This window comes from Phenylobacterium sp. (assembly GCF_036495085.1).
Taxonomy (GTDB): Bacteria; Pseudomonadota; Alphaproteobacteria; order Caulobacterales; family Caulobacteraceae; genus Phenylobacterium.
Genome location: NZ_DASXNL010000008.1, coordinates 54,441 through 98,393 on the forward strand (window position 1 = coordinate 54,441; position 43,953 = coordinate 98,393).

Genomic DNA, 43,953 nt, shown 5'->3' on the forward strand with positions numbered 1-43,953 from the left:
CCTTCGGCTGGTGCGCGACAACATGCCCATCTTCCCGCTGACCTGGACAATGATGCACGTCATCGACGAAACCAGCCCGCTCCGCGGGCTCGGCCCCGATGAGCTCCGCGCGAAGGATGTGCGTCTATTCCTTACGGTGGAAGCCCGCGACGCCGCCCTCGGTCAAGTCGTGCAGGACCTCGCCGCCTTCCGGCCACACCAGATCGCGTTTGACCGTCGGTACGCGGACGCCGTTACCGTCGATGAACAGGGGCGCACCGCAGCCGATATTTCGCTACTGAGCGAGTTGGTCGAACTATAGGCGGACGCCCCCCACGCCGTGAATGTCCGGATGTTGGAGGAGCTGCAAGGTCCGAAACTGGCGCTGAGCTGCCGTCCGGCCCTCAATAATCAGCGCCACCGGGGCAGGTTTAGTCTCGCGTCGCTAGGTTCTTTCCGGTGGGGTGTAAGGCCAGAAACGCCTTGAGGATCTGGTTGAAGAAACCCGGAGGCACGAAGCCATAGTCATAGCGATCCTTGCGGGCGACTTTCCTGAGATCGTACCCAGGCCACAAAAACTCGTTGCCCTCCGTAACGACCACCCAAGAGCGCTGATCGTCCAGCCCCAAGTGACGCTTGACCGGTGCAGGGATCTCGACCGCTCCGCCTGGGATGGTCGGGGCGCTGTGCGTGATCGGGAGCACGGTGACGACCGTCGCGCCGTCCGCTTCACGATCTACCGCCAAGACGATCACGCTCGGGCGATCTTTGAGCCCCTCGTCTTGTCCGGCTTGGTGCTCGCGGCGCCAAAGATAGGCGTAGGCGATGACGAGGCCCGTCTCCGGGGTAGGGATCGTCGCCATGCGGCGGGACTATTTCGGGTCGAGTAGGGCGTCGAGATGCGCGTGGCGGGGGTCCATACGCGATCCAGCAATCGCTCTTACCTTTTCGTCCGATAGCTCAGCGGTCGCGAAGCTTTGGCGCTGCTCTCTGAAGCGCCTAAATTCCTCGTAGTCATCCGGTCCAATAAAGTAGCCCGTGACCTGGCCATGGCTCGACACGGCTACGACCTCTCGCTGAGCCTGCATCCGATAGCGACCAAAATTTCGGGTGAACTCTGAGGCGGGTACTACTGTTGCTGCCATCGGGACACTTTCCTCTCGCGCCTCTTAATATGCGTCAATTACGCGATTTACGCAAGTTACGCGGGTATGCGTTGATGGAAGAACTATACCGGTCGTCAGCACAAATTGGCTTCTCGCCGGGAACTTGCCATCGACGGCGCGAGCCGCCCGGCAGCTGAATGTCTTGAATTCGGCGGCATCCCAATGGCCGCTCATGGCGGATTGTGTTGAAAAACTCCATTTTTGGCGACCGCCCCCGAAATTCCGGGCCTCTGGCGGGACGTTTGAAATCGGACGCGGGGGACACCGTGCGAAATGACGCTGAACCCCTCAGTGCTCATCCCAGTTCGAGCACGGCGGCATCAATTGCTGATTTGGCGTCGCAAGCTCATTCAGGCCAATTTTTGAAGCCCCCGATTTCGGGGTTTATCAGCACAATCGGCGCAGAGCGCTCATTGCGCGGTTGGCAACCATGACAGGATCGACCGCGCTTGACCGTTACTGCCAGTCCAACAAGCGCCGGCGCCTGTCGGCCTTCAAAGTGGCCAAGGCCTTGTCGTAGGCGTTGAGTTTCGCAGAATTGGCCTCCTGGCGGGCAAACACCTTGTCGCCAAACTCCATCACCTGGCGGGCCTTCGGGTCATAGGTTGGCCACGTCGCAAGCCCCGGCCCGTTAGGGTCACCGGTCTTGACGAACCGCACCCAGGCCCCGCTCATCGCGGCCCCGAGGGCTTGGTCCGTGGCGTCTAACCCACTGATTTTCATGGATGGGTGTGCGAAGTTGTCGAGCGCGTAGACCATCTCGCTGGAATGGAAGCTACCGGCGATGGGGGGCAACCCGAAGACCTTCCAGGTGGCCCGGGTGAATTCATAGCGCCAGACCGGCTGGTGGTGGACAGACATCGCGCGGGCGGCCGATCGCGCGCTGGCGACGAGGAGCCAATCGGTCACATACCGGATCGCGGCTGGCTGCACCTCGGCGTCCTTGGTCGCCGGATATAGCGACAGCAGAGTGTCGGAAACGGCGGGATAGCGGCGCTGTGCGAAAACGCGCCAGTCCTCGACCGTCTTGATCGGCATGCCAAATGAGAAGACCGAGCCATCGTCGGCGGTCGTGCCGACGAGCAGCGGAACCCGCGCCACCTTCCCCGCGTCGAACAGCGTCATCGGCTCGTCGGGCAGAACGTGACCATCGACGATCGGCCAGAATTCGATGCCCCGGTCAGAGAACTGCAGATCGGTCCGGACCTGAGCCTTCGCCAGCAATTCAGCCGCCGACAAGTGGCGCAGGGCCTCGATATCGGCGCCCACCGAAAGTCCTTCAGCCTCGGCCGACCGTAGACCATAGGCCGGCTCGCGCAGGTGCTGCTGCGGATACCAGACATAGCCAGGGCTTTCGCTGATCCCAGACCGGAACAGCCCTTTCGCCAGCGGCGAGGCCATCAGGTAGAGCACGGACACTCCGCCGGCGGAACAGCCCATGATCGTCACCTTCTTCGGATCGCCGCCGAAGGACGCGATATTCGCCTGAACCCATTTCAGGGCGGCGATCTGGTCGAGCAGACCGTAGGCGCCCGACGTGCCGGAAGGATCCTCCTTCGACAGCGCCGGATGCGCCATGAAGCCAAACACTCCGAGTCTGTAGTTGAAGCTCACGACGACGACGCCGCGTCTGGCCATCGCCGCCCCGTCTTCGGCGGGGAATGCGCTGCTGCCGCCGAAGAAACCGCCCCCGGGGATGTCCACCATGACGGGAAGCCTCTCGCCCGCCCTGTGTGGCGGCGACCAGACATTCACCGTCAGGCAGTCCTCGCTGACGTGGGTGAGGTCGGTTGGCGGCCCCGGCGCGGGGCCCTGCATGCAGGGCGAGCCGAACGCCTCGGCCTTCAGGACGCCCTTCCAGCCGGCCGCCGGCTGCGGCGGGCGCCAGCGCAGCCGTCCGACCGGCGGCGCGGCGAACGGGATGCCCTTGAAGGTCGCGACCCCGTCGACGTCCAGCCCCGAGACCTCGCCTGAGCGGGTCACGACGATCGGCGACCGGGCCTCGGCCGGCAGCGCGGCCGCCACGGACGCCAGAACGAAACCGCAGATGCTGGCGACGGCGCCCAGTCGCCCGAGCGGCGACCGGGTCACGGCCCTGTGATATGACTCGGACGAACCGCGGGGCGAGGGGTTTGGGGCTAGTGCTTGCGAAGATATCGGCATGGGTTGGCTCCGCCTTGAGGGTGGAAGGACTCGCCGGCCACAAAAGCCCGGCCGCGCCGCACCGTCGCGGACGGCGCGATGACCGATCGCCGACCTATTGCCGATGAGCGCCGACCTTTTCGTGCGCGGCGTCGAGTTGGCCGGTGAGCCCGACTTCCATCTCGGCGCGCTCTTCGTGCGGCCGTCGCGGCGCGAGATCGAGGTTGGCGGGCAGGCCGAGAAGCTTGAGCCGCGCGTCATGCAGGCCCTGGTGGTGCTGGCGGCCAACCGCGACCGGGTGGTCTCCCGTGACCAGCTGATCGAGTCCTGCTGGGATCGTCGTATCGTCGGCGACGACGCCATCAATCGGTGCATGGCCAAGGTGCGGCGGGTCGCTCGGGCCCATGGCGGCTTCACCCTGGAAACCGTGCCGCGGGTCGGGTATCGGCTGAGGCTCGCGGCGCCGGGGGCGACGGCGGCCAAGAGCCGTCGGCTGCGCTGGGTGTGGCCCGCCTCCGTGGTCGGCGCAGCCCTTGTGCTCGCTGCCCTGGGTTGGTTCATGTGGCGTGGTGGCGCCACCCCGCTGACGGCGGATAGCCCAGTCGCGATCCGGTCGTTCCAGTCCGTCACGACAGACGCCGCCGCCCGCGTTTTTGCGGTCGGCGTGGCCGACGACACCGCGGGCCTGTTGACCGAAAACGGCATCGAGATCGTGGCCGTCGACAGCCGTCGGCCACACCTTGAGATCGAGGGAACTGTCAGCGCTGACGCCGGCCGGCTGCGCACCAGGGTTCGCTTGCGCGATCCTCGGGCGGACGCGATTTTGTGGTCGGAGGAATTCACCGCTCCGACGTCCGAGGCGGCGCGCCTCCGCTTCGAAACCTCCTGGCGCCTGGTCGCCGCCGCGCAGACGGCCCGCGAGCTTCTTCGTGACCGCAGCCGCGACCTGGATTCCGTGGCTCTGGGGCTGGCGTTACAGACGCTGGACTCCGCCCAGCAGTCGAGTTGGAAGCCGCTCAGCACGGCCGACGCGCTGGTGCGCCGCGCGCCGCTTTATGCGCCGGGTTGGGCCCTTCACGGCATGGTCCGGTTGGTCGAGTCCTCCTACGCGTCCGAGCCAGAGGCTGAGGCGTTGCGCCGGCAGGGGGTGGCCGACGCCCAGCACGCGCTCTCGCTGCGGCGCGACTTCGGTCCCGCCTACGGTTTGCTCGCCCTGGCCACACCGGTTCGGGACTGGACGGAACGCGCGCGCTTGCTGGAAAAAGGCCTGGCCCTCGCCCCAGGCCGCCTCAGCTCTACCATGGCCGACTTCCTGTCGAATAGCGGTCGCGTCGAAGACGCTCGGATGCTGAGCGAGCAGATCCTCGAGCGTGGACCCTCCCAGCCCGCCAACGCCGGCCAGGCTGTCGAAATTCGGTATCTCCGCGGAAGGACTCACGATGCGCAGGCCGGTGTCGACCGCTACTTGCCCATGCGCCCAGCCGACGCCAGCCTCCGGACGGCGGGGCTCGCTGTGGCCGTCCTGGCCGGAGATCCAGACCAGGCCCTGGCCATCTTGGGCGACCCGGCGCGCCGGCCGATCGACTTCACGGCGGAGACCCTACGCGCGACGACCGGCTTCGTGAATTGGCGGAAGTCCCAGACCGCGTCCGATCGCGAAGCGGCCCGCGCGGCGATCATGGCCGCCACCGGCGCGCGCGGGCTGCAGCCCGGCCTGGCCGTGCAGATGCTGAGCGCTCTGCGCGAGATCGACAACGCGTTCGAGGTCGCGGATCGCTACGCTCAAGATAGGCGGTTCCAGCGCCTCTATGGCCTGTCTCGGATCGGATTCCTATTCGGGCCGGCGACCGCGCCCCTCCGCGAGGATCGGCGGTTCGTCGACTTGGCGCGAACGCTGGGACTGCTGGACTACTGGCGGTCCAGCGCCCGCTGGCCCGACTTCTGCGAAAGCGAGCCGCGCTCGGTCTGCGCGGCTATGCGGGCCGGTCCTTCTGCTGGCCGCGCACCAGCGTCTTCCGTAAGCCGGCGCCCGCCGCAGCTGGAAATTCACCGCCGCCCGCGAACCGCGACCGCTCCCAGGTGAAGCCATGGGTCGAGGCTCGGTCGCCGAAGTCCGGAAGCCGAAAGCCGCACTCTCCCAAGTTCCGTCATAGGGTCGAAAGCCGCCATCCGCTGACCCCAGCGAGTGTCCGCTTCCTGGAGGTGAAGAATGGTCCGGAGGTGGCGCGGTGCAGCCATATCGACGGGCGTTCGCCAGGGCGAGGTAGATAGCTGACGGAGAACGTCGCTCGCTAAGCGCGGCGTGGATGCTAGGATCGGAAGGGGTGTGCGCAGGGGGCAACTTGTATTCGGTCCATCTCGATCAGGCCTGTTTCCCAGCTCAGGCCGACGACGCCGTTCTCGAAACCACCGTCGGCGGGGTCCTGCGTGCGCGCGCCGAGGCTTCGCCGAGCGCCGAGGCGCTGGTCGAAGCCGATATCGCTGGCGTGCTCAGGCGGCGCTGGACCTATGCCCAATTGCTGGCTGACGCCGAACGGTTGGCCCAGGCGCTGTTGTCGCGCTACCGCCCCGGCGAGCGGATCGCCGTCTGGGCTCCAAACATCCCAGAATGGGTGATCCTGGAGTATGCCGCCGGCATGGCCGGCCTGGTGCTGGTGACCGCCAATCCGGCCTATCGCCCCCGCGAACTGCAATTCGTGTTGGAGCAGTCCCGCGCGGCCGGCCTGTTCATGGTCGGTGAGTACCGCGGCAATCCGATGTCGGCGATCGCTGCTGAGGTCGCAGCCCAGGTCCCGGCGCTGCGTGAGGTCATCGACCTGGAGGACGCAGCCGCCCTCTACGCCGGCCATGATCCCTCCATCGAGCTGCCTCAGGTGAAGCCGACCGACGCGGTGCAGATCCAGTACACTTCCGGCACAACCGGCTTTCCGAAGGGCGCGGTGCTGCACCACCGCGGCATCACCAACAACGCCCGCTTCGGCCATCGCCGCTACGGCGCACGCGAGGGCGAGACCTCACTCAACTTCATGCCGATGTTCCACACCGCCGGCTGCGGGATGGCGACGCTGGGCGCCTGCCAGGCGGGCCTGCGGATGATTCTCGCCAAGCTGTTCGATCCGCCGCGGATGCTGGACATCATCGCGGCGGAGCGGGTGGACATCAGCCTCGGCGTGCCGACCATGCTGGCGGGCCTGTTGGAGGCCCAGGCCATCCAGCCCCGGCATCTCAGCTCGCTGCGGCTGATGGGATCGGGTGGGTCGATGGTGCCACCGGAGCTGATCCGCCGCGTGCGGGCCGAATTCAACTGCGAATTCCAGACGGTCTATGGTCAGACTGAGAGTTCGCCGCTTCTCACTCAGACCCAGAGCGATGACGCTCTGGAAGACGTCTACACCACCGTCGGACAGCCTCTCCCGCAGACCGAAATCTCTATCCGCGATCCCGGGACCAACGCCGTCATGCCCGTGGGCGCAGTCGGCGAGATCTGCGCCCGGGCCTACGCCGTGATGCTGGAATACAACGACGATCCCGAGGCCACCGCCAAGGCCGTGGACGCCGACGGCTGGCTGCACACCGGCGACCTCGGGACGCTCGACGCCCGGGGCTATCTGAAGGTCACGGGGCGGGTGAAGGAGATGATCATCCGGGGCGGCGAGAACTTGTTCCCCGCCGAGATCGAGAGCGTTCTCCTTGAGCATCCGGACGTAGCCGAGGCGGCCGTGGTCGGAGCACCTGACGAGCGCTGGGGCGAGATAGTCCTGGGCTTCGTGCGGCTGACGACGGGCGCCGAGCTGGACCGGGCGGCGCTGATCGCCCATTGCCGCGAGCGCATCTCGCCGCAGAAGACCCCGGCCCGCTGGATCGTGGTCACCGATTGGCCGCTGACCGGCTCCGGCAAGATCCAGAAGTTCGTTCTGCGCGACCGCTTCGTAGCCGGCGAGTTCGAGGTGGTTTAGGTCGTCTGCGGCGCATTTCCGTCCGCTTGGGTCGCTAGCGGACGCAGAGGAGAGGCGGCATAGAGTCTGCGCCTGGCGGCCTGGGGCCTTGGCCTTCGTCGGGACGAGGGGACCTAAACCGAACAGGCCGCGACGATCTCGGCGCGGAGTTCAGGGATACCCAGGCCCTTCTCGGCGGAAGTGGCCACCACGCGGGGGAAGGCGGCGGGCCGTTTGGCGATGGCGGCGAGCGTCTTGGCGGTGACCGCCTCGACCTCCGAGGCCTTCAGCTTGTCGGCCTTGGTCAACACGATCTGGTAAGAGACCGCAGCGACGTCGAAGGCGTCGAGGGCCTCCTTGTCCACGTCCTTAAGTCCGTGGCGGCTGTCGATCAGCAGAAAGGCGCGCTTAAGGTTCGGCCGGCCTCGCAGATAGTCGCGACCGAGGTTCTGGAACTTCTTCACCTCGCCCCGTGAGGCCCGCGCGAAACCGTAGCCCGGCAGGTCGACCAGCCTGAGCCTGCCGTCGGCGACGAAGAAATTCACCTCTCGCGTGCGGCCCGGCGAATTCGAGGCCCGCGCCAGGTGCAGGCGCCCGGCCACCGCATTGATCAAGGTGCTCTTGCCCACGTTGGAGCGGCCGGCGAAAGCCACTTCCGGCAGATCGGCGGGGGGGAGGCCGGCGATGTTCACCGCCCCCATCATGAAGCTGACCTCGCGAGCGAAGAGGACGCGGGCCGCCTCCAGGGCGTCGGCGTCGAAGACCTCTGTCACCCCGCAGCCTTGCCCGTGACGCGCGCGAAGAACTTGTCGATGGGGTTTTCCACCTTGAAGCGGCGCATCATCACGTACTGCTGGACGGTGGTGAGCACGTTCGACCAGGTCCAGTAGATCAACAGGCCCACGGCGAAGGGGGCCATGATGAACATGAACACCCACGGCATCAGCTGGAAGATCTTCTGCTGAGCTGGATCGACACCGGTCTGCGGGGTCATGGACGTGGTCAGCCACATGGTGATCCCGTAGGCGAGCGGCAGGATGCCAAGATGCAGCGTCGTGTCGAGGATGCCGCCAACCAGCGGCAAGTGGGCCGGGTTCCAGGGGATCAGGCCGAACAGGTTCCAGATGGTCGTCGGATCACGCGCCGAGAGGTCGTTGATCCAGCCCATGAAGGGGGCGTGGCGCATCTCGATGGTGACCGACAGCACCTTGTAGAGCGAGAAGAACACCGGGATCTGCAGCAGGATCGGCAGGCAGCCGGCCAGCGGATTGACCTTCTCCCGCTGGTAGAGGGCCATGATCTCCTGCTGCTGCTTGGCCGGGTCGTCCTTATAGCGCTTGCGAAGGTCCTCCATCAGGGGCTGCACCTTCTTCATCTTGGTCATCGACTCGTACTGCTTGTTGGCGATCGGGAAGAAGGCCACGCGCACGCAGACGGTGAGCAGCAGGATGGCGATGCCGAAGCTGCCCACATGGGCGAAGATGTATTCAAGGAAGGCGAAGATCGGCCGGGTGAAGAACCAGAACATGCCCCAGTCGACGGCTTCGTCGAAGTGGGGGATGGCGAGATTGGTCTGATAGGCCTTGAGCAGGGGTACGACCTTGGCGCCTGCGAAGAGATGCTGCGCGACGCTCACCTGCTGCCCGGGCGCGATCGTCCGCGCCCCGCCGGTGTAGTTGGCCTCAAAGACGTTGAGGTCGCCGTCCTGGGCGTCGCGGAAGACGGCGTGGATCTGCTCGGATGCGTTCGGGATCAGCGAGGCCAGCCAATACTTGTCCGTGATCCCGGTCCAGCCTCCAACGGAGTTGAATTCCTGGGCGGCGGCGCCCTTCTTCGAGAGGTCCTTGTACTTGAACGACCGGACGCGGCCATCGAGGTAGCCGATCGTGCCTTCGTGGACGATGCCGGACTTGCCCACCTCAGGCGGCACGCCCTGGCGCTGCACAGAGCCGTACGGAGCCAGCGTCACCGGCCCGGCGCCGGTGTTGGTCACTGTGTCGGTGAACTTGAACATGTAGTTCTCGTCCACGTCGACCCGCCGCGCGAACGTGAGACCCTGGCCGTTGGAATAGGTCATCACCACCGGGTGGCCGGGGCTTAGCGTCGTGCCTTGCGTCAAGGTCCAGACCGTGGTCGCGCTCGGCAGGCCAGGCACGTTCTGGCCGACCCAGCCGAAATCCACGAACCAGGGGAAGGCCGCGCCTTCGGGGCGCAGCATCTCGACCGGCGGCGAGTCCTTGGCGGTGGTCTGGCGGTAGCGCGTGAGGAAGAGGTCGTCGAGCCGGGCGCCGCGCAGGGAGATGGAGCCCTTCAACGCCGGGGTCTCGATCGGGACGCGTGGGCTGGTCGCGAGCGCTGCGGCGCGGGTGACCGCCGGCGGAGCGGCCATCGCAGGCGCACCGGGCATGACGGCGGCGGCGGCGGGTGGATGCGCCTTCAGCTCGGCCTGCCGGCGCTTGGCCTGCGGGTCGATCACGTACACCTGATAGATGACGAACAGGATCGCGGCGCACACGCCGAAGATGAGCAGGTTGCGGTTGTCTTCGGTCATCGAGGGGAGGCTGCTCAATCTTGCGGGGGTGGGGCGCGTGCAGGGTCGCGCGCGCGGCCATCGCCATCGGCGGCGAGCCTTATCAGCGCGCTTTTCACATCGTCAAGCAAACGCGACCAAGGGCGGGTGGTCACACCGCCGCGGGCCACGAAAACATAGTCGAAACCTGGGGACGCCAGCGCGGGAAGCAAGAGGCGGGCGGCCTCACGCAGGCGCCGCTTTGCCCGGTTGCGCTCCACGGCGCCGCCGATACGCTTGGTGGCGGTGAAGCCAGCGCGAACCAGAGGCCTATCGTCACGGGGGCGGGCCTGGACGAGCACGGCGCCGCGCGCGCAGTGAGCTGCTTGCGCGCAGGCCAGGAAGTCCGGGCGCTTCTTCAGGCGTTCGATTTTGAAGAGGGCGTCGGTCACGCCGACACCATAGCTTAAGCCGGGCTTAGGCGCTCAGGCGCTTGCGGCCCTTGGCGCGGCGGCGCGCCAGCACCTTCTGCCCATTCTTGGTGGACATGCGCAGGCGAAAGCCGTGGCGACGGGCGCGGACGAGACGGGAAGGCTGGAAAGTCCGCTTCACGGAAGGCTCCGGGGTCGAAAATCGAGCGGCGGTGGATAGTGGATCGGGCCGGCGGTGTCAACCTTGCGGCGCGCTACGCCCTCATAGGCGCGCCACCGTGGCCCCAACGGCAGCGGCGCTGCGGCCGGCTACAGATCCGGCCGGACGATCGTTTTGCCGACCACCTTGCGCTCAGCAAGGGAGTCATAGGCGGCGCGCCATTCGCTGAGGGGGTATTCCTTGTCGACACGGGGACGGACCTTGCCCTCCTCGGCGAGCTTCCAGATCGCCTCGTGGTTTTCGCGGCCGCGTTCGGGGTACTGGCGCCCGTATTCACCGGCGCGGACGCCCATCACCGAGAAGCCCTTGATGAGTGCGATATTGACCGGCAGCACCGGCAAGCGGCCCGACGTGAAGCCGATGGACAGGATGCGGCCGCCGAAGGCGATGCAACGCAGGCTCTCGTCAAAGACGTCGCCGCCGACCGGATCGTAGATCACATCAGCGCCCCTGCCGCCGGTGAGCTCCTTCACGCGTTCGCGGAAGCCGCTCGTCACGTTGACTGTGGCGTCGGGGGCGTATTCGGCGGCGATGGCGGCGAGCTTGGCGTCGGAGGCGGAAGCGGCGATGACGCGCGCGCCCATGACCTGGGCGAGGTCGACGGCGGCCAGGCCGACGCCGCCTGCTGCGCCGTGCACCAGAACCCACTCCGCGGGCTGGAGGCGGGCGCAGCGCTCGAAGGCGACGTAGGCCGTGAGATAGGCCACCGCGTAGCCGGCCGCCTGGCTGAAGCTGAGAGTGTCGGGCTTACGGCGCAGCCCCGCAGCCGGGAGGACGGCGAATTCGGCCATGCCGCCGCGGCCGCCGCCCGCGACCGCCTCGCCCGGCGCGAAGGCCGTGACGCCGGGGCCGAGCACGTCGACCTCGCCGGCCAGCTCCATGCCGGGGACGAAGGGGACCGGAGGCTTGTGCTGGTGCTCGCCTCGGGTCTGCATGAGGTCGGGGAAGTTGACCGCCGCCGCACGCACCCGGATCCGCACCTCGCCGGGGCCCGGCTCCGGCGTCGGGATCTCCTTGACGATGCAGCCGGCATAGTCGGGCGCCAACCGCTCCACGACGAGGGCGCGCATCAGGCGATGCGGCCTTGGAAGCCTTCGCGCACCAGGCCGGCCACCTCGCGGCAGGCGGTGTCGGCGGCGGGCACCGCGCCGGTGAAGGCCGTGAAGGCGTGCGCAAGGCTGTCGTAGCAGCGGTAGACAGTCGGCACGTGAGCCTCTCTCAGCCGCCGGGCATAGGCCTCACCCTGGTCAAGCAACGGGTCGAAGCCGGCGGTGACCACAACGGCCGGGGCCAGGCCCGCAAAGTTCTCTGCGCGGAGCGGCGACAGGCGCGGGTCGGCCGGATTGTCGCCCGGACCCATGTAATGCCCGGCGAACCAGTCCAGGGTCGCGCGGTCGAGCGGGAAAGCCTCGCCGTAGGTGGTCATCGACGCGCTTTCGCAGGCGATATCCACCCAAGGATAGATCAGAAGCTGCAAAACCGGCTGCGGTTCGCCTGTGCGCCTCAGTTCCTGGCAGACAGCGGCGGCGAAGGCGCCGCCCATGGAATCCCCCCCGATCGCCGCGCGGCCCGGCGGCGCGCCGAAGCGCTCGGCGTTGTCGCGGCCGTAGCGGTAGGCGGCCAGGACGTCTTCGAGGCCGGCGGGGAAACGATGTTCCGGCGCCAGGCGATAGTCGACGGAGAGCACCGGTCCTCGGGTGTCCTTCGCCAGAATGCCGCAGAAGGCATGGCAGGTCTGCAGGTCCCCGATAACCCCGCCACCCATGTGAGCGAAGATCATCAGCGGCGTTTCCGGCTCCTGGTTGTCCGGTCGATAGAGCCTCGCCGGAATCGCGGCCGCCGGCCCAGGGATCGTGACGGGTTCAACGCGGACGCCGGGTTCCGGGTCTCCGCTCATGCTGGCCAGAGCATCGGCGCTGGCGCGTCGAGCGTCCTCGGGTGACAGCGTTGTCATCGAGGGCGAGCTACGGGCCTGGGACGCCAGGTACTGCAGCCGGGGTTCGAGGGTCCTGCCCCCCTGATAGACAACTCCGGCGCCCGACATCAGTCGCAGCACCGCAACGGGCAGGCTCAGCACGGTGCGGACAAGCAGGCGTTGGCTGGCGGCGCTTGGCATGGTCAGGCGGGCCCCTTGGGCAGGCCTTTCAGGCCGTTGAGGATCATTCTCACCGCGAATTCGGCGGCGCCCGTCGTATCGACGGGCCGGCGTTCCAGCATCTTGTCGCCCACATCCCTGGCGATGGCGATGCAGGCGGCGGCCATGTAATCCGGGTCGGCCAGCGGGCCCTTGCGCTCGGCGATGGCCTCGGCCAGCGCGCCGCGTACGTCGGCGAAGACGGCCGCCATCTCGGGAGTCTCGCCCTGGACGTGGAGGTGCGGCTCACCGGCTGGACGGCGCGCGGCCCAATTCCTGTGTTCGTCCGCAATGAAGTCGAAGTAGGCGCCGATGGCCCGCTCGACAAAGGTCTCGAAGCTGTAGCCCTGGCCGCGCAGGCCTTTCAGAATTGGCCCGAACCGCCGCGCCCCGTCGTCGGCGAGGGCGGCGAACACCTCCTCCTTGGAGCGGTAGTAGTTGTAGAACGTACCTGCCGCGAGGCCCGTGCGGCGGATGATGTCGCGGACCGTGGCGGTCTCATAGCCCAACTCGCCGAATACCTCCCGCGCAGCGTCGAGAATGGCCTGGCGATTGGCCACCTTGGTCTGCTCACGTTTGCCGACGGTCAGGGAAGCGGGGAGATAAGCGACCTGGGTCATGGGTCCTTTCGGAGACTCAAAAGTGACACGCGTCATCCTAAGGGGTCTCGCCCCGAAAAGCCAAGGCTAGACGGTCCGTTGGGCGCGATCCTTTTCGTTCGCCGAGCGGATGGAGTCGCGGGCGGCCTCCCACTCGGCGTCACCCCATTCGGACAGGCGATTGAAGCCGCCGCCGCTGCGCAGGTGCGATCCGCCGTCGATGGCGATCGTCTGACCGTTCACGTAGGCCGAGCCCGGGTCGAGCAGGTAGACGGCCAGGTTGGCGAGTTCGCGCATCTCGCCGTTGCGATCGAGCGGGATCGTGGGATCCTTTTTTTCTGAAGCCGTGCCGGCGCCCGGGTTCAGCCGCGCCCAGGCGCCTTCGGTTGGGAAGGGGCCAGGGGCGATGGCGTTGAAGCGGATGCCTCGGTTGCCCCACTCCACGGCCAGCGATTGAGTCATGACGTTGAGGCCTGCCTTCGACATGGCCGAGGGCACGGTGAAGGGGCCGCCGTTCCACACCCAGGTCGTCAGGATCGAAACCACGGAGGCGTGCTTGCCTTCCTTGAGCCAGCGCTTGCCGCACTCCAGCGTCACGAAGAAGGAGCCGCGGAAGACGATGTTCGAGATAGCGTCGAAGCCGCGGGCGGAAAGGTCCTCGGTGCGGCTGATGAAATTGCCGGCGGCGTTGTTGACGAGGCCCGTCAGCGCCCCGCCGTCGGCCCAGACGGCGTCGATCATCTCGGCGATCGCCTCGGGCACGCGGATGTCGCAGGCCAGGCCCACACACTTTCCGCCGTGGGCGTCGGTGAGTTCCTTGGCGGCGGCCTCGACCACGCCGCCGCGCCGCCCGCAGATATAGACCTCGGCGCCCAGGAGCAGGCAGGCCTCGGCCATCACCTTGCCAAGGCCGGTGCCCCCGCCGGTGATCAGGATCCGCTGGCCCTTCATCAGGCCAGGGCGGAACATCAGCTGGTCCTGGGTGAGCTCGGCCATCGGGATTCCTTCCTCTTGAGATTTTCCCGATCGGACGCCTCTGACCCTAGGGAGGTCAACGGGCGAGTTTGCGATCTCCGCACTTAGGCGACTTCCACCCGCTCGATGAGGGCCATGGCGGCCGCCGGCGCTCGCACCTTCCCCTCGTGGATGACGAAGGCGTAGACCTCGCGCGGCGTCTTCGGGGCCGGGTTCGCCGCGTCGACCGCCGGCAGATCGTCGGGCCGGCCGCCTTCGGCGTAGGCCTTGAGCCGCTGGGCCCAGAGGTCGAGCTTGTCGGCCGGATAGGCCGTCTCGATATCGTCTGAGCCTGTCTGTAGGCGGGCGTAGACCACCTCGCCGGTCACGTCGGGGATCAGCGGATACTGGGCGTGGTCGGCCAGGCACGCCGTCACACCGTACTTGCGGGCGAGCGCGATGAATTCCGGCGTCATGAAGCTGGCATGCCGCGGTTCGATGACGTGGACCAGTGGCAGGCCGTCCTGGGATTTCGGCAGCAGCCTGAGGAAGGCCTCGAAGTCGTCTGGCTCGAACTTCTTGGTTCCCATGAATTGCCACAGGATCGGGCCCAGCCGGTCTCCGAGCTCGGTCAGGCCCTGGGAAAGGAAGCGGTGCAGGCTCTCGCCCATCTCACCCAGCACCTTGCGGTTGGTGCAGAAGCGTGAGGCCTTGACCGAGAACTTGAAGCCGTCCGGGGTCGCGGCCCGCCATTTGGCCCAGCTGTCAGGCTTGAAGCTGGAATAGTAGGTGCCGTTGATCTCGATGGCGGTGAGGTGCGAGGCGGCGTAGGCGAGCTCGTCGGCCTGCTTGAGGCCCGCAGGGTAGAACACCCCACGCCACGGCTCGAAGGTCCAGCCCCCGATGCCCGCCCGGATGCGTCCCGCCGTCACCATCGCACCTACCCCATCTGCTATTTCCGTTCAGCCGCAGTCTTGTCTCGCGCGGCCTTGAACTCAGAACCCGCCTTCCACTCCGGCCACTCGCGCGAATTGGCGAGCTGCATGCCGAGGTCGTAGCCGATCGTCAGGTCCTGGGCCATGCCGGAGAGGTCCCAGTTGGGATCGAACTCATCGGCCGGCTGGTGGTAGCGGTCGCGTACGTACGCCTCCTGGGCAGCCTTTCCGGCCTCGACGCCGCCCTTCACCAAGTCGCGGCCGGAGCCGAACGAGAGCGCGGGCAATCCCTGCTTGGCGAAGGAGAAGTGGTCGGAACGGAAGAAGCTGCCCGCCTCCGGCCGGCTGTCCTTCGTGAAGTAACGGCCGTGCGCCTTGGCGACGGCGATCAGGTCGTCCTGCAAGGTCAGGCCGGCGTCGCCGGAGGTGGAGATGTCTTTGGCGGGGCCGTTCACAGCCGCACCGTCCATGTTGATGTTCGCAACGGTTGTCGCCAGCGGATAGAGCGGGTTGGTGGCGTAGTACTCCGAGCCGAGCAGCCCTTTTTCCTCGGCGGTCACCGCCATGAACATGGTGGTGCGCTCCGTACGCGGGCTGTGCGCAAAAGCCCGGCCCAGTTCGATCAGGCCGGAGACGCCCGAGGCGTTGTCCACTGCGCCGTTGTAGATCCGGTCACCCCTGGCGTCCGGGAGGCCCACGCCAAGGTGGTCCCAATGGGCGGTGTAGATGATGCGTTCGCCAGGGTGCTTGGTCCCCGGCAGCACGCCCACGACGTTATGCGAGACGACCTTCCTGGCGTCGACGGCGAAGTCTGTGGAGAAGGTCACGCCGGACAGGGTGACCGGCTTGAACTCGCGCGTCTGGGCCTGCTTCTTCAGGGCCTCGAAATCGAGCCCGGCCCGCCTGAAGAGGTCGATCGTCGTGTCGCGCTGAATCCACGCCTCGATCGGGGCGTGCGCTTCGGACGGGTTCTTGCGGATGATGTCGAAGACTGCGTTGGTGTTCGAATTCCTGACCGTATTCCAGCCATAGGACGCAGGCGCCGTCTCGTGGATCACGATGAAGCCGATCGCGCCCTGGCGCGCGGCCTCCTCGTATTTGTAGGTCCAGCGGCCATAGTAGGTCATCGCCTTGCCGCCGAAGTCACCCTGGCCGGTCTCGAAGTCGGGGTCATTGACCAGGACGAGCGCGATCTTGCCGTGCAGGTCGACGCCCTTGAAGTCGTCCCAGTTCCGCTCGGGCGCCTTGACGCCATAGCCCACGAAGACGACCGGCGCGTCCTTGACGGAGACGTGGTCGACACCGGTCTCGGCGGCGCGGATCGCCACTTCGTGGCCCTGCGTCCAGGTCAGGGTCTCGCCGCCCGCCTTCACGCTGACGGCCACCGGGCCCTTGATGTCGAATTGGGCGAGCGGCACGTCCTGGGTCCAGGCGCGGCCGGTCTTGGTCTTGTCGCCGCCGGGCTGCAGGCCCGCGGCCTTGAACTGCTCGGAGATGTAAGCGACGGACTTCACCTCGCCCGCTGTCGCCGGCCCGCGGCCTTCGAAAGCGTCAGAGGCCAGGACCTTGACGTGCTCCGAGAGCTTGGCCGGATCGATGTGCGGATCTGCCGCAAGGGCGGAGGTCACGAAAGTGGAGGCCGCAAAGACGCAGGCTGCGGTGCCCAGCAGAATCTTTTTCATCAATCTCTCAGAGGGGGAGGGAAAACTGCCGCGAACCTAGTGGCCCCAGCGCCCTGCGCCTAGGCCGCGTTGGCGCGACGTTGATCGATGAACACCGCGATGCCGTCTAGCACCCGCTGCAGTCCAAACTCAAAACTGCGGATATGGTCGGGGCCGGTCTCCTTGGCCGCCTTGTAGGCTTCCCCGACCCGCAAGGTGGTGGGGTAGCGGGTGGGCTCGACCAGGCCTTTCAGCAGCTGTTCGTTAAGCGCCCACCATTGCTCGTCGGTCAGTCCGCTGTGAAGCTCGACCTCCCGGGCCTCAAGCGCGGCGCGGACTGAGCCGCGCACGTAGTCGCCGACGAGCGAGGTCAGGAGATCCATCTCAAGCTCGCTGAGGCCCAGGCCGTCGACCGCCTGCAATGTCGCCTCCACCCGCGCCAGGATGTTTGGGCCGAGCGGCGGACGGTGGACACCGACCTGAGTGATCCAGGGGTGGCGCTGGGCGCGCGCCCAGCCCTGCCGGGCAAGATGTTCAAGCTTGGGACGCCAGCCTGCCGAGGGCGGAAGGTCCGCCTTTTCGTCTTCGGCGGCCACGCGATCCAGCATCAGGTCGACAAGCTCGGCTTTCGACGGCACATAGGTGTAGAGCGACATCGTCGAGAGCCCCAGCGTCTCGGCCACCCGGCGCATGGAAAGCGCAGCCAACCCGTCTGCGTCGGCGAGCCCGATGGCGGCCTGCACGACCTCCTCGACCGAATGTCGGGGCTTGGGCCCGCGCCGGCCGGCGCCCGTCACGCCCCACAGAAGCGCGATGCTGCGTCCCGGATCGCCGCCGCCAGTGAATTCCGTCGCCATCAACCCAAGTTACACGGCGAATAATACTTTACAACATACGGAGTTTGGCTAAGAGGAGGCGCTCGCGTTAGGGGTTCGGGAGAGGCGCCGGCAGCAAATGCCGCCGTCACTAGGCTTGTGTGTTCATGTCGCTAGACGTCGGGTTCCGGCCCCTGCATCCATTGTGGCCGTGGGCGGTGACTAGGAACGCGTCGCCAAGTCACCCTGCGGCTCTGTCACGAAAATCCGGCATGCGTTCCTTCATCTCCGCAGCACCTGTCTGCCTTGCACTTGGAGCATGCCTCGTTCTCGGCGCCTGCGCCCATGTGCGCGCGCCTGACGTGCGCCTGCCCGAAGGCTATGAAGCTCCCAGGGGAACCGCTCCAATTGGCGCCGTCGAGCTGGACCGCTGGTGGTTGGCGTTTCACGACGACCAGCTCACGGCCCTGATCGAACAGACGCTGGTCGCCAACCCCGACGCGCGCAGCGCCGCAGCCCGCCTGGCGGAGGCCCGCGCCGTCCGCACGGAAGCGCTGGTGCAGTTCCTGCCGCAGGGCGACATCCACGGCTCGACGAGCCGCACCGACACCCACCAGTTGGCCGGCACGGTCATCGATATCCCGGGCTTCACGACGAGCGGCATTTCCAACGCTTCGGCGGCCAATTTCAATGTCTCCTGGGAAGTGGACATCTTCGGGCGCTTCTTCGCGGCGCGCAGGGCGGTCGACGCCGATCTCGCCGCCGCCCGGTTTGATTATGAAGCCACCCGCGCCAGCCTCGCAGCCGACGTCGCAGACGCCTACTTCCTGGCGCGCGGCCTGGCGATCCAACTGGACGACGCCCGCGAAACGGCGCGGATCCAGGGCGAGCTCTACGACACGGCGACCAGGCGGGCGCAGGTGGGGATCGGGGCGCGCGCCGATGCAGACCGCGTGGCTGGCGATCTCGCGCAGGCCAAATCGCAGGCCGCGGGGCTGGAGGCCGAGCTGCAGGTCCAGCGCCGCACCCTGCTGGTGCTGGCCGGCCGTACCATCGAGCCCACCGAAAACGTCGCGATCGACGCCAGCGTGGGCGTGCTGCCGCCGATCCCGGACTCTCTCCCAAGCCAGATCCTGCAACGCCGGCCCGATGTGCGTGAGGCCGAGGCGCGGGTCGCCGGCCAGGCCGGGCGCTCCGACGCAGATGTCCTGGCCTTCCTGCCGGTGCTGAACTTCACGCCCGGGATCGGCTGGCAGAAGCAGTCGCAGCCGGGGTTCTCGGTTACCGCCCAGTCCCTGGTTCTCGGGGGCAACATCGCCCAACCCTTGCTGTCGATCCCTCGGCTGTTGGCCGAACTGAAGGCCCAGAATGCGCGCACGGAGCAAGCCGTGATCGCCTATGAAAAGGCCGTGCAGACCGCATTCTCCGAATCCGAAGCCGCGCTGGTTCGGCTCGACTCGGACCGTGCCCGGGTGACCGTGCTTACCGACGGTGAAGCCCGCTCCGCCAGGGGCTACCAGGCCGCGAAGCTCGGATACGACCGTGGCCTGACGGATCTGCAGACAACCCTGAGCACGGAGGAGTCGTGGCGGAACACCCGGTCGCAGCTCACCGCCGCCCAGGTGCAGGCGCTTAGGCGCACGGTGCAGGTCTACAAGGCGATCGGCGGCGGCTGGCCGGCGGACCATTTTCCCTCTGATAAGCAGGCCCGCTGAAACGTGACCCGCATGAAAAAATCCACGGCCTCTCTGGTCCTCGTCCTTGTGCCGCTGATGGCGGCCCTCACGCTGGGCGGGTGCGGCAAGCCGAAGCCCAAGGTGACTGAGGCCCAGCTCGCCCGCACCGTGCGTGTCGTCCGCCTGGGGGCGCAGTCGATCACCGGGGCCCTGGCGGCGTCCGGCGACCTGACGCCGCGCGAAGAAGCCGCGGTGCTGCCCGAGGTCTCGGGCTTCCGCGTTTCCCGCGTCCTGGTCGATGTCGGCGACACGGTGAAGAAGGGGCAGACCCTCGTGACGCTGGACCCGGCGTTGCTCCAGGGCCAACTTGCCCAGCAGGAGGCGCTGGCCGCCCAAGCCGAAGTCAACGCCAAACAGGCTGAGGATCAGGCCAACCGCGTGAAGGACCTCGACGACGCCGGCGTACTCTCGCAGGAGGCGATCGACCAGCGCCGCTTCCAGGCGCGCGCCGCGCAGGCGACCGCCAACGCCCAGGCCGCAGCGTTGCGCGACGTTCGCACCCGCAACGCCAAGCTGTCGGTGACGGCGCCGGTGAGCGGCCTGATCCTGGAGCGGACGGTGCGACCTGGCGACATGTCGGTCGCCGGAAACGGCACGCCCTGGTTCCGAATCGCCCGTGACAGCGAGATCGAGTTGGCCGCCCAGCTATCCGAGGACGACCTCGCCAAGATCCGACCCGGCCAGCATGCCGAGGTGACCCTGCCCAGCGGCGTGATTGTCCAGGGCGTCGTGCGCCTGGTGAGTCCTCAGATCGATCCGCAAACCAAGCTGGGCGTGGTCCGGGTCCACCTGCCTGTCGACCGCAACGTCCGCGCCGGGGGCTTTGGGCGTGCGGTGTTCACCGATGTCAGTGGAACGGTGCTGGCGGCGCCGGAGACCGCCATCCGCTATGACGCCGACGGCGCAAGCGTGATGGTCGTGGGTCCCGACAACCGCGTCAGGCGTGCGCCGATCCAGGCCGGCCGCCGCGGCGGAGGCCTGGTCCAACTGATCAAGGGGCCGCCTGCCGGCTCCCGGATCGTGCAAAACGCCGCGGCCTTCCTGCTGGACGGTGACCTGATCAAGCCCTCCGAAGGTGCTGAACCCACCCAGGCCGTTACGAATCCGCCCACGTCCTCGAAGGTGGCCACGCGATGAGCGAGCGCCGCTTCGCCATATCATCATGGGCCATCCGCAATCCGGTTCCGGTGGCGGTATTGTTCATTGGCCTCGTTCTGGCGGGCGTGATCGCCTACCTCGGCCTGCCGGTAAAGCAGTACCCAAATATCCAGTTTCCGGTCGTAGCGGTCACGATCACCCAGAACGGCGCTGCGCCCGGAGGCATGGAGACCCAGGTCACGCGACCGGTCGAGGATGCGTTGGCCGGCGTCACTGGCGTCAAGAACGTCCAGTCGACCGTGACACAGGGCGTCTCCACGACCTCGATGGAGTTCGAGATCGGGCAAGACCTCCAAAAGAAGACCGAAGAAGTCCGCGCCAAGATCAGCCAGGCCCGCGCGATCCTGCCGCGCGACATCGACGAGCCCATCGTCTCCCAGATCGAGATCGACTCGGCGGCGCCGATTCTCACCTATGCCGTCTACGCGCCGAGCATGTCCGACGATGAGCTCTCCTGGTTCATCGACGACACCGTCTCGCGTGAACTGCAGGCGGCCAAGGGCGTGTCGCAGGTCAACCGCGTGGGCGGTGTCTCGCGCGAAATAAACGTGGTCATCAACCCCGACCGCCTGGCCGCGCGCGGCTTGACCGCGACCCAGGTCAACACCGCTCTGCGCGGCGTCCAGGTCGATGCGCCTGGGGGACGTGCGCAGGTCGGCGGCCGCGAGCAGACGCTCAGGGTCTATTCCAACGTCGCCTCGGTCGAGCAACTGCGGAACCTGAATATCCCGACCGGCGTCGGGCGCTTCGTGAAACTCTCAGACGTGGCCGATATCGGGGACGGGACCTCGGAGGTGCGCGGGTTCGCGCGGCTCAACGGGCGGCCGGTGGTTGGCTTCCAGGTCGCCAAGACCAAGGAAGCCAGCGACGTCGTTACCGAAGATGCGGTCGTCGCCAAGATCGCTCAGCTCGAGAAGACGCACCCGGGCGTCAAGTTCACCAAGATCTTCTCCTCGGTCGACGAGACCCGCGCCAGCTTCCATGCCACCCAGCACGTGCTCGGCGAAGGCATGCTGCTGGCCGCGGTCGTGGTGTTCTTCTTCCTACGCGACTGGCGCGCCACGATGATCACCGCGGTCGCAATGCCGATCTCGCTGATCCCCACCTTCTTCGTGATGAAGCTGCTCGGCTTCTCGCTGAACGTGGTGACGCTCCTGGCCCTGACGCTGGTCGTGGGCATCCTGGTCGACGACGCCATCGTCGAGATCGAGAATATCGAAAAGCGCGTGGCTCGGGGTTTGCGCCCCTATCAGGCGGCGCTCGAAGGCGCCGATGCGATCGGCCTGGCGGTGGTGGCCACGACCATGGCGATCGTCGTGGTGTTCACGCCGGTCAGCTTCATGCCGGGCATCCCAGGTCAGTTCTTCAGGGAGTTCGGCCTCACGGTCTCGGTCGCCGTGCTGTTCTCGCTGTTAGTTGCGCGCCTGGTGACGCCGCTCATGGCCGCCTACCTCATGAAGCCCTCCGCCCGGCCGCACGAGCGCAAGCCCTTCAAGGGGTTCTACCGCAACGCCCTGGAGTGGGCGCTCGCCCACCGTATCGTCGCGGCGATCGTGGGCCTCGTGATGTTCATCTGTTCCGTGGCGCTCTTCCCGCTGCTGCCGCAGGGATTCCAGCCGGCCGGCGATCCGGACTTCATGTATGTGGATATCCAGGGGCCTCCGGGCGCCTCGGCCGCCGACATGGAAGACACAGCGGGGCGGATCAACGCCCTCTTCGTCAAGCAGCCCGAGGTCAGCGGCGTCTTCATCCAGATCGGCTCGACGGTCTCCACGTTTGGACCTGGGACCGTGGGCGGCGGCGCTAGCGATCTTCGCAGCGGCACCGCGACGATCCTGCTCAAGACCCACCGCAGGGCGAACGGCGACCAGATTCGCAACCGCCTGCGCGACCAGCTCCGCGCGATACCGGATGCGCGCCTGAACTTCCTCGATTTCCAGGGAGCGGCCGGATATCAGCAGATCCTCACCGGCGACAATCCGGAGAACCTTCAGCGCGCCGCGCTCGAGCTGGAGCGCGAGATGCGCCACCTGCCGGAGCTGGCCGATCCGCACCCTTCCAAGCCGCCGGAAGCGCCTGAGATCGTCATCCGCCCGCGACCTGATGAAGCCGCCAGGCTTGGCGTCTCAGCCGACAACCTCGCCACCATCGTTCGTGTCGCCACGGTCGGGGACATCGACGCAAACGTCGCCAAGTTCAACGAGGGCGAACGGCGCATTCCGATCCGCGTCCGGCTGCCGCAGACCGCCCGCGCCGACATCCAACGGATCGGCGCCCTGCGCGTCCCGACCGCATCGGGAGGCTCGACGACGCTGGACAGCATCGCCGACGTCACCTTCCAGGCTGGCCCCGCGCGCATCGATCGGCTGAATCGCGAACGCCAACTGACGGTTCGCGCCGAGCTGAACGGCGTTGAGATGGGTCAGGCGCAAAAGGCGGTGAACAATCTGCCGATCATGAAGCACCTGCCGCCGGGCGTACGGCCCGCCGCGATCGGCAACCAGCAGGCCATGGCCGAACTGTTCGGCGGCTTCCTGCTGGCGATCTTCGCCGGTGTGGCGATGATCTTCGGCGTGCTGGTGCTGCTGTTCCGTAGCTTCTTCAAGCCGACCGTGATCCTCTCGGCCCTGCCGCTGGCGGTGGGCGGCGCCTTCCTGGGCCTGCTGATTTTCCACCTGTCGTTGTCGATTCCCTCGTTGATCGGCTTCCTGATGCTGCTCGGCCTGGCCGCCAAGAACTCGATCCTGCTCGTGGAGTACGCCATCGAGCGCGAGCGGGACGGCATGAGCCAGCATGACGCGATCATTGAAGCGTGCCGCGAACGCGCGCGGCCGATCATCATGACCACCATGGCGATGGCCGCCGGCATGCTGCCAACGGCGCTTGCCCTCGAGAAGGGCGCAGAGTTCCGCCAGCCGATGGCCGTGGCAGTGATTGGTGGCTTGATAACCTCGACCGCCCTTTCACTGGTTCTGGTCCCAGTGGTCTATGAATTCATTGATGATTTCGAGCAGTGGCTGCGGCCTAAGCTGGCCCGGTTGGTGACGCCGAGGCTGGCGACGCACGAGCCCGCGCCGGTGGATCGGCTTTAGGCGAACACTGGCCAAGGTTCGCCAAGGGCGCCTACTCTCGCAGGCAGGCGGCGGGAGGGCGCGATGGGAACTGTCTCGGCGGGGCGGGCGATCGCGGCGGGGTTCAGGCTGGTGGGCCGCGAGCCGCTGAGCTTCCTGGTCTGGATGGCCGCCTATCTGCTGGTCGGAGTACTTCCGCAGATAGGCGCCTTTGCGCTGGTCGCGCCGGCGTGGTCACGGATGATGCGGGAGCTCACCGCAACCGCCGACGCCGGTGGGGCGATGCCCTCCGCCGAAATGATGCGAATGCAGCTGCAGATGATGCAGGCGCAGCCGATTGCTTGGCTCGCCGGTGTCGTCAGCCACACGCTCGTGCTGAGCGCGATCTACCGCGCCGTACTGTTCCCGGAAGAGCGGAGGTTCTTCTACCTGCGGCTCGGCAAGCGGGAGCTTTGGCTTGGGCTCGTCATGCTGGTCTTGGCGGTGATGCTGTTCCTGGCGTTTCTGGCGCTCATGCTGCCCCTTGCCGTGATCGGCGGAATTGTCGCGGCGGTTTCGCCTGACAGTCGGATGGTCGGCGCTGTGATCGCGCTCATGGTGCTTATGGGTCTAGGAGTCGGGTTGTGGGCGGCGCTCAGGCTCTCGATGGCGACGCCCATGAGCTTCGCCGAGAACGGCTTCAGGCTCTATGAATCCTGGGGCGTCACCCGGGGACACGCGGGGAAGATGTTTCTGGTGGGCCTGGCGTTGGCGGTCATCATCTGGATCGCCGAACTTGTCGTCGCCGGCGGTGCGATCGGGGCGGTCGGGACCGCGGGCTTCGAGCACTTGGGCGACTGGTTCCGACACCCCCACTTCGACCTGGCGAGCGCCACGCCCTGGATCGTCGCCGGGTGCGTTGCGGCCGCCTTCCTGTCGACCGCTTTCTTCACACTTTTCGGAGCGGCCTGGGCGGAGATCTATCGCGAGCTCTCAGGCAAGACGCAGCCCGCCGTCTGACTAGAGCTCGCCGCGCAAGACCTGGGCGAAAAGCTCCGGGTCGACGTTGCCGCCGGAGAGCACCACTCCCACTGTCTTGCCCTGGGCGGAGAGCTTGCCGGCGAGCAGCGCGGCCAACCCGACGATTCCGCCAGGCTCGACGACCAGCTTAAGCGTCGAGAAGGCGTAGCGCATGGCCTCGGTGACCTCGGTGTTGGTGACGTCGAGCGCGCCGGTGACATTCTTCTTCAGCATTGGGAAGTTGATCACGCCGGGCGCAGGGCTTTCCAGGGCGTCGCAGAGAGAGCGGCCGGTGGGATGGATGGTCACCCGCTCGCCGGCCTTCAGCGAGAGCGCCAGGTCGTCGAAGCCGGTGGGTTCTACAGCCCAGAGCTCTGTCGCCGGCGACAGAGCCTTCACGGCTTCCGAGACGCCGGCCATCAAGCCGCCGCCGCTGGCGGGCGTCAGGACGAGAGCGAAGCTGGCGCCCAGCGTCTCGGCCTGGCGGACCATCTCGAGGCCGGCGGTGCCCTGACCCGCGATGATGTGCGGGTCGTCAAAGGCCGGTACGACGACAGCGCCGCGGCTCGCGGCGATCTCCGCGGCGATCGCCTCGCGGCTCTCTTTCAGTCGGTCGTAGAGCCTGATATCGGCGCCGTAGCTGCGGGTGTTGGCGACTTTCATCGCCGGCGCGTCGGACGGCATGACGATCAGGGCGGGCATGCCGAGCAGCCTGGCGGCCAGCGCCACGCCCTGAGCGTGATTGCCGGAGGAGAAGGCCACGACACCGCGCTTGCGCTCTTCGGGGGTCAGTTGGACCAGCCGATTGTAGGCGCCGCGGAACTTGAAAGCCCCGACCCGCTGCAGGGTTTCGAGCTTCATGAGCACCCGGCCGCCCACGCGCTCGTTCAGCGCCGGACTCTCCACGAGCGGCGTCTCGACCGCATGTCCCCGGATCCGGGCGGCGGCCGCCTCGATGTCGGCGAAGGTGACAGTCGCAGCGGCGCTCACTTTGCGAACACCATCGCGTCGTCGGCGAAGGCCTTGAACTCCAACGCATTGCCGGAGGGGTCGAGGAAGAACATCGTGGACTGCTCGCCGGGCTCCCCCTTGAAGCGCGTATGAGGCTCGATGATGAACCTGGTCCCCGCGGCCTGGAGGCGCTCGGCCAGCGCGTCCCAGTCGGCGGGGTTCAGGATGGCCCCGAAATGGCGCACCGGCACGGCATGGCCATCGACGCTGTTGGTCGACATGTGGCCGACCTCTTCCGGCGCGAGGTGGGCAACGATCTGGTGACCGTGGAAATCGAAGTCGATCCACGCGTCGCTCGAGCGGCCCTCAGGGCAGCCCAGCAGCTGACCGTAGAACGCGCGAGCCTCGGCCAGGTCGCGAACCGGGAACGCCAAGTGAAAGCGGGGAATGTCCATCGGCGCCTGATAAGCGAAGAATGCCGGGCGGTCCACGAGCCACACATGCCGTCCGCTTTCGACCCCCTGGCTTCCACGCCAGCCGTGGCCGAAAGATGGAATCACCGAAACTCTGCTGACCTGATGCCTCCTGTTGTTCGTCTCCTTGGCGTCGTTCGTGGACAATCGGATGCAGGTCGTCTAAACCCCGCGCCGGCCCGGTTCGCCGGCGCCTCAGTTTGATCCAAGCCAGTCGCCGAGCACCTGTCGAAGGGCGGCTGGTGTCTCCCGGCAGGTGGAGGGATCGTACCCATGGCCAATGTCACCGTGATCGGCGCCCAGTGGGGCGACGAGGGTAAGGGCAAACTCGTCGACTGGCTGTCGAACCGCGCCGACGTAGTGGTGCGCTTCCAGGGCGGGCACAACGCCGGCCACACGCTGGTGGTCGGCAACCAGGTCTACAAGCTGTCGCTGCTGCCGTCGGGCGTCGTGCAGGGAAAGCTCTCGGTGATCGGAAATGGGGTGGTCGTCGATCCCTGGCACCTGCTGGAAGAGATCGCCAAGCTCGGCGGCCAAGGGGTGGCGATCACACCGGACCTGCTGGTGCTGGCCGACAACGCCTGCCTGATCCTGCCGCTGCACCGCGACCTTGATCAGGCCCGAGAGGCGGCGGCGATCAAAAAGATCGGCACCACGGGCCGCGGCATCGGCCCAGCCTACGAAGATAAGGTCGGTCGCCGCGCGATCCGCGTGGCCGACCTGGCCGACCGCGAGGCCCTGGAAGCCAAGATCGACCGCCTGCTCGCCCATCATGCTCCCCTGCGGCAGGGGCTCGGGCTGCCAAAGGCCGACGGCGCTGCGTTGCTGGCCGAACTCGAGAAGCTCGCACCGAAGATCTTGCCCTTCGCCAAGCCGGCCTGGCTGCTGCTTGGCGAGCTGGTGAAGTCGGGCAAACGGGTGCTGTTCGAGGGCGCACAAGGGGCGCTCCTGGACGTCGACCACGGGACCTATCCTTATGTGACTTCTTCCAACACCGTCGCCGGCCAGGCCGCCGCGGGCTCCGGGCTCGGGCCCAAGGGGCCGGGCTATGTGCTGGGGATCGTCAAGGCCTACACCACCCGCGTCGGGGAGGGGCCTTTCCCCACCGAGCTCACGGACGAGGTCGGCCAGCACCTGGGCACGGTGGGCAAGGAAGTCGGCACGGTGACCGGCCGTAGCCGCCGCTGTGGCTGGTTTGACGCCGCGCTGGTCCGCCAGTCCGTGGCGCTGAACGGCATAAGCGGCATCGCGCTCACCAAGCTCGACGTGCTCGACGGGCTGGCGACGCTGAAGATCTGCGTCGGCTATCGGCTCGGTGACCAGACCCTGGGCTACCTGCCCGCCGGCCTGAAGGCGCAAGGGGAGCTCACGCCGATCTACGAGGAGATGGAGGGCTGGAGCGAGACCACCCAGGGGGCGCGGTCCTGGCGCGACCTGCCGGCGAACGCCGTCAAGTACGTCCGCCGGATCGAGGAATTGATCGCCGCGCCGGTTGCGTTGCTCTCAACCAGTCCCCAGCGCGACGACACCATTCTGATGCGAGATCCGTTCCAGGATTAGATCGTTGGATGAACAGGGTTATCGTCAAGGCGTTCTTTACCAGCGGCGGTTAGTTAAGAGGAGCCAGCAGGAGCCCGCCGCCCTTGTTCAACACCGACGCCAAGATCATCCAGCGCATGGCGCCGTTGCTGCAGCGGGTGATGATCGTGGATCCACAGCCGGCCGGCGCGCGGCTGATCAGCGAACTGATGCGCGACATCGCCCGCTCTCAGATCTGTGTGGCGGAGACGGAGGCGAAGGCCCTGCGCTTGACCGCCAGCTTCGAGCCGCAGGTCATCTTCGCCGAGCACGGTTCGACGCCGGTGGACGGCGTGGCCTTCACCCGCAACCTGCGCCGCAGCCACCTGCCGTGCCGTTACGCGCCGGTGATCATTGTGACCGGTCAGGCCACCGCGGCCGGCATCCTGGAGGCCCGCGACGCCGGCGTTCACGAGTTCCTTCGCAAGCCATTCACGCTCAAGGACCTCCTGCGGCGGCTGGAGGCGGTGACGCTTCGTCCGCGCGATTGGGTCGAGGCGGTCTGCTACGTCGGCCCCGACCGGCGGCGGTTCAATTCGGGCGACTATACCGGCGCCCTGAAGCGCCGCTCCGATGCGCGCGCGACGCCTGATTCAGAGCGCCTCGCCCAGGCCCTGAAGATCCTGCGCTCGGCGATCGTCGCGGTCGGCAGCGATCCCGTTCAGGCCATGCGCTCCATGCAGGCCCAGGTCACCGACCTGCGCAAATGCGGCATGAGCGTCGCCGACCTGAAGCTGACCACCTCGGCCATCGACTTCGGCCGTCATCTCGACCAGATCGAGCGCAAGGGCGCACCCTACGATGGCGAGGAACTGGCCGCGAAAGCCGCCCCTCTGCTGGCCTACATGCCACAGGAAGAAGCCGTCGCGGCGTGAGGCCAGCGTGGCCGTCGCCGCGGCGTGACGCGGACGCCCGAGCGGGCGCGCTACTCGACTTCCCAATCGAACTCGCCGCGCACGTCGAAAGGCGCTTCGCAGAGGCATGTGTTCAGGCCTTCACGGGTGCCTTTGCGCGGCAGGCGGAAGACGAACTCGATGCGGTCCTTCGCGAAGGATTTGTGTTCGCCGACGATCTTGCAGCCCTGGCCCTCCAGCACCTGGCGATAGACCTGGGCGCATTCTCCGACGCGTCCCGGCGGGAGCTGGCTGATCCTGACGCGGCAGATGGGCCGCGAATCGAACAGGTAGATCAGGACGAAGGCGAAGAGCGTGGTGATCGCCGCAAAATGCGGCAGGCCGAGGCCGCAGCTCAGCCCCACCAGGGTGACGATGATAAGCCGGCCGGTATTCCGCGCCGAGGCCGTATCGGTGCGGAACCTCATTAGCCCGCCGAGGCCGAAGACCACTACGCCGACGACCATGCCGAACTCGCGCACAGTCACCCCGATCACCGCGCCGATGAAGGCGTAGAGAATATAGACCCTGGGCATGTCGGCTTCGCTGAGGGTATCCACCGTACGCGGAGTAGTCGGGTGGTAGGCGATCAGCACGCTTAGCCCTGTCGCCATGAGCAGGGCGCCGATCGACTCGGCCATGAAGCGCGTGTCGAGGAAGCCGGCCCAGCCGGCGGCGGAAAGCTGGCCCTGCGGCGCCTCGAACAGCCCGTGGGTCTGAGCCCAGGCGACACTCGGCGCCAACAGCAACAGAAGAAAGATCGTCAGCGATCGCATTTGATATCCGCCCACGCCCAATTGGGCAGGTTGGGCGCGGCCCGCGGCTTTGGCAAGCGGGGCCACCTGGAGATACCGAAGGCGGTGCGCCCGCGCCGTCGAGGCGATATGATCGGCCCATGACCAGGGTGTTCGCCGGCTTACTCGCCGTGCTCGCGGTGAGCTTAGCGGCTCCCGCGCAAGCGCAATCCGCATGGGACCATGTCGCCCGCGTAGTGGTGATCGGTGACCTGCACGGCGATTATGGAAAGTTTCACGACCAGCTCATCCAGGCCGGCCTGATCAACGGGCGGGACGCCTGGAGCGGGGGCGCGACCCACCTTGTGCAGCTCGGCGATGTTCCTGATCGCGCTCCCGACACCCGCAAGATCCTCGATCTGCTGATTAAGCTCGAGCCGCAGGCGCGCCGCGCAGGCGGCTACGTGCACGCACTGATTGGCAACCACGAAGCCATGAACATGGAGGGCGACCTGCGCTATACGACGCCGGCGGAATTTGCGGCGTTCGTGGATCGCGATTCCGCGGCGCGACGCGACGCCTACTATGCCCGCGTCGTCGACGCGCTGAAGGCGAACCCGCCGGCCGCAGGAGTGCCGACCTTCGACGAGGCGTTTCGCGCGAAGTTCGACGCCGAGCACCCGCTGGGCTGGGTGGAGCATCGGGCCGCCTGGTCGCCGAACGGTGTCTACGGACGGTGGGTGCTGACGCACAACGCGGTCATACGCATTGATGACGCCCTCTACCTGCACGGCGGGATCGGCCCGGAGTTCGCGAGCTTTGACATCGATGTCCTGAACAAGGCTGTGATCTCCGCCCTGCGCCACGATCCGCAGGACGCCGCCGGCCCCCAGGACATCCTGTGGAACGAGCAGGGCCCGCTCTGGTATCGCGGCATGGCGATGAACGACGAGGCTACGGAAGCCGCGCACGTCGCCGCGGTCCTGACGCGCTATAAGGTGCGCCGCATCGTGCTCGGCCACACCAAGCGCTACTCTATGGTGAACGCCCGTTTCGACGGCGGGGTGATCCTGACCGACATCGCCGTCCCAGGTGGTTGCCTCGACCCTCATGGGTTCCTGATCAAGGAAGGCGACACCCTCACCGCCGTGCACCGCGGCCACCGCCTGACGCTGGGCCTGTCCGGCGCAGCGCATGACGCTTACCTCGCCGAGATCGCGGCCCTGGACCGTGCGGTCGCGCTTGGGGCGGGGCTCGCCCCGACATGCACGGTGAAATAACGCCTAGCGACAGTGCCCGACTAAACTTTTCTGGACGCGCTGCGGATCATCAAGAACCGCATAGAAGCCGTCGATGAAACGCGCCGTCTTGTTGCGGAAGCCGTCGTTCAGGCGCGGCTCGCCGTTGATCAGCGCCATCACCTGCGCGCGGTGGTCTCGGTATTCCTCGACGACGGCGGGAATATCGCCGCTGCTCACGCAATAGCCACGGTAGAGGCGCTCCGTCAGTTTGGTCACCGGAAGACTGGGTGGCGGTCCCGCGTACGGCGAATCCACAAAGCCTGAGTAGTCGAAGTCATAGGGCACCGGCGCCACGCCGCTCGCTGTGGCCGGCGTCGCCTTCCGCGCGGCGACAAGAAGGGCGTTGTGGCAGCAGTCGGCGCCCGGCGGTGCTGCGAGAAAATCCCAGTCGAGGTTGCCGATCATGAACTCGAACAACGCCGCTCGCGCCGAAGCCCGCGCGTCCAGCTGCGCTGCCGAGATCTCGTGCGACTTGGCCGCGAGGTGGTCGCGCTGGTTGCGGTCGGCGACATCGTCGATGTTCTCGACCAGGAAGCCGAACCGCTTCACCGGCTCGCCACCGCCGGCGCTGTTCTGATACGTGACGTCCGCCGCGCGCACCCGGAAGCTCATCGGCGTCATCAGATTGTAGAGCCGATAGGCGAGGTACTCGAGCACGATGCGTTGCTCATAGTCCGACACCGGCCGGCAGTAGGTCACCAGCTTGAGCTTGTGCTGACCCTGGAAGACGGTTCCGTGCGCCGCGGCCTTGTCGAACTTCAGGTAGAGCGGCGGAAAGCTGCAATAGCCGGCGGTGCGCCGGGTGTGGCCGCGCGGTCTCAACTCGACGGGCAGGGTCTTGGGAGCGCCCGCGCCGTCGACGACCGACAGGCTGGCTGGGTAAGGCTTAGTGCTCGTCTTGGCGCTGCTGACCAGGGCCGGAAAAGGGGCGCTGATGACGATTTGGAGAGGTGCGTCACTGGAAAACAGCCGCGATTGCGCCGCTGCAGGTAGTGCGACAGCCCACGTAAGCGCCATGAGCCCGCACCAAAGCGCCCTGTCCATACCGGTTCCCCCTCGGCTTCAAGGCTGATCTTGGCATGGCCAGCGAAAGCCTTGAAGGGGCCGGTGAGCGCCGATTACCGATCAGGTCGCTACGTCGTCCGCGAGCCGCCGGCCCCCGCGCCAGGCATTTATCGACGCCGGCGTCTCGTCGCGGACAAAAAAAGGGCGTCCACTTGGTCGGTGGACGCCCTTCGATGGTTCCTTGAACCGCGCTTAAGCCTACGCGTCGACGAGGTTCCGCTCCTCGGCGGCGGCTTTCATCGACTTCTGCAACTTCTCGAAGGCGCGTACTTCGATCTGGCGCACGCGCTCGCGGCTGACACCGTACTGAGAGGCGAGCTCTTCCAGGGTTGTGGGCTCGTCCTTCAACCGGCGCTCGGTCAGAATGTGCCGCTCGCGGTCCGTGAGCTCGGTCATGGCCTCCTCAAGGAGGCCCATCCGGAGCGACTTTTCCTGACTGTCGGCGACAACGCTTTCCTGGCTGGGTGTCTTGTCGTCCACCAGCCAGTCCTGCCATTCGCTCTCGCTGTCGGCCCGCATGGGCGAGTTCAGTGAGGCGTCACCGCCGGAGAGGCGGCGGTTCATCGATACGACTTCCTCGTCCAGCACCCCCAGCTTGGTGGCGATCACGCTCACCTGGTCGGGGTGGAGGTCGCCCTCCTGAAGGGCGGAAATCTCGCTCTTCGCCTTGCGCAGGTTGAAGAACAGCTTCTTCTGCGCAGCGGTGGTGCCCATCTTCACCAGACTCCAGGAGCGCAGGATGTACTCCTGGATGGACGCGCGAATCCACCACATGGCGTAGGTCGCCAGGCGGAAGCCCTTGTCCGGGTCGAACTTCTTGACCGCCTGCATCAGACCGACGTTGCCTTCGGAAATCACCTCACCGATCGGCAGGCCGTAGCCGCGATAGCCCATGGCGATCTTGGCCACGAGGCGCAGGTGGCTGGTCACCAGTCGATGGGCGGCGTCGGGATCCTCATGCTCCTGCCAGCGCTTGGCCAGCATGAACTCCTCGTCTTTCGCCAGCATCGGAAACTTGCGGATCTCGGACAGGTATCGGCTGAGGCCGCCGTCCGGCGACATCACAGCTAGGGCGCTTGCGGCCATGCTTCATCCCCTCAATTTTCTTGGACGTCCTGGCCCGTGCGCAAACTTGCGCACAGCGTCCACCCGTCCCCCTCACCCGCACAGATATGTACGAGATGGCGGCGACGGAAGACCGTTGGGAGGACGGTCTGAATGTCCGACTGCTCTAGTGGGACTTTCTAGCGTCCGAAGTTGGCGCCATCAAGGCGATGATATCTCACAAGGTCCGCAACAAAGCTCACGAGAAGAGCTTGCGGAAGCTGATCCGCCAGGTCCGGCCAAGGGGGTCTATGTAGGCCGGCTGGAAGTTCAGGGGCGTCACGCCATTGGCGTCTCGAACCTCGACGCGCTCGTCGAAGATGTTGGACACCGACAACGTGACCCGCGAGCCCTTCAACCAGGGCGCGCGGTCCATGAGGGCCGTGCGGCGACCAAGGTCGGCGAATACGCGGGCATTCACCTTCACGACGCCTGAAAAGCTCAGGTCGCTGGCGCCGTCGTCTGCGCCGCCGCGCACCATTGTGCCGATTTTCCAGTCGGCGTTGAGCTCAGCGCCGAAGCCTCGCTCGGCGATGTTTATCTGCGCCTGGATTTCGTGGCGCGGCTGGCCGCCGAGCCCCCCGAGCGAGGCGCCGTTGAGGAAGTCGAGCACCGGCCCTTCCGGGCCGACGAGGTAGCGGTTTACGAAATAGACCGTGTGGAACACGCTGATGCGCAGTCGGCCGTCCCGCGAGCCGCCACGCCCGCCAAAGCCGCCGGACGGCGCGCCGGCGACGCCGTCCGGTGGTGGTCCGGCGAATTGCCCTGCGCCGCCGTCCGGGGCGGGCCCGTCAGGCGCTCGGCCCGGAGCGCCGGGCGGTCTCTGTTGCCGCGGCGTGGCACTCGGCGGAAGCGCGCGGCGGATCTGGACGAGCGCCGCATTGCGCGGCGGTGGGGCGGTGACGGGGCCGATCGGGCGAGAGTAGTCGAAGCCCCATTTCAAAGAGCTGACGTCCTGGCTGGCGAAATTGAGCGGGCGCTCGTCGACTTCGGTCAGATCGCCGTCGGCGTCGCGCAGGAAGCGGTCGGGAAAGGCGGCTTCGATGTCCGCTGTGACCGCCGGGAAGGTGGCTATCGGGTTCTTGTAATGGATCTTGTTGTAGTCGGCCCGGAAGATCAGCTGCTTGTCGGAAAAGGGCTGCCAGGTCACCCGGATCGAGGTGCGATAGCGATCGTCGGAGACCAAGTCCGGATTGCCGCCGGAGATCGCGGTGACGTCGACGGTCTGTCCGGTCACATAGTCGAAGATGCGCGTGCCCGGGGTGAGAAGCACTGTCGCGCCGAGTTGTTGCTGCGTCGGCGCACCCTGGTCGTGGAGGCGAGACGCCAGGATGCTGAGGCCGGTGATCGGGGTCCAATGGACGCCGTAGCCGAAGGTGGTGAGCGTCCCAAAGTCGGATACGCTCTCAACGGCGGCATTGGCATTGAGATTGATGTCTCCGAACATCGCCAGCACGTTGGCTTTTCTGCTGGTCAGGGGCACGTCGAAACTGGCTTGCAGATTGCCGCCGCTCCGAGTGAGGTCAGAGGACAGCTCAACCCCGCCGCGTTGCGACTGCGAAGAAAACTCGCTCCCCGAAGCGCCGATTCGCAGGCTGGTCCGCACCGGTCCAGCCGGCATCTTGAACAGTATTCCGGACGCTATGAACTGGATGTTGCCGCTGTCGGACTTCGAGTGGCTGGTGTCCTGGGGGCGCAGCGCCAGGAGGCTAGTGGGCAGCGCGCCGAACGGATTGACGCCAGGAGCGCCAGAGAGGAGCGCGTTCTGCAGGGCCGCCGGGTCGACTCCCAGGTCGTTGGCGTTGCGATTGTCCGCATGATCGTAGTTGCCGGTCAGCGCCAGCCGCCAACTGGCGACGTCGCGGTTGAAGCTGACACCAAGATGGCCGGTCCAGGTGTCGGCGCTCTGCTGCAGGGGGCCGAAATCCTGGACGTAGCGGTCCAGCTGCACCGCTTCCGCAAAGGGCGAGAACGGGTCGGCGGCCGGGACCAGCAAACCTATCCCCGGCAGCCCGCGCTGGGCGTCGCTGGAGGTTGCTTCGAACGTGGCGTTCACGGTGGCGCTGATGTCAGCAAATATCGGGCGGGTAAGGGTCGCGTTGAGGGCGGCTTTTTGCGTTTCCGGCACGAGGGTGCGGAAGGCCCTGACGTCGGTCACGTTGGGGACGTTCGCAGTGGGAACGAAGTCGGAGAGCGTGAGGACCCGAGCGGCCACGCCCGCGGGGACGCCAGCGATCGTCACCCGTTGGCCGGCGAGCGCGCTCAGCGCCGGGTCGATCTCCCCACTGGACGTGGGCCCGAGCACATTGCCCGCCAGGTCGAACGGCGTGCCATTGGTAGGTGAGATCACGTCCCGCTGCGCCTCGGTCAACGAGGACTGGGTGTTGACCTTCAGGTTGATATTGAAGCGTTGCTCGCCTGCGATCCGTGTCGCGCTGAGCTCGGCCTGGCCGCTTGCTGCGCCGCCTGCGGTGGTCGCTCCGCCGCCCGCTTCGGCGGTCTGCGCGCCGAAGCTGGGCTTGAGCACGATGTTCACCACGCGCTGGTTGGCTGAGAAGCCGTACTTGAGCGCCGCCTCCTCAGGCAGAATGTCGACTCTCAGGATCGCCTCGGTAGGCAGGTTGCGGATCTCATTGAAGCCCGAGATGCGGCGGCCGTTGACCAGGATCGCGGGCCCCTCCCCGCCGCGCCCGCTGTTGCTGCCGATTTCCGGGGCCAGTTCGTCGAGTAGGTCCGTGATCGTGCTGACGCCGTAGGCCGCGACGTCCTCCGGCGCGAGCTGAAGGTCCGGCTTGATGTCGCCGACGACGGCGCCGGGCTCTGTGCGTGGCTCGGCGGTGACGACCAGTTCGGAGACGGTGCCGGGCTTGCCCACAATCGCGGACTCGGACGGGGCGGCCGCCGGCGCGGCGGCCGATGCGCTTGCCAGCACAGCGAAGCCTGCGCTGGCGCACAGCTTTGCGGCCAGCCGGCGCCGAAAGGTCGTCAGGTCCGTAGAAATCACTCGCCGATCATCCGCAGGCCGGCCGCAAACGGCCCGCCGTGGTCCCCAAAAAAGCCCGGCCTGTCTGGTCGCCTCCAAGCCCGGCCAATTGAGGGCGCCATTGTTGCGTCGGCATTGCCTCTCGTCGGCGGACGCTTGCGCTTGTGAAACGCTCAGAGTTGCTCGAGCAACGCCTGCAGCGTTGCGATGTCCGGCGGCAAGGGGCTCTCGAACCTCAGGACCTCGCCAGTGACCGGATGGCGGAAGCCGAGCACGGCAGCATGCAGCGCTTGGCGCTTCAGGCCCGCCTCGGCGATCGCGGCGCGGACCTTTTCCGCAGGTGGGCCTGAGCCGTAGGTGGGGTCGCCCAAGCATGGCGCGCCGGCCGAGGCGAGATGCACACGGATCTGGTGGGTGCGGCCGGTCTCCAGGGTGCAGGCGACGCGGGCGGCCAGAGGCTTTTCCTTGGCGCCGAAGGTCCGCTCGACGGCGTAGTGGGTGACCGCGTGACGCCCGCCGGATTTCACCAGGGCCATCTTCTTCCGATCGCTGGACGAACGCGCGATGGCGCCCTCAATGGTTCCACGGCTGGCCCGCGGCGCGCCGCGGGTGAGCGCGATGTAAACCCGATCGATGGCATGCGCGGCGAACAGGGCAGAGAGCCCGTTGTGGGCCGCGTCAGTCTTGGCGGCGACGACAATGCCGGAGGTGTCCTTGTCGATCCGGTGCACGATCCCCGGCCGCGCCACGCCGCCGATACCCGAGAGGCTCGCGCCGCAGTGATGCAAGAGCGCGTTGACGAGGGTGCCGCTCTCGCTTCCGGGCGCCGGATGGACCGCCATGCCGGCCGGCTTGTCGACCACGATCAGGTCGGCGTCTTCGAAGAGCACGCTTAGGGGGATCGCCTCGGGGGCCGGCTCAGCAGCCACCGGAGGCGGGATCTCCAGGCGATAGGCGCCGGGCAGCGCCTTACCCGAGGCGTCGTTGACCGGCACGTGGTCGCGCCTGACGCGCCCCTGGGAGATAAGCGCCTGGATCCGGGCGCGTGACATATCCGGCAAGAGGTCGGCCAGCATCTTGTCGACCCGCCCGCCAGCCTCGTCCGGGCCAACCGTCAGCAGCCGCACGCCGACGGCTTCGCCGCCGCCGCCATCAGGGTCGTCGCCGTCCGGGACGTCGGGCGAGTCAACGGCCATGCTTGCCGCTGGCGTCTTCCTCGCGACCGGTGATCGAGCCTTCGCTGAACAGATACTTCTTGAGCTGCTCGTTCACTTCACCGTCGTTGCGACGAATCCACTCCAGCACCATGGCCGCATGCTCCAATTCCTCGTGCGCGTTGTGCAGCAGGATCGCCTTGAGACCTGGGTCGTCGCAGTCGTCGGCGCGCTGGCGATACCAGTCGACGGCCTCGAACTCCTCGATCAGCGAGGTGGTGGCATAGTGTAGGTTCAGCGTTTCACGACGCAGCTTCTCACGTGGAACGTGCAGGGCTTCACTGGACACGGGGGCTCGCTCTCCTGTGATATTTTCAGCCTTAATACGTGGGCGTGAGAACAAGCGCGAGGGCGGGGCCAGGGATGCGGATCGACAGGCGCAGGGCATTGGCCTTGCTGGGTCTGGGCGCGGCGGCGCCCGCAACGCGGGTCGCCGCGCGAGAGGGCCGCGCCTTCCGGCACGGTGTGGCCTCGGGCGATCCGTTGCAGGACCGGGTGATCCTTTGGACCCGCATCACACCGTCCGGCGCCGGTGAGGTGGCCTATAGCTGGAGCCTCAATCCGACCGACCGAAGGGGGGGCGGCGCCAAGCGCGGCCAGGGCATCACCGGCGCCGATCGCGACTACACGGTGAAGGTGGACGTGTCCGGCCTAGACCCGGCGCGGGCCTACAGCTTCCAGTTCGAGGCGGGCGGGGTGAAGTCGCCGGTTGGTCGCACCAGGACCCTACCGGTGGGGCCGACCAAGGACGCGGTCCTCGCGGTCTGCACCTGCGCGCTCTATCCCAACGGCTACTTCAACGCCTACGGCGCGATAGCCGCCCTGCCCAGGGTCGATGCGGTCCTGCATCTGGGCGACTACATCTACGAATACGGTGGGCCTGGCTCTTACGGCATGGATAGCGCCGTGGCCGGCGAGCGGCCGCACGACCCGCCGCACGAATGCCTGAGCCTCGCCGACTACAGGCGCCGTCACGCGCAGTACAAGACCGACCCTCAGCTGCAGGCCGCGCACGCCCGCGCGCCCTGGATCGTCGTGTGGGACGATCAAGAGACGGCGAATGACAGCTGGATGGGTGGAGCCGAGAACCACCAGCCGGCAGCGGAGGGTGACTGGAACGTCCGCAAGGCGGCCGCTATCAAGGCCTACTACGAGTGGATGCCGATACGCGAACCGGCGGGCGGCGGCTTCTCCATCAACCGCAGCTTCGACTTCGGTGACCTGGCCAGCCTGTTCATGCTGGAGACCCGGCTTACCGCCCGCGACCACCAGCTTTATCCCGACAAGGAGATGCCAGCCGCGCCGACTGCCGCAGACTTGGCGGCGTGGCGTCAGCGCTCGGCCGATCCTGCGCGCAAGATGATGTCGACAAGCCAGGAGGCATGGCTTGGCAAGGAGCTGGCCGCCTCGGTGAAATCCGGGCGTCCCTGGCAGGTCATCGGCAACGAGGTGGTGATGGCCAGGCTCGTCACCCCGCCTATCCACAAATACATGAGCGGTGAGGCTTATGCCGCCGCCAAGGCGGCGCTGACGCGCGCCGGCGTAAATCGGTTGGGGCGCATCGAGGCGAATGCGGCGCTGGGGCTGCCCTGGGGCGCCGACATGTGGGATGGATACCCTGCCGATCGCGCGCGGCTGTACAGCCTGATCCAGAAGGCCCGCGCCAACGCCATCGTGGTTTCCGGCGACAGCCACGCCTTTTGGGCCAATGAGCTCTACGACGCCGAGACCGGCGGCAAGCGAGTGGCGGTCGAGTTTGGGACGGCCGGGATCAGCTCGCCGGGGCCCGGTCTTTCCATCGCCTCGATCCCGCTGGGTGATGCTTTCGCCAGGCACAATCGCGAGGTGCTCTTCAACCAGCAGACCGCCAACGGCTTCGTGCTGCTGACCCTTACCCATGCCCAGGCGACCGGCGAACTCGTGGCCGTCTCCAGCGTCAAGGACCGGGCCTTTACGACCAAGGCGATCGCGACCTACCGCGCCACGCCGGGTCCAGCCGGCGTGTCGGGATTGAAGGCGGTTTAGCGGCGCTCCAGCGCCAGGCGCACGCCGAAGGCCAGGAAGACGCCGCCGGTGAGCCGGTCCAACCAACGCACGATGCTCGCCCGCTGCAACGCGCCAGCGATCGGTCGGGTCGCGCCGATCAGGCAAGCCGACCAGGCCAGGCCGAGCGCCGCATGGATCGCCGCCAGCAGAAAGATGAAGGGCGCCGGGGAGACGCCGTTCGCCAGGAACTGCGGCAGAAACGAGATGTAGAAGACGCCGACCTTGGGGTTCAGGAGGTTGGTGAGGAGTCCGCGTCGCATCCAGACGATGTCGCTGCCGGCCAATTTCGGGCCACCAGCAAGCTCGAACCGCGCGCGGGGCTTTAGGATCAGGTTGAGGCCGAGCCAGACGAGATAGCCGGCCCCCACCCACTTGAGGACGGCGAAGGCGAACGTCGAGGCGGTGATGAGGGCGCCCAGGCCCAGGGCCACGGCCGCGCCCCAAACCAGGCAGCCGGTTATGATTCCCGCCGCAGCGAAGCCCGCTCGTTTGGGCCCTTCGACCGCCGCGGTCCGCAGGATCAGCGCGGTGTCCAGGCCCGGGGTCAGCGTCAGCAGGCCGGCAGCGACCAGATAAGCGAGGAGGGCCTGGGTGACGGTCATGGCCGCTCGACCAGCTTTCCGTCCTTGATCACCCGGTAGAAGCAGGATCTTGCGCCGGTGTGGCAGGCGCCGCCATCGCCCTGCGGCAGGACTTTCAGCCAGACGGCGTCCTGGTCGCAATCGATCCGCGCCTCGACAACCCTCTGGACCTGGCCGCTGGTCGCCCCCTTGCGCCAGAGCTCGCCGCGAGAGCGGCTGAAGTAGTGCGCCTCGCCGGTGGCCAGCGTCAGGCCAAGCGCCTCTGCGTTCATCCAGGCGAACATCAGCACCTCGCCGCTGTCGGCATTCGTCGCGACGGCGGCGATGAGGCCGTTGGCGTCGAAACGGGGGCTGAGCGTCTCTCCGTGTTCGAGAGTGTGCTTGTCGGGCGCGGTCGGGAATGTGGAGGCCATGGACCGCATATGGCGCCGCCGCCTTCGCCGACGCTAGTGTCCCACGGCCGAAGCTCGCCAGATGAGGCGAATCGCGTTGTGGCCTAAGCTCTGGAAAACGGGGATTTGGGCGATGATTGAAACTTGGGGCGAAGGCATCGCCGTGATGCTGGCCCTCGTGGGCATCTATTTCCTCTGGCAGATCCATGAGCGGCTGAACACCGCCGTCGCTCTGCTGGGAATGATCAACAAGCAGATGCTGATCGGGGACGACGACGACTGAGCAGGCGAGCCGCCGCTGGAGGCAAACGTTGTGTTTGGACGGCGCCCGTGGGACCATCGGGGGCCATGATCAAGGGCCTGCATCACAACGCCTATCGTTGCCGCGACTCCGAGGAGACACGCGCCTTCTACGAGGATTTCCTGGGTCTGCCGCTGAGCGGCTCGCTCTTGATCCAGACGACCAAGAGCGGGCGCAGGACCAAGGTGCTGCACACCTTCTATCGGATGGATGACGGCTCCTTCCTGGCCTTCTTCGAAGCGCCGGACATGCCGTTCGAGTTCAAGAGCCAGCACGACTTCGATCTGCACATCGCCCTTGAGGTGACGGGCTCGGCGATGGAGGCCATGTTCGCCAAGGGCAAGGGCCTAGGTATGGAGGTCCGCGGCGTCTCCGACCACGAGTTCATCGACTCCATCTACTTCCGCGACCCCAACGGGTACGTCGTTGAGTTGACCGCCAAGCGCCCCGATCACGACGAACTCATGGACCCGTCCCGCAACCGGGCGCGCGAGATTCTCGACAAATGGACTTCTGAACGGCCGGCTGGAGCGTTGGCATAGCCCTGGCGGTCGGGGCCATGGCTCCGGCGGTGGGTCTCCCCGGCCACGATCGACCGTTCGCCCGAGGCTACGGTGAGGCTGAGCGCACCAGTCCGCTGGCGCCCGATAGAGGGGCTATTTTCGGTTCACGAAGTCCAGGAAGCGCTGGCGCAGCGTCGGGTCTGTTTTGAAGACGCCCGTGAACTGCGTGGTGATCGTCGAGACATGCCTATGGTGCACGCCGCGCGTCGACATGCACTGGTGGTTGGCGTCGATCAGCACCGCAACGCCGGCAGGGCGAAGGCTGTCGGTGATGGCGTCGGCGATCTGCTGGGTCATGGTCTCCTGGGTCTGGAGACGCTTGGCGAAGATCTCGACGACGCGGGCGATCTTGGAGATGCCGACGACACGGTTGGTCGGCATGTAGGCCACGTAGGCCCTTCCAAGGAACGGCGCCATGTGGTGCTCGCAGTGGCTCTCCACCTCGATCTCACGAAGCATGACGATGTCGTCGTAGCCCTGCACGTCCTCGAAGGTGCGGCTCAGCTCCTTAGCCGGATCGGCCTCATAGCCTTCGAACCATTCGGCATAGGCGTCGACGACCCGCTTGGGCGTGTCGACCACGCCTTCGCGGCGCGGATCGTCACCGGCCCAGGCGATCAGCGTGCGCACCGCTTCCATCGCCTCCTCGCGGGAGGGGCGTTTCACGGCGTCAAGATCAAGGTCGGGCTCTCCGACCAGGGTTCGGTCGCGAATTGCGTCCATGGCGAGGATGTTCTTTCCCGGGCTGAGTTGCGCCGGGACGAAGGTCCCGGAAATGACGCGTGGCCACCCTTGTTGGATGGAAGAGCAGCTCAAAGGTTCCTTTGGGTTCCCGTGGCTTCCCTATCCTCCGATCTGTATATGGGCCGAAGCCGCCATCGGGCAACTGTCACCCTGCGTAAGTTTAGAGACCTATGCCGCTCACCCTCTACGACACCATGGCCCGCAAGAAGCGGCGCTTTGTCCCCTCAGATCCGAGGCGCGTGACCATGTATGTCTGCGGGCCGACAGTCTATAACTACAGCCACATCGGCAATTTCCGCCCCGTCGTGGTCTTCGACGTGCTCTTCCGCTTGCTGCGCCGCCTCTATGGCGATGAGGCGGTGCGCTATGCGGCGAACGTCACCGACGTCGACGACAAGATCAACGCCAAGGCCGCAGAGGAAGGCGTGCCGATCTCGGCGATCACCGATCGCTACCTCGCCGCCTACAACGCCGATGCTGCGGCGCTGGGCGCGCTGATGCCGACGGCGCAGCCGCGGGCGACCGAGACCATGGACGCGATCATCGCGATGATCGGCCGGCTGGTTCACAACAATGCAGCCTACGCGGCCGAGGGCCACGTGTTGTTCAACACCCAAGGGTTCAGCGACTACGGCAAGCTCTCGGGCCGACCGCTGGACGAGATGATCGCCGGCGCGCGCGTCGAGGTCGCGCCCTACAAACAGCACCCGGCGGACTTCGTGCTCTGGAAGCCGTCGAAGCCCGGCGAGCCGGTTTGGAAGAGTCCCTGGGGTCCCGGCCGGCCCGGCTGGCACATCGAGTGCTCGGCGATGATCGAACAGGAGCTTGGCCTGCCGATCGACATCCACGGCGGCGGCATCGACCTGGTTTTCCCGCACCACGAGAACGAGCTCGCCCAGGGAATGTGCGACGGTCATGCGCACGAGGCCTACGCCAACTACTGGCTGCACAACGGCTTCCTGAATATGGACGACGAGAAGATGTCCAAGAGCCTGGGCAACGTCGCCCTGGCGCACGACCTGCTGGAGCAGCAGCCGGGCGAGGTCATCCGCTGGGCGCTGCTGGCGGCGCACTATCGCCAGCCGCTGGCCTGGACCGACGAGGCCCTCGTCCAGGCGCGCAATTCACTGGATCACCTCTACGGTGTTCTCGGCCGCGCGCGGAGTGTGGCGGCAGGCGGCAGCGCGGCCTTGGCCGAGGAACAGCTCAGCCCTCTCCTGGACGATCTCAACACGCCGGCGGCCATAGCGGAACTGAAGCGGTTGGCCACGGACCTGGACGCAGCGGTGCGCAAGGGCCTGCCCACCGCGGCGACGCTCAAGCAGGACCTGATGTCCCTGGCTGACGTGCTGGGCTTCCTGCAGGCCGAGCCGCAGGTCTGGTTCCAGGGTGGGGCAGATGAGGGGCTCAGGGTGCAGATCGATGAACTGATCGCCGCCCGCGACGCGGCTCGGGCCGCCAAGGACTGGGGCGAAGCAGATCGCATCCGAGCCGAGCTTACCGCGTTGAACGTCGAGGTCATGGACGGACCCGCCGGCGCCACATGGCGGATCAAGGAGCAGGCCTGATGCCGATTGCACCTCCGCCCCCGCTGAAGGCCGGGCTGTTCGGACGGGGCGGCGCGCCCAAGCCGCCGAAGACCACGCCCACGGGCGCGCCCCCACCGAAACCTCCGCCGGGGCTGAGGATCGAGCACCGGATCGGCATCCAGGCTCCAGCCGAAGTGATCTGGGAAGTGATCGCCGACCTGAAGTCCTGGGAAACGTGGAATCCTCTATATCCAAAGGCCTCCGGCGAAATCCACATCGGCTCGGTCATCGACGTCACCCTGACGCTGCCGGGTCAACAGCCGCAGCAGATCAAGCCCACCGTGCTCGAATGGGTGCCGAACGAGCAGCTGCACTGGCGCCTCAGCATGATGGGCGGCCTGGTCAAGACCACCCGCTTCATCGAGATCGAGACGCTGGCGGAGGAGAGCTGCATTGTCTCCGACGGCGAACTGTTCGCGGGCCTGATGGGTCCCTCGATCGGCAAGCGGATGGGCCGGGCGATCTATCGCGGATTCCTCGAGATGGACGAGGCGCTGAAGGCTCGCGCCGAAGCGCTCTGGCTGAGCCGTAAGGATCCGGCTCGCGCCTAGCGGCAGTCCTTTTTTCCGGCGAGCGAGATCAGGCGAGCTTTGCGGGGATCGTTCTGCAGGTTCGCCGCCATGTCGCTCGTCATAGCGGCGGTAGAGCCGCTCAGCGCGCGCTCGGAGGGGGCGAGCCTCCTTTGGGCCTGGGCGTTGAAGGCATTCTGCTCGGCCGTGTTCTTGGCGTCGGCGGCGGCCTGAGCGGCCTTTCCGGCATAAGGAACAGCACCCAGCGAACTGGCGGAGGCGTTTGTGGCGCTCTGCTGAGCGGCGGGGGCCTGGCCCTCCTTCTGCACTTGGGCCTGCCGGGTCTTGAGCTCAGTCGCGGCCGACTGGGCCTGAGCGACGTGAGCGGGGTTCATTGGGACGCCGCCGGAAGCCAACAGTTCGCCCTTGATTTGGTCGCAGGTCATGGCCTCGTCGCCGGGGCGCATGCCCGCCGGGTCGTTCATCGA

The 43,953-nt window shown here is 66.8% G+C and carries 40 protein-coding genes (1 of these 40 cut by a window edge); 15 read left to right on the plus strand and 25 right to left on the minus strand.

Annotation, left to right across the window (positions count from 1 at the left end):
• Positions 1–301, plus strand: partial view of an ion channel gene (locus tag VGI62_RS01135; RefSeq protein WP_331502547.1) — the 3' portion only. Its footprint begins 593 nt before the window's first position; only the last 301 of its 894 coding nucleotides appear in the window; its start codon lies off the left edge, out of view; it ends in the stop codon at positions 299–301.
• A gap of 109 nt (positions 302–410) precedes the next feature.
• Here VGI62_RS01135 and VGI62_RS01140 read toward each other — a convergent pair whose 3' ends face one another.
• Positions 411–842 (minus strand): growth inhibitor PemK, encoded by a 432-nt coding sequence (locus VGI62_RS01140; protein WP_331502548.1) that lies wholly within the window; start codon positions 840–842, stop codon positions 411–413.
• A gap of 759 nt (positions 843–1,601) precedes the next feature.
• Entirely contained in the window at positions 1,602–3,236 is a 1,635-nt protein-coding gene (locus VGI62_RS01145; protein WP_331502549.1) for a carboxylesterase/lipase family protein, read from the minus strand.
• Positions 3,237–3,411: 175 nt separating this feature from the next.
• On the opposite strand from VGI62_RS01145, the gene VGI62_RS01150 reads away from it, so the two are divergent.
• A complete protein-coding gene (locus tag VGI62_RS01150; protein ID WP_331502550.1) occupies positions 3,412–5,370 on the plus strand; it encodes a winged helix-turn-helix domain-containing protein in 1,959 nt (652 codons plus the stop codon).
• 259 nt (positions 5,371–5,629) lie between these two features.
• Positions 5,630–7,243 carry an AMP-binding protein gene (locus VGI62_RS01155; RefSeq protein ID WP_331502551.1) on the plus strand — a complete coding sequence of 538 codons (1,614 nt, stop codon included), beginning with the start codon at positions 5,630–5,632 and terminating at the stop codon, positions 7,241–7,243.
• A 113-nt stretch (positions 7,244–7,356) separates the two neighbouring features.
• Here the strand turns inward: VGI62_RS01155 and yihA are convergent, their stop codons facing one another.
• The 11 genes from yihA to VGI62_RS01210 form a co-directional block, all read right to left on the minus strand.
• Positions 7,357–7,995, minus strand: coding sequence for a ribosome biogenesis GTP-binding protein YihA/YsxC (gene yihA / locus VGI62_RS01160; protein ID WP_331502552.1), 639 nt, complete (start codon positions 7,993–7,995; stop codon positions 7,357–7,359).
• Positions 7,992–9,773 (minus strand): membrane protein insertase YidC, encoded by a 1,782-nt coding sequence (gene yidC / locus VGI62_RS01165; RefSeq protein ID WP_331502553.1) that lies wholly within the window; start codon positions 9,771–9,773, stop codon positions 7,992–7,994. Before yidC ends, yihA begins: the two co-directional genes overlap by 4 nt.
• 14 nt (positions 9,774–9,787) lie before the next feature.
• A complete protein-coding gene (gene rnpA / locus VGI62_RS01170) occupies positions 9,788–10,183 on the minus strand; it encodes a ribonuclease P protein component (protein WP_331502554.1) in 396 nt (131 codons plus the stop codon).
• A 25-nt stretch (positions 10,184–10,208) separates the two neighbouring features.
• Positions 10,209–10,343: a 50S ribosomal protein L34 gene (gene rpmH, locus VGI62_RS01175; RefSeq protein WP_111457208.1), complete on the minus strand. Its 135-nt coding sequence runs from the start codon at positions 10,341–10,343 to the stop codon at positions 10,209–10,211.
• Positions 10,344–10,471: 128 nt separating this feature from the next.
• Positions 10,472–11,452 carry an NADPH:quinone oxidoreductase family protein gene (locus tag VGI62_RS01180; protein WP_331502555.1) on the minus strand — a complete coding sequence of 327 codons (981 nt, stop codon included), beginning with the start codon at positions 11,450–11,452 and terminating at the stop codon, positions 10,472–10,474.
• Positions 11,452–12,498, minus strand: a complete 1,047-nt coding sequence (locus VGI62_RS01185; RefSeq protein WP_331502556.1) for an alpha/beta hydrolase — start codon at positions 12,496–12,498, stop codon at positions 11,452–11,454. Before VGI62_RS01185 ends, VGI62_RS01180 begins: the two co-directional genes overlap by 1 nt.
• 2 nt (positions 12,499–12,500) lie before the next feature.
• A complete protein-coding gene (locus VGI62_RS01190; RefSeq protein ID WP_331502557.1) occupies positions 12,501–13,136 on the minus strand; it encodes a TetR/AcrR family transcriptional regulator in 636 nt (211 codons plus the stop codon).
• A gap of 66 nt (positions 13,137–13,202) precedes the next feature.
• Positions 13,203–14,111: an SDR family oxidoreductase gene (locus VGI62_RS01195; RefSeq protein WP_331502558.1), complete on the minus strand. Its 909-nt coding sequence runs from the start codon at positions 14,109–14,111 to the stop codon at positions 13,203–13,205.
• An 83-nt stretch (positions 14,112–14,194) separates the two neighbouring features.
• Positions 14,195–15,004, minus strand: a complete 810-nt coding sequence (locus VGI62_RS01200) for a DUF72 domain-containing protein (protein WP_331502559.1) — start codon at positions 15,002–15,004, stop codon at positions 14,195–14,197.
• A 17-nt stretch (positions 15,005–15,021) separates the two neighbouring features.
• Positions 15,022–16,686: a M28 family metallopeptidase gene (locus tag VGI62_RS01205; protein WP_331502560.1), complete on the minus strand. Its 1,665-nt coding sequence runs from the start codon at positions 16,684–16,686 to the stop codon at positions 15,022–15,024.
• A 59-nt stretch (positions 16,687–16,745) separates the two neighbouring features.
• Positions 16,746–17,522, minus strand: a complete 777-nt coding sequence (locus tag VGI62_RS01210) for a TetR/AcrR family transcriptional regulator (protein ID WP_331502561.1) — start codon at positions 17,520–17,522, stop codon at positions 16,746–16,748.
• Between the two features lie 230 nt (positions 17,523–17,752).
• On the opposite strand from VGI62_RS01210, the gene VGI62_RS01215 reads away from it, so the two are divergent.
• From VGI62_RS01215 to VGI62_RS01230, 4 genes are all read left to right on the plus strand, one after another.
• The gene (locus tag VGI62_RS01215) at positions 17,753–19,195 is read left to right on the plus strand and encodes a TolC family protein (protein WP_331502562.1); all 1,443 of its coding nucleotides are present in this window, start codon (positions 17,753–17,755) and stop codon (positions 19,193–19,195) included.
• 12 nt (positions 19,196–19,207) lie between these two features.
• Positions 19,208–20,353 (plus strand): efflux RND transporter periplasmic adaptor subunit, encoded by a 1,146-nt coding sequence (locus tag VGI62_RS01220; protein WP_331502563.1) that lies wholly within the window; start codon positions 19,208–19,210, stop codon positions 20,351–20,353.
• Positions 20,350–23,466, plus strand: coding sequence for an efflux RND transporter permease subunit (locus VGI62_RS01225; RefSeq protein ID WP_331502564.1), 3,117 nt, complete (start codon positions 20,350–20,352; stop codon positions 23,464–23,466). Before VGI62_RS01220 ends, VGI62_RS01225 begins: the two co-directional genes overlap by 4 nt.
• Positions 23,467–23,529: 63 nt before the next feature.
• Positions 23,530–24,444, plus strand: a complete 915-nt coding sequence (locus tag VGI62_RS01230) for a hypothetical protein (protein WP_331502565.1) — start codon at positions 23,530–23,532, stop codon at positions 24,442–24,444.
• Here VGI62_RS01230 and VGI62_RS01235 read toward each other — a convergent pair whose 3' ends face one another.
• Together VGI62_RS01235 and VGI62_RS01240 are read right to left on the minus strand one after the other, a co-directional pair.
• Positions 24,445–25,434 (minus strand): threonine/serine dehydratase, encoded by a 990-nt coding sequence (locus VGI62_RS01235; RefSeq protein WP_331502566.1) that lies wholly within the window; start codon positions 25,432–25,434, stop codon positions 24,445–24,447.
• On the minus strand, positions 25,431–25,955 hold the full coding sequence (locus VGI62_RS01240; protein WP_331502567.1) for a VOC family protein: 525 nt from the start codon (positions 25,953–25,955) through the stop codon (positions 25,431–25,433). The genes VGI62_RS01235 and VGI62_RS01240 overlap by 4 nt, the downstream gene beginning before the upstream one ends.
• 186 nt (positions 25,956–26,141) lie before the next feature.
• Between VGI62_RS01240 and VGI62_RS01245 the strand changes: the two genes are divergently transcribed.
• A complete protein-coding gene (locus tag VGI62_RS01245) occupies positions 26,142–27,428 on the plus strand; it encodes an adenylosuccinate synthase (RefSeq protein ID WP_331502568.1) in 1,287 nt (428 codons plus the stop codon).
• Positions 27,429–27,511: 83 nt separating this feature from the next.
• Positions 27,512–28,321 (plus strand): response regulator, encoded by an 810-nt coding sequence (locus VGI62_RS01250; protein WP_331502569.1) that lies wholly within the window; start codon positions 27,512–27,514, stop codon positions 28,319–28,321.
• 50 nt (positions 28,322–28,371) lie between these two features.
• Here the strand turns inward: VGI62_RS01250 and VGI62_RS01255 are convergent, their stop codons facing one another.
• Positions 28,372–29,115, minus strand: coding sequence for a hypothetical protein (locus VGI62_RS01255; RefSeq protein WP_331502570.1), 744 nt, complete (start codon positions 29,113–29,115; stop codon positions 28,372–28,374).
• Positions 29,116–29,234: 119 nt separating this feature from the next.
• Between VGI62_RS01255 and VGI62_RS01260 the strand changes: the two genes are divergently transcribed.
• Positions 29,235–30,353 (plus strand): metallophosphoesterase, encoded by a 1,119-nt coding sequence (locus VGI62_RS01260; RefSeq protein WP_331502571.1) that lies wholly within the window; start codon positions 29,235–29,237, stop codon positions 30,351–30,353.
• Positions 30,354–30,356: 3 nt separating this feature from the next.
• Here VGI62_RS01260 and VGI62_RS01265 read toward each other — a convergent pair whose 3' ends face one another.
• From VGI62_RS01265 to VGI62_RS01285, 5 genes are all read right to left on the minus strand, one after another.
• Complete coding sequence (locus tag VGI62_RS01265; protein WP_331502572.1) at positions 30,357–31,418, minus strand: hypothetical protein; 1,062 nt, start codon at positions 31,416–31,418, stop codon at positions 30,357–30,359.
• Between the two features lie 219 nt (positions 31,419–31,637).
• Positions 31,638–32,525, minus strand: coding sequence for an RNA polymerase sigma factor RpoH (gene rpoH, locus VGI62_RS01270; protein ID WP_331502573.1), 888 nt, complete (start codon positions 32,523–32,525; stop codon positions 31,638–31,640).
• Between the two features lie 217 nt (positions 32,526–32,742).
• Positions 32,743–35,547 (minus strand): TonB-dependent receptor, encoded by a 2,805-nt coding sequence (locus VGI62_RS01275; protein WP_331502574.1) that lies wholly within the window; start codon positions 35,545–35,547, stop codon positions 32,743–32,745.
• A gap of 152 nt (positions 35,548–35,699) precedes the next feature.
• A complete protein-coding gene (locus VGI62_RS01280) occupies positions 35,700–36,722 on the minus strand; it encodes an RluA family pseudouridine synthase (protein WP_331502575.1) in 1,023 nt (340 codons plus the stop codon).
• Positions 36,712–37,029, minus strand: a complete 318-nt coding sequence (locus tag VGI62_RS01285; protein WP_331502576.1) for a ferritin family protein — start codon at positions 37,027–37,029, stop codon at positions 36,712–36,714. Before VGI62_RS01285 ends, VGI62_RS01280 begins: the two co-directional genes overlap by 11 nt.
• A gap of 74 nt (positions 37,030–37,103) precedes the next feature.
• Here VGI62_RS01285 and VGI62_RS01290 point away from each other — a divergent pair, with 74 nt between their 5' ends.
• Positions 37,104–38,765 carry an alkaline phosphatase D family protein gene (locus VGI62_RS01290; RefSeq protein WP_331502577.1) on the plus strand — a complete coding sequence of 554 codons (1,662 nt, stop codon included), beginning with the start codon at positions 37,104–37,106 and terminating at the stop codon, positions 38,763–38,765.
• Here VGI62_RS01290 and VGI62_RS01295 read toward each other — a convergent pair.
• Together VGI62_RS01295 and hisI are read right to left on the minus strand one after the other, a co-directional pair.
• Complete coding sequence (locus tag VGI62_RS01295) at positions 38,762–39,388, minus strand: LysE family translocator (protein WP_331502578.1); 627 nt, start codon at positions 39,386–39,388, stop codon at positions 38,762–38,764. The two genes, VGI62_RS01290 and VGI62_RS01295, sit on opposite strands and share 4 nt — an antisense overlap.
• Positions 39,385–39,780: a phosphoribosyl-AMP cyclohydrolase gene (hisI, locus tag VGI62_RS01300; RefSeq protein WP_331502579.1), complete on the minus strand. Its 396-nt coding sequence runs from the start codon at positions 39,778–39,780 to the stop codon at positions 39,385–39,387. Before hisI ends, VGI62_RS01295 begins: the two co-directional genes overlap by 4 nt.
• Positions 39,781–39,892: 112 nt before the next feature.
• Here hisI and VGI62_RS01305 point away from each other — a divergent pair, with 112 nt between their 5' ends.
• Positions 39,893–40,042, plus strand: a complete 150-nt coding sequence (locus tag VGI62_RS01305) for a hypothetical protein (protein ID WP_331502580.1) — start codon at positions 39,893–39,895, stop codon at positions 40,040–40,042.
• A 65-nt stretch (positions 40,043–40,107) separates the two neighbouring features.
• Positions 40,108–40,602, plus strand: a complete 495-nt coding sequence (locus tag VGI62_RS01310) for a VOC family protein (RefSeq protein WP_331502581.1) — start codon at positions 40,108–40,110, stop codon at positions 40,600–40,602.
• A 114-nt stretch (positions 40,603–40,716) separates the two neighbouring features.
• Here the strand turns inward: VGI62_RS01310 and folE are convergent, their stop codons facing one another.
• Positions 40,717–41,346: a GTP cyclohydrolase I FolE gene (gene folE, locus VGI62_RS01315; protein WP_331502582.1), complete on the minus strand. Its 630-nt coding sequence runs from the start codon at positions 41,344–41,346 to the stop codon at positions 40,717–40,719.
• A gap of 191 nt (positions 41,347–41,537) precedes the next feature.
• Here folE and cysS point away from each other — a divergent pair, with 191 nt between their 5' ends.
• Together cysS and VGI62_RS01325 are read left to right on the plus strand one after the other, a co-directional pair.
• On the plus strand, positions 41,538–42,935 hold the full coding sequence (cysS, locus tag VGI62_RS01320; protein ID WP_331502583.1) for a cysteine--tRNA ligase: 1,398 nt from the start codon (positions 41,538–41,540) through the stop codon (positions 42,933–42,935).
• On the plus strand, positions 42,935–43,507 hold the full coding sequence (locus tag VGI62_RS01325; protein WP_331502584.1) for an SRPBCC domain-containing protein: 573 nt from the start codon (positions 42,935–42,937) through the stop codon (positions 43,505–43,507). Before cysS ends, VGI62_RS01325 begins: the two co-directional genes overlap by 1 nt.
• Here the strand turns inward: VGI62_RS01325 and VGI62_RS01330 are convergent.
• Positions 43,504–43,953: hypothetical protein (locus VGI62_RS01330; protein WP_331502585.1), on the minus strand; the 450-nt coding region annotated here is incomplete at its 5' end. The two genes, VGI62_RS01325 and VGI62_RS01330, sit on opposite strands and share 4 nt — an antisense overlap.

Bases quoted from the DNA above. Each gene is read 5' to 3' on its own strand.
- VGI62_RS01140 (WP_331502548.1), bottom strand. From the start codon at position 842: ATGGCGACGATCCCTACCCCGGAGACGGGCCTCGTCATCGCCTACGCC.
- VGI62_RS01150 (WP_331502550.1), top strand. From the start codon at position 3,412: ATGAGCGCCGACCTTTTCGTGCGCGGCGTCGAGTTGGCCGGTGAGCCC.
- yidC (WP_331502553.1), bottom strand. From the start codon at position 9,773: ATGACCGAAGACAACCGCAACCTGCTCATCTTCGGCGTGTGCGCCGCG.
- VGI62_RS01180 (WP_331502555.1), bottom strand. From the start codon at position 11,452: ATGCGCGCCCTCGTCGTGGAGCGGTTGGCGCCCGACTATGCCGGCTGC.
- VGI62_RS01185 (WP_331502556.1), bottom strand. From the start codon at position 12,498: ATGCCAAGCGCCGCCAGCCAACGCCTGCTTGTCCGCACCGTGCTGAGC.
- VGI62_RS01190 (WP_331502557.1), bottom strand. From the start codon at position 13,136: ATGACCCAGGTCGCTTATCTCCCCGCTTCCCTGACCGTCGGCAAACGT.
- VGI62_RS01195 (WP_331502558.1), bottom strand. From the start codon at position 14,111: ATGGCCGAGCTCACCCAGGACCAGCTGATGTTCCGCCCTGGCCTGATG.
- VGI62_RS01200 (WP_331502559.1), bottom strand. From the start codon at position 15,004: ATGGTGACGGCGGGACGCATCCGGGCGGGCATCGGGGGCTGGACCTTC.
- VGI62_RS01205 (WP_331502560.1), bottom strand. From the start codon at position 16,686: ATGAAAAAGATTCTGCTGGGCACCGCAGCCTGCGTCTTTGCGGCCTCC.
- VGI62_RS01210 (WP_331502561.1), bottom strand. From the start codon at position 17,522: ATGGCGACGGAATTCACTGGCGGCGGCGATCCGGGACGCAGCATCGCG.
- VGI62_RS01215 (WP_331502562.1), top strand. From the start codon at position 17,753: ATGCGTTCCTTCATCTCCGCAGCACCTGTCTGCCTTGCACTTGGAGCA.
- VGI62_RS01220 (WP_331502563.1), top strand. From the start codon at position 19,208: ATGAAAAAATCCACGGCCTCTCTGGTCCTCGTCCTTGTGCCGCTGATG.
- VGI62_RS01225 (WP_331502564.1), top strand. From the start codon at position 20,350: ATGAGCGAGCGCCGCTTCGCCATATCATCATGGGCCATCCGCAATCCG.
- VGI62_RS01230 (WP_331502565.1), top strand. From the start codon at position 23,530: ATGGGAACTGTCTCGGCGGGGCGGGCGATCGCGGCGGGGTTCAGGCTG.
- VGI62_RS01245 (WP_331502568.1), top strand. From the start codon at position 26,142: ATGGCCAATGTCACCGTGATCGGCGCCCAGTGGGGCGACGAGGGTAAG.
- VGI62_RS01255 (WP_331502570.1), bottom strand. From the start codon at position 29,115: ATGCGATCGCTGACGATCTTTCTTCTGTTGCTGTTGGCGCCGAGTGTC.
- VGI62_RS01260 (WP_331502571.1), top strand. From the start codon at position 29,235: ATGACCAGGGTGTTCGCCGGCTTACTCGCCGTGCTCGCGGTGAGCTTA.
- VGI62_RS01265 (WP_331502572.1), bottom strand. From the start codon at position 31,418: ATGGACAGGGCGCTTTGGTGCGGGCTCATGGCGCTTACGTGGGCTGTC.
- rpoH (WP_331502573.1), bottom strand. From the start codon at position 32,525: ATGGCCGCAAGCGCCCTAGCTGTGATGTCGCCGGACGGCGGCCTCAGC.
- VGI62_RS01280 (WP_331502575.1), bottom strand. From the start codon at position 36,722: ATGGCCGTTGACTCGCCCGACGTCCCGGACGGCGACGACCCTGATGGC.
- VGI62_RS01290 (WP_331502577.1), top strand. From the start codon at position 37,104: ATGCGGATCGACAGGCGCAGGGCATTGGCCTTGCTGGGTCTGGGCGCG.
- VGI62_RS01295 (WP_331502578.1), bottom strand. From the start codon at position 39,388: ATGACCGTCACCCAGGCCCTCCTCGCTTATCTGGTCGCTGCCGGCCTG.
- hisI (WP_331502579.1), bottom strand. From the start codon at position 39,780: ATGGCCTCCACATTCCCGACCGCGCCCGACAAGCACACTCTCGAACAC.
- VGI62_RS01305 (WP_331502580.1), top strand. From the start codon at position 39,893: ATGATTGAAACTTGGGGCGAAGGCATCGCCGTGATGCTGGCCCTCGTG.
- VGI62_RS01310 (WP_331502581.1), top strand. From the start codon at position 40,108: ATGATCAAGGGCCTGCATCACAACGCCTATCGTTGCCGCGACTCCGAG.
- folE (WP_331502582.1), bottom strand. From the start codon at position 41,346: ATGGACGCAATTCGCGACCGAACCCTGGTCGGAGAGCCCGACCTTGAT.
- cysS (WP_331502583.1), top strand. From the start codon at position 41,538: ATGCCGCTCACCCTCTACGACACCATGGCCCGCAAGAAGCGGCGCTTT.
- VGI62_RS01325 (WP_331502584.1), top strand. From the start codon at position 42,935: ATGCCGATTGCACCTCCGCCCCCGCTGAAGGCCGGGCTGTTCGGACGG.